Consider the following 52,829-nt stretch of genomic DNA (forward strand, 5'->3'; position numbering starts at 1 on the left):
CAGCACGGCGCCAAGGAACAGGGCGATAGTTGAGATACGCGGTGTCATGGCCTAGTCCAGGAGCAAGTGGCGGGCAAGCCCTTCAATGTAGTGTTCGTCCTGGCCGTTGGGGTGGGCTTCGAACGCCAGGTGCAGGTATTCATGAGTCAGGTCGAGCCGATCCTGCAGGGTGAGCACGCCGCGCACATAGATGCGCTGGCGCTCACGGTCCACGTACGGGCGTCCGTACCCCAGGCGGCATACGGCGAAAGTGCTGATTTCGTTGTAGCCCACTTCGCTATCCAGCGTAGGCCGCCACTGACGGCGCTGGTTCATCAGCCAGGTTTTGGCTGCGGGCAGCGTTTCGCAGGATGCCACGGGATTGTCCCAACGACTGAGGCTCGCACGGGGGTAAGCACGTTGCAGGATAGTGTCGTAGCGCAGGCCGCTATCAGCCTGCTGCACCGCCTGGGCCCAGGACAGCTTGTCCGGCCCCGGCGTGTCGGAGTGATAGGTGACCGGGCTGCCGGCCAGCACCAGGTCGCTGGTCCAGGCGACCATACGACGAGCATCTTCACTGGCCGCGCGCGGCGCTACCCGCTGGCGACTGCTGCTGTCCTCGATGCTCAGGCAGTCGCCAGTGCGCCCGGCGTTCTGCAAGAGGTAGGTACGAATCGCCACCGCCAACGCTTTTGCGGCTTCCGCTGGCTGGCTCTTCGCTTCGCGCTGTAGCACCCGGGCTACGTACTCTTCGCGATCCAGCCGGGCGACCAGCCGTGGTTCGCCATTGCCATGTTGCAGGTAGAGGTCGCCGCTGCTGTCGATGTCCAGGTCATTGCCGTTGCTGAAGACGGCTCGGTAATGCCCCTGCAGCACTCCGTCAGGGGCTGGACTGCCGCTAGCGGCAAGCACGCTTTTGAGGGGGTAACGGGCAAACAGCTCAACCTCCACGCAACGCCCAGCATCCAGGGGCCAAGGCGCGGGCAGGAAGCCACCGAGCACATCGGCGTAATGGCGAAGGACCATCTGGCTGGTGCCCGGCCCCCCGCCCCACACGGGCGTGCCATCCTGCAACCACCCGGCAAAGCCACCCTGCCGCGCCTTGGCGTCGCCATCGGCCAGCCAGCTCCAGGTCTTGACCCGCAAGCGCCCACCGAGGCTGCCCACTGCCTGGCCATCGCCAGCATCGAGCACCACATCCAGCAACAACTGCCTGGCCTGCTGCTGGGCCGGCAACGTGCGCAGGCTGTCGAGCAACTGGGCGACCGGCACCCGGGTCTGCGGTTGCAGCTGGGCAATGTCGGCCAGCCAGGCGGGTGCGTTGCGCGCCTGCCAGTAGCTGCGCCATTGGGACGGGTCTATGTGCAAGCGCGCGGGGGCGAAGTACAGCCCACAGGAGTGCACCAACGCCTGGTCCCGCGCGATGCTCCCGCCTGGCGTGCAGCAATAGACCTCGTCGCGATCCTGGCCTTGGCAGTCGTAGGCCGCCTCGTGCCGGTCGGTGTCCACCAGCCAGGCGTAGACAAACAGTTTCCACAGGCTGCCCAGCGGGGTCTGCAGGTCGCCGGCCAACGGCTCGCGGCTGACGAGCTGGGTACGGTTGAACTGCACCAGTTCATAGCCCTGCCCATTCAACCAGGCCAGGCGCAACGGTGCCTCTCCTGCCTGCGACATCAGCGAGCACAGGCACAGCAGCATCCCTATATAGAAGCGCATCACTTGACCGTGACCTGCCCAAGCGCCGCTTTCTTCTCTTCAGCCTTGTGCTGGGGTGCGTATAACTGGGTGTAGCGCACCGGCGGCAGGTTGAACTGACCCTTCTGCGAGAAGCGCACCAGGTGGCGGAAACGCAGCTCACCGCTGAGGCTATCCACGGCAATACCGTAGGCCAGTTGCCCCGGCTCGAAGCGTGCTTTTTCCAGTGGCGCGGCATCGGCAGCGCCCTGCCCCGTCAGCTTGATACCCCAGGTGGTGCGCTCGACGTCGGCACCCGGCGGCAGCGGCACTTCGAGCATGCCGTAGCGCAGCGGCTGGCCCTTGGTGCTGATGGTGATCTCGTCCAGGTACAGGCTGTCGCTGGCCAACGGTTTGTCGCCAACGGTTTCCAGCTTGAAAGTGAACGCTTCGTCGCCTGGCACCAGCCGCAGCAGGCGACGCTTGACCACCACGGGCAGGTCGTCAGGCGTGGCCTGCTTGCTGTTGTAGGTCAACAGCGCACGCACGGGCCGCTCACTGGTGCCGCTCAAGCTGAGCGCGGTCGGCACCGCCTTGCCCTGCCACTGCCAGAATGCGCTACCGGTGGTGCCCTGCCCTGCGTGCCAGTCCGCACCGGGTGCCAGCGAGCTGCCCTTGGGCGCCTGGGCCAGGGCATTCTGCAGCCAGGTCAGCGCCAGCGCGCGCTCCAGGGTGGACTGCTGCGGCAGCAGACGCTGCAGCAAGTCACGCGCCTGGTCGGCATTGATCGGTTTCAGCGACAGGTCGAGTGCCACGGCGAACGGCTGGCCGCTGGTGGCCACGCGCTGGCGGGCATCCTCCAGTTGGCGAGTGAAGGCTTCAGGTTGGCTGACCTTGTTCTGCTGCGCCAGGGCGGCGGTCAGCACGCGCGCGCTGGCCAGGCCCAGGGCCGAGTCGGGCGCGCCCATGACGACGCTGTCCTCACCGTCATCGAGCAGGCTGGCATTGGCCCCCGGGCCGGCCTTGGCCAGCTCGTCCATCAGGCCGCTGACCAAGGTGTTGACCGGCAACTGCATTTCCCGGGCGAACGACAGGATCAGCGCCCGTTGCAGCAACGGCGTGGTCGCGGCCTGCTTGCCATACACGTCCATCACTCGCTGCCAGTGGTCTGGCGGCAGGCTCAGGCCCAACGCCTTGCTGGCGTGCCAGTCGGCATAGTAGGCGTATGCCGTGAGGAAGGCGTCCGGTGCCAGGTCCTCGCCCCACCAGGTGAACGCCGCTTCCGGGCCGGCCATCTGGATCAGGCGCAGGCGGCTGTTCTGCAGGATCAGGCGCAAGCGGTCACGCACGCTGGTGTCAGCAGTCAACGATGGATAGGCGATGCTCAACGGCAACAGCTGGCTGGCCGTTTGCTCCACCCCACCCCACGGGTATTCGAGCAGGTCGTCGAGGCTGGCGCGGAACAGCGCCTGCGGGCTGTCATCCAGGCGCAGGCGCAGGTTGCTGGCATCCAGTGGCAGGGTCAGCGGGATATCCCCGGCGCTGACGTCCAGTGCCTGGGTGTGCACGGTCTGCCAACCGTCGGCGACGGTATCGATGCGCACTGCCAGGGCATCCTGGGTCTTGCCCTCCTGCTGCAGTTCAGCGCTCAAATCGGCGCTGCCGGCTTGGCCGGTGTTGCCCAAGGCGGGTAGCGGGATGTAGTTGATGCCTTTGTTGAGCGTGAGCGGCAGGCGCTGCTCCTGGCCGAAGGCGTGCACCAGCAAGTCAGCCTTCACCGGCTGCTCGGCTGCGCTGAAGGCAAACAGGCCCAGGTCGGGATGGTCGCCGGCGCGGAAACGGGTTGGCCCGCTCCATTTCAGGTACAGCGGTTTTTCCGAGCGCACGAACTGCTGCCGCTGGCCCACCTGGCCATCGTCGGCAATCGCCCGCGCGGTGATGCGCCAGCGGGTCAGCGAGTCAGGCATGCGGAAGGTGAAGCGCGCGTGGCCGTTGGCGTCGGTGACCAGTTCCGGCTGCCAGGCAGCCGTGTCGACGTCTTCGCGACGGGGCCGTTCCAGCACCTTCACGCCGCGCTCGCTGCGGTTGGCCTTGCCGGGCGCTGCCGGGCTGCCGGGCAAGGCGACGTCGTAGCTTATAAAGGACAGGCTGGCACTGGTGCGTACATTGTTGCGCCGTGGGTGGTAGAAGAACTGGTCGATGCCGGGGGCGATCTCCGGTTGCAGCGCATAGACCATTTCATCCACGACGCTGACCGTCAGGTGCGCGGGAATCGGCTTGCCAACGTACTGGGTGCCCAGGTCGACCGTCACGGTGTCGCCCGGCTGGTACTGTTCCTTGTCGGTGGCAATGGCGATGTCGATCTGCGGCGCGACTACCTTGATGCCGGCGTTCTGGAAGCTGTATTCGCCGCCCTTGGTGTAGAGCACCGAGAACGTCAGGTTGGGGGCGAAGGTGTCCTTCACCGGGATGTGCACGCGGTACTGGGTGGGGCTGATGGTGTCGACCTTCAGCCAGTCGCCGCCCTTGGTGAGCAGCGCCGTGGCCTCGACCTTGTCGCGCTCCAGCGACAGCAGGGCATCGCTGACCGGCTCGGGGAAGGTGACCAGCGCCAGCGCTTCGTCGCCTGCCTTGTACTCGGCCTTGTCGAGAACGATCTCCACAGTGCCCGGCACGGCCTTGACGCCGTCGCCGGTCACCGAATGGCCAGTGGCGCCGAGGATGCGCTGGTGCTCGTCGACCAGGCTGAGGTTGTAGGTGCCCGGGCGATCGAAGGCCAGGCTGAAGCCATTGTCACCCGCCGCCAGCTTGCTGCCGCCGGTAGTCTGGTCTTCCAGACGCACCCAGGTATAGGCCGAAGGTTTGATGGGCGTAGGCTGTTCGCTGTGGTAGCTGAAGGCAACTTTGTCGCCCACCGCGCTGAACCGCTCGGGCGCGGCAAGCTGGTACTGGGCCGCGCCACGCTCGATGAGGATTTCCTTGGTGGTCTTGACCCGGTAGGCGGCACCGTCGCTGGCGAACACGGTGAGCATGTAGCGGCTGGGCTTCTCGGCCGCAGGTAACTCAATGCTGGCGTAGCCCTTGGCGTCGGTGGTCAGTTCGGTGCTGGTCAGCTCCACCGGGAACTGGCCCAGGTACTGCAGTTCGTTTTCCACCATGGACAACTGCTGGGCCCGCAGGCTGAGGGTCAGGCGTGCGTTGGCCACCGGCTTGCCGTCGGGGTACATCAACAGCAGCTTGCCTTTCACGGGTTCGTTGGTGCGGAAGTCCTGCTTGGCCAGGTCGAGGGAAATCTCGAAGTGCGGCTTGATGTACTCGGCGACCCGGAAGGCGCTGCTGTAAGTCTGGTCGCGGTAGGTGAACCGCAGCTCGTAGCCGCCGGCGACGGCATTGTCCGGCAGTTGGAAACGGCCCTGGGTGCCGGCCTTGCCATCCAGGTTCAAGTCCATGCCTTGCAGGGTGGTGCCAGCGGCGTCGATCACGCTGACGTGCACCGCCCCGGCGGCCGGCGATACCGAATCGCGAGCGTTCTTGAATTCGCGGCCAACGATTTTCATCGACACCCAATCACCCGGCCGGTACAGCGGCCGGTCGGTGAAGGCATACAGCTTGGTGTCGTAGATCTCGCTGTCGTAATAGAAGTTCTCGGAGACGAACACCCCGCCCTCGGCATCCTCGCCGATCACGTAGGAACGCTCGGGGCTGGCGTGCTTGAGCCGCAGCAGGCCATCGGCATCGGTCTCGCCACTGCTCATTACGCCCAAGCCGTCAGTCCACAGCACCTTGACCTTGGGCACCGAGCTGCCTTCGTGCTTGCGCGCGGCCCACACCAGCAGCTCATCACCGGCAATCTTGCTGACCGCCACGGTGTTGGAGACGAACACCACGGTGGTGGCGCGGTATTTACCGATCAGCGCCTCCACCAGGTACAGCCCCGGCTTCAGCTTGCCCAGCGGAATATAGACGTTGCCCGGGGCGACGCTGATGAACTCGCTGGACGAGCCAGCCAGGTCGACACCCTTGGGCGGCTGGATCGGCTTGGCCTGCCACAGCGGATAGCGGAACTGGGTGACCAGCGGCAGGCCGGGAATTGGCGCGTACTGCGGTTGGGCATCGTATTGGGTGGGCGCAGCAATCACGTTGCCCATCTTCAGTTCCGGCACCTGGTCGGTGACTTCCTTGCGCGACTCGTAGGTGAAGGCACGCTGCATCACCCGCCGCGACTTGCGGTACCAGTTGTCCCACAGGTAGGCCAGGGTGTTGGACAGGCCCTCCCCTTTGAATTGGCCCTCGCTGGCAACCCGGTGCAGATTCTTCTGGCGCTTGAGAAACTCCAGCGGCTGGTCGATACGGTACACACGGATGTCGGCGCCGCCGTAGGGCTCCATGCGAAACCGGCGGTAGTCGCGGCCGGGGGCTTCGAGGCGGACCATGGCCTGCTCGTCGGTGGCGAAGCTGCTGTCGGCCAGCAGGAAGAAGCTTTCACCGGCCAGCGGCGCGTAGTCGCTGGCCGGCACCGAGTCGTCGGCCTGCACCAGGCCAACGGGCGCCAGCAGGCACAACAGCCACAGGCACAGGCGCACCACCAGGGCAGCCCTCATCGGAGGAAATTGAGCCGATACACACCGATGAAATTCGGGTTGGCTGCGTCGGGTATCCATCGGGTGTCCTTCCATGTCATGAGTTGCTGCACGCTTGCCGAGCGCATGCCGTTGTCGGTGGGGGTGGTGGTGCCGGTGTGATAGGCGATGTTGCGGCCCATCCAGATCATCAGGTGCTGGTCGTCACCCTGGTCGAAGAACATCAGGTCGCCGGGACGCGCCTGATTCAGGTCGCGCCCTACCAGGTGGCTGTTGAACTGGATCAGCTTGATGGCGTTGACGTAGGGCCCGACCTTGCCGCCGCCCTGCTGCCACTGCTGCGCCAAAGCGCGCTGGGCGTCGGTGAGCGCCAGCTCGGGCGGCAGGTAGCGGTTGGACAGGCCGTTGGCGCGCAGCCACTTGTCGTCATGGACCTTCAGCGCCTCGTTGGCGGCGAAGCGCACCAGGCCGGCACAGTCCTGTTGGTACCAACGCGGGCTGGGGCCCTGGACCAGTTGTTCCTGGGCAATGCGCACGAACCAGGCGCGAAACACCTGGCTCTGCTGGGCATCCAGCCCAGGCGTGGGCGCGGCCAGCAACCGGGTGCTGAACAACAGCGCCAGCAGGGCCAGGCCGATGGTTTTCACAGGGCGCGCCATTGCAGGGGCAGCCATTGCCAATGGCCGTCGGGCTCGCTGCCCTTGGGCAGGGTCAGGGCATATTTGCCGTAGCCAGCGAGCTTCTGCAGCTTGGGCACCAGGTGGGTCTGGGCGGCGTTGCGGAACACCGGCTCCATGTCCTGGGGCAGGCTGTCGAAGGTCTCCTGCTGCATCAGCTGCGCCAGGGAATCGGGGCCCAGGTAGACGGACATCAGCGCATCCTTGGGGGCGATGTCGGCCAGCGGCGCGACGTGCTTGTCCAGGGCACCCATGGCCTTGTCCACCAACTGGTCGTCGAGGGAGAACAGCAGCGTCGAACCATGCCGTGCCAGGCTGACCTTGAAGAAGCCCTTGCCGGTGATGCTGTCAGGTTTTTCGGCATCACGGTTGCGGTACTGGCCGAAGTTGGAACTGACCTGGCGTTGCCACTGGTGCCCCTGGGGCGGCGTCTGCTCGCTGACCGGGAACTGGCCACCGGGCACCTTGCTTTCCCAGGCGCCCACCATGCCGCCGAACAGGGTGCCCAGGTTGGCGTCGAGCTTGCTGCCGTCCGCCGTGTCGAGGCCGGCGACCAGCAACGGTGTGTACAGGTGCGAGTCGGGGTACCAGCACAGGCCGGCCGCCCCGGTCATGTGCCCGGTCAGTGCCTTGGCGGTCTGCTCGTTAGCCCCCAGTTTCACCAGCAACGGCTGCTGGGCTTCGGCGGCCAGGGGCAACGCCACGCAAGCACTGGCACCCACGGGCATGGCTTGCCAGATAGGGTTGAAGTCGAGGTCCGGGGCGTTGTCGGTCTCGTCCAAAGCCAGGTAGCTGTGCCAACCCTTGTCGTCCATCTCCAGGCGAACGCCGGCAAACGTGGGGATAAAGCGCTGGTAGCCCATGGCAAGCACGCTTGAGTTGATCGCGATGCGCTGCTTGAGCCCGGCCTCCATGGGTTGCAGGCCAAAGGCCTCGGGGAACAGCTGGTTGCCGCTGAGCAACGCCGCCAGGGCCTGGCTGGACACCGCCCCCGGGGCGACGTCGCCATTGGCGTCATGGTCATAGAGCTTGTCCGGATTGGACAGCACCACCAGCTTGTCGCCACGGGAGGCGAACAACAGCGACTTGCTGGCGTTGTAGGCCAGGCGATAGAGCGGCACTGTTTCGCCACCCACCTTGAGCTCGCCGGCCTTGCTCAACTGCTGGTCATCCAGGGCCACGTGGGCCAGCGGTTCGAGCACCTTGGCCAGGCCACCACGGTCCATCACCAACAGGAAGTCCTTGAGCCGGCCATCGGCGCCGCGCCACAAGGCGACGTCGGCCGGCTGGTCGAACAGGGCCTCGATAAGGTTGTCCTGCAGCTTGAGGTCATGCTCGTAGATGATGCGCCGCAGGCTGCCGATCAAGCCCAGGCGGTCGCCATGGGTCTCGTAATAGAAGACGAAGTCCTCGGTCAGTGTTTCGCGCAGGAACGGCACGCTGAGCAGGTCGCGGGGCAACTGGCTGAGCGAGCGGGTTTCCAGCAGCGCGTCCGGGCGGCTGAGGCCGAACTGGTCCATGGCCAGCGCCATGGCCGGCAGCTTGGGCTTGTGCAGGTACCAGCCCAGGCCGCCCGCGACGGCGGCCACCAGGCACAGGCCGACGGCAAGCAACAGGTTGCGGCGCTTGCCGGTGGAGGGTGCCGGGGTGGCGGCTGGTACAGCTGTCGTTTCGCTCATGTTCGCAAAGCCCGATTCATCCATGCGGTGCAGGGTTCAATAAGTGAAGGTCTTGACCAGCAGCAGGTCGCCGATGGCACGCAAGGGCACGATGAAGCTCTCGCGCTTTTCGTTGACGGTGTTTTCGTTGAGCACCAGGTTGATCTCCGAGGTGATGACCTCGTTCTGGTTGGCGTGCTCCTCAAAGTTATAGCCACCATTACTGTAGTTGCCCCAGTAGTTGACGTAGACCAGATAGGTGCCGTGCATCGGCGCGGTCATGGTGAACATCTCCGGCCCCGGGCCGTCGACGCTGTCGGTGTCCAGGCCACCACCGTTGCTGAGCACCGGGTTGGCGTAGAAGGCATGCTGGCCGTCGGGGGTGATGATGTGCAGGTCGAGCTCGGCCTTGGGGTCGTCCCAGGCCAGGAAGATACGAATGCGCGCTGGCGTGCGCTGGTCGTTGGCTTCGTAGAATTGCACGCGCTTGAGCGACTTGCCTTCGCTGCTGCGCACCTCGACACTGTTGGAACCGGCGCCGAAGGCGTAGGGCCGGGCGAAGCGACCATCGTCGTCGGTGTACAGGCTCAGGGCGTTGCCATTCACCGCCAGCGTGTGAGGCTGGCGCTGCGCCGAGGTGGCCTTGATCTGGCCCTCGATCATGCTGCGGTTGCGCTGGATGCCACGGTCGATGGGCGGCGTGGGATACGCCACGCGCGGGTTCTCGGTGCGGTCGAGCAGGCCGAAGTAACGCCAGCCTCCCGTGGGGCCATCAAGCGTGGCCGAGGTGTCAGCCAGGGTGGCGGACGCCCAGAACACGGCGCTCAGCCCGATAAGAAATCGCATGTGTGCTTCCTGCAATGCGTGGTGGTGGGTGTCAGGTCCGGCGACACTTTTTATGGCCCGTTTTCAGGGCGCGCGAAGAGTAGCGGCTCGCCCCTGGTTTAACAATCGGCCACAGCGTGGAAATGTCGACCAGTGCTCACCGGCCTGGCAGTATCCGCTTGCCCTGGCGGCTGCCGATGGCACTGGCCTGCCCGTCCCGCTGCTTGCCGGTACGCGCCTCGCTGATCAGCCCTGGTATCAATACCCCTTCCGGCAAGTGCTTCCAGAACCGGCTGGGCAGGTGCCCCTGCATGGCGCGGGTGTTGAGCCGCGCCGGGTTGAAGATGTGGCTGTAATAGGTCAGCCACAACTCACCGTGGGGGTCTTCCACCTGTTGCGCCAGCTGTTGCCAGGCTGGCGGGCACTGGCGCTGGTAATGCAAAGCCTCTCCATCGTAGTACACGCCGTCGCGCGGCGTGGCGATCAACCAGCGGTGGCGCCCCATGCGGCCGATGAAGTGCGCACTGGCGCTTTCCAGGATGTCATGGGCCGGCTCGTGCCACGCCACGTATTCGGGTTGGCCGGCATTCTCGGTTGCAGCGGGCAGCGCCACGAAGCGCACGAAGGCATGCAGGTGATGCGCTTCGCGCGAGACCTGCTTGATGCGCCGGTGCAACTCACTGCCCAGCCTGTCCCCCGGCAGCATGGCCGTGCGGTCGCCATGGCTGACCCGCCACAACACCTCGTACAACAGGCTCCAGCGCTGCTTGCCACGGTAGCGCGCGGCGGTTTCCAACTGTTCGGCCAGGGCCAGCGGCACCCGCGCCTGGAATGGGCCGGGCGATGCCGGCAGCTCCCGATCAGAGGCAAACAGGTCCGCGACCTCCCAGCTGACCTCGCTGGGGTCTACCTGATGGCTCAGCAGCCAGCGCGCCTGCTGGCGCCAGGTGGCGAACAGGTCGTCGCAGTCGAGGGTGATCATCCCCACAACCCCATCTGCTGCGGCGCTGGCCGGTCGCGCAGTTGTTCGCGCAGGGCCAGGCTGCTGCTTTCCGCCTGGTGCGGGTGGTAGTCACTGGTGATCAGGAACGGCTTGGCCTTGGCCAGCACGCAGCGCAGGCGCGTCAAGTCTTCATAGCGAATGCGCCGTTGCCGGCGAAGCTCCACCAGCCGCTGGGTGGTGCGAATGCCGATGCCGGGAATGCGCGCGATCAGCGCAGGCTCTGCGCGATTGAGGTCGAGGGGGAACACATCGCGGTGCTCCAGCGCCCAGGCCAGCTTGGGGTCGATGTCCAGCGCCAGGTGGCCCGGCCCCTGGAACAGTTCCCCGGCCTTGAAGCCGTAGCCGCGCAGGAGGAAGTCGGCCTGGTACAGGCGGTGCTCGCGCATCAGTGGCGGCGCCGCCAGCGGCACGCTCTTGGGGCTGTTGGGGATGGGGCTGAACGCGGAGTAGTAGACGCGCTTGAGCTTGAAGTTGCCGTACAGGCTTTCGGCACTGTGCAGGATGGTGCTGTCGTCGGTGTCGTCGGCGCCGACGATCATCTGCGTGCTCTGCCCTGCCGGCGCGAAGCTGGGCGCCTTGGGCTCGTTGGCCACGGCTTCGCGGCCCACGTGGATGGTATTCATGGCCTGGCGAATGGAGACCACCTGTTTCTCCGGCGCCAGGGTCTGCAGGCTGGCGTCGGTAGGCAGTTCGATATTGACGCTGAGGCGGTCGGCGTAGCGCCCGGCCTCCTCGATCAGCAGCGGGTCGGCCTCGGGAATGGTCTTGAGGTGGATGTAGCCACGGAACTGGTGCTCCTCGCGCAGCAGCTTGGCCACGCGGATCAGCTGTTCCATGGTGTAGTCCGCCGAACGGATGATGCCCGAGCTCAGGAACAGCCCGCTGATGCAATTGCGTTTGTAGAAGTCCAGGGTCAGGGTCACCACCTCCTCCGGCGTGAAGCGTGCGCGGGGCACGTCGCTGGAGCGGCGGTTGACGCAGTATTGGCAGTCGAACAGGCAGAAGTTGGTCAGCAGGATTTTCAGCAGCGACACGCAACGGCCATCGGGCGTGTAGCTGTGGCAGATGCCCATGCCGTCGGTGGCGCCCAGCCCGGCCTTGCCTTCGGAGCTGCGCTTGGGCGCAGCACTGCTGGCGCAGGACGCGTCATACTTGGCGGCGTCGGCGAGGATGCTGAGTTTCTCGATCAGCTGCATGGGGCTTTTTCTCTGCACTGGTTTTATATACAGTAAAACGAGAGCCGCCTGTTCACAAGCCCGTTGCGACAGCCGGGTAAAGGGAAACGCAACAGTGTTTTGCACCCGCTGATTTGCCCATGCCGCCCGGCTCTGCTAGTGTCGCGCGGTTTCAACTCCTGTCGAGAGAGCCGCCATGGCCCGTAAGAAAGCTTCCGTGGATTTCGAGCAATCGCTGGCCGATCTGCAAACGCTGGTCGAACGCCTGGAAACCGGCGAATTGTCGCTGGAAGATTCCCTGGCCGCCTTCGAGCAAGGCATCGGCCTGACCCGCGACTGCCAGGCCGCCCTGGCCCAGGCCGAGCAGAAGGTGCAGATCCTGCTGGAGCGCGACGGCGAGCTGACGCAAGAGCCCTTTGATGCGGAACAACCCGAATGATCAGCACTTACCAGGCCAGCTGCCAGGCGCGCGTCGATAGCGCCCTGAACAGCCTGTTCGATGCCCCCATGCCCGAGATGGCGCGCCTCTACCAAGCCATGCGCTACAGCGTGATGAACGGTGGCAAGCGCGTGCGCCCGCTGCTGGTGTACGCCGCCTGCGAAGCGCTGGGCGCGCCGGCCGAACAGGCCAACGGTGCGGCCTGCGCGGTGGAGCTGATTCACGCCTACTCGCTGGTGCACGACGACCTGCCGGCCATGGACGACGACGACCTGCGCCGCGGCCAGCCCACCACCCACAAGGCCTTCGACGAAGCCTGCGCGATCCTGGCCGGCGACGGCTTGCAGAGCCTGGCCTTCGAAGCCCTGCTGGACGAGCGCCTGAGCCCACAGGGTGAAGCCGTGCGCCTGCAGATGGCCATGGCCCTGGCCCAGGCCGCAGGCCCCGGCGGCATGGTCGGTGGCCAGGCCATCGACCTCGGCTCGGTAGGCAAGAAGCTCGACCAGGGCGCGCTGGAGCTGATGCACCGGCACAAGACCGGCGCGCTGATCGAAGCCAGCGTGCAACTGGGCGCCCTGGCCAGTGGCCGCGCCAACCCGGCGCAGCGCCAGGCGCTGAAGACTTATGCACAGGCGATCGGCCTGGCGTTCCAGGTCCAGGACGATATCCTCGACGTGGAAAGCGACACCGCCACCCTGGGCAAGCGCCAGGGCGCCGACATCGCCCGCGACAAACCGACCTACCCGGCCCTGCTGGGCCTGGGCATGGCCAAGGCCTATGCGCTGCAGTTGCGCGACCAGGCCCTGGAGGCTTTGCAGCCATTCGACGAGGCGGCCGAGCCGCTGCGCGAACTGGCCCGCTACATTGTCGAACGTCGCAGTTGAACAGCGGCGCTGACTCCCCGACGCGTCATCGCGTGGGCAGTCGGCGCTGCATAGGTTAAACTGCCGCCACTTCATATTTATAACGATTCGCCTGATGCCCACGACGTTTCAAGAGATTCCCCGCGAACGCCCGCTGACGCCCCTGCTGGACCGTGCCGACACGCCGGCAGGTCTGCGCCGACTGGGTGAAGCCGAGCTGGAAACCCTGGCCGATGAACTGCGCCAGGAGTTGCTCTATACCGTTGGCCAGACCGGCGGGCACTTCGGTGCCGGCCTGGGCGTCATCGAACTGACGATTGCGTTGCATTACGTCTTCGACACGCCGGACGACCGCCTGGTGTGGGACGTGGGCCACCAGGCCTACCCGCACAAGATCCTGACCGGGCGCCGCGAGCGCATGGCCAGCCTGCGCCAGAAAGACGGCCTGGCTGCCTTCCCGCGGCGCAGCGAGAGCGAGTACGACACGTTTGGCGTCGGCCACTCCAGCACCTCGATCAGTGCCGCCCTGGGCATGGCCATCGCCGCGCGCCTGCAGAACAGCGGGCGCAAGGCCATTGCCGTGATCGGCGATGGCGCGCTGACCGCCGGCATGGCCTTCGAGGCGCTGAACCATGCGCCCGAGGTGAACGCCGACATGCTGGTGATCCTCAACGACAACGACATGTCGATCTCGCGCAACGTCGGTGGCCTGTCCAACTACCTGGCCAAGATTCTCTCCAGCCGTACCTACGCGAGCATGCGCGAAGGCAGCAAGAAAGTGCTGTCGCGCCTGCCCGGCGCCTGGGAGATCGCCCGTCGTACCGAAGAGTACGCCAAGGGCATGCTGGTACCCGGCACCCTGTTCGAGGAGCTGGGCTGGAACTACATCGGCCCCATCGACGGCCACGACCTGCCCACCCTGGTCGCCACGCTGCGCAACATGCGTGACCTCAAGGGCCCGCAGTTCCTGCACGTGGTCACCAAGAAGGGCAAGGGCTTCGCGCCGGCCGAGGTCGACCCGATCGGCTACCACGCCATCACCAAGCTGGAACCGCTGAACGCGCCTGTCGCGCCGAAAAAACCCACGGGGCCGAAGTACTCCGCGGTGTTCGGCCAGTGGCTGTGCGACATGGCGGCGGCCGACCAACGCCTGGTGGGCATCACCCCGGCGATGAAGGAAGGCTCGGACCTGGTCGATTTCAGCGAGCGTTACCCCGAGCGCTATTTCGACGTGGCCATCGCCGAGCAACACGCGGTGACCCTGGCCGCGGGCATGGCCTGCGAAGGCGCCAAGCCGGTGGTGGCGATCTACTCCACCTTCCTGCAGCGTGCCTACGACCAGCTGATCCATGACGTGGCGGTGCAGAACCTCGACGTGCTGTTCGCCATCGACCGTGCCGGCCTGGTGGGCGAAGACGGCCCGACCCACGCCGGCAGCTTCGACCTGTCGTACCTGCGCTGCATCCCGGGGATGGTGATCATGACCCCGAGCGACGAGAACGAACTGCGCAAGATGCTCACCACCGGCCACCTGTACCAAGGCCCGGCGGCCGTGCGCTACCCACGTGGCACCGGCCCGAACGCGACCATCGAGGCGGGCCTTGAACCGCTGGAAATCGGCAAGGGCGTGGTTCGCCGCGAAGGCAGCAAGACCGCCTTGCTGGTGTTCGGCGTGCAACTGGCCGAGGCCCTGAAGGTGGCCGAGAAGCTGGACGCCACCGTGGTCGACATGCGCTTCGTGAAGCCGCTGGATGAAGCGCTGGTGCGCGACATCGCCGCGCGCCACGAGCTGCTGGTCACCCTCGAGGAAAACAGCATCATGGGCGGCGCGGGCGCTGCGGTGGGTGAATTCCTGGCCGCCGAAAACCTGCTCAAGCCGATGCTGCACCTGGGCTTGCCGGATGCGTACGTGGAGCACGCCAAGCCGGCGCAGATGCTGGCGGAATGCGGGCTGGACGAGGCCGGCATCGAAGCGGCGATCGTCAAGCGCCTGGCCCAGATCGGCCTCTGACCGCATTGCCTCCATCGCGACCAAGGTCGGCTCCTACCGTGTAGGAGCCGACCTTGGTCGCGATGGGCGTGGCACGGTCATTGATTCATGCGTTCGCAGAGGCGTGCCAGCGCCTCCACGATCTGCCCACTGGGGCGCTCCACTCCCGGATCCCCCACCACCACCCTGCCCTTGACCGGCCACTTGCGCCAGGCATCGGCCTGGGCTTGATTGGGCACCACGATTACCTGCGGGTCCCGCTGCAGCACCGCCTCCAGGCTTACCTGGGGTGCCGGCAACGCCAGGTCGTCGAACACATTGCGCCCACCACAGACACTCAAGCCATCACTGATGATCTGCCCGCCGCCCACGGTGTACAGCGGCGCATCCCACACCTGATAGAACACCCGCAACGGCACGCTGCGCCGGTAGCGCTCGCGCAACGCCGCCACGCGCAGGCGGAAGGCATCGGCCAACTGGCGGCCGCGTTCGGCCTGGCCCAGGGGCACGGCAATCTGTGCAAGCTCGGTGGCCAGGTCTTCCAGGGAATGGGGTTCGGCGGTCATCAGCTGAATGCCCAGGCGCCGCACCTGCTCGCGCTGGGCGGGGCCGACGCTGCCTGGCCACAGCAGGATCAAGTCGGGCTTGAGCGCCAGCAGCTGCTCCATGTCCAACTGCCCGTAATGCCCCACTGACTGCAGGTGTTCAAGCCCGGGGGGCCGCGGCCCGGCGTCCAGTACGCCGACCAGACGGCCTTGGCCACCGACTTCCACGGCAATTTCAGTCAAGGATGGCGCCAGGCTGACCACCCGCTGCGCCGCGCCGGCCTGGGCACATAGCACCAGCAGCAGGCAGGCGAGCAGTTGGCGCATCAGCCCAGCTGGCGCGGAATGCGGTAGAGGCAGAGCAGCAGCACGCTGGACAGCGCCAGCAGGCACAGTGGCAGCGCTTCCAGCCCGAACAGCACCGCCAGGGCGGCGATCCAGGCGGGTAGGCCGGCGAACAGGAACGCCATGCGCCGGGTGGCGGCCAGGGCGATCCAGGCCGCGGGTTCCTGGGCGGTGTCGAGGGCTTGCTGGGTAGCGATCAGCCTGCGCTTGTAGGCGCCGAAGCGTGGCAGGCTGAGGAACATCGAAGCGATGCCGGCGATGAACATGGGCATCGCCAACACAGGCATGAGGTCGTCACTCTGGCCAAAGGCCCAGCTCATGACGAACAAGGGCAGCAGGGTCAGCGCCAGCTGCTGCCACCAGGCTACCGCCAAACGGCGGCGCACCTGCGAACGGGTCACGCCCGATCGGCCTCGCTTTGGTGTTCATTGCCCATCATGTGCCCCAGCTTGCCGGCCTTGGTGGCCAGGTAGTGCTTGTTGTGCGGGTTGTGGCCGGTGTGCAGCGGCACGCGCTCGGCGACCACGATGTTCATGTTGGTCAGCGCCTTGACCTTGCGCGGGTTGTTGGTCATCAGGCGCAGCGATTTCACGCCCAGGTGCTCCAGCATCGGCTGGCACATGGCGTAGTCGCGCTGGTCGGCGGCAAAGCCCAGGCGCTCGTTGGCTTCGACGGTGTCGGCGCCGCCATCCTGCAGCTCATAGGCACGGATCTTGTTCAGCAGGCCAATGCCGCGGCCTTCCTGACGCAGGTACAGCAGCACACCACGGCCTTCACGGGCGATGGCCTGCAAGGCGGCTTCAAGCTGCGAACCGCAGTCGCAACGCTGGCTGAACAGGGCATCGCCGGTCAGGCACTCGGAGTGCAGGCGGCCCAGCACGGGTTCGCCATCGGCGACATCGCCCAGGCTCAGCACGACGTGCTCGCGGCCGGTGGCCTCATCGAGGAAACCGTGCATGGTGAATTGCGCAAAAGGCGTTGGCAGCTTGGAAGCGGCGACGAAAACGACGGGCACCGGGTGCTCCTATCAAATATCTGACATGAATATTGACCAAGGTCTGCATTGTAACAGCAGCTTACTGACGACGCTTAGGCTGAATTTCGCAGCATAAAGATCAGGAAGTTTGATCGCTTATGGCGTAAAGGGATAAGGCTGCTGCCAACGGTCGAACAGCGGGCGCAGTTCGCCGCTGGGCACCAGTTGGTCCATGCGCCGGTCGAACAGCGCCAGCAGCGCCCGCCCGTTGGGGGTGTCGGCAAAGCCGAGGAACAGCGGCAGTTCGGCGATGTGGGTGAGCTTGAAGCGTGCCGGCTGGTCGGCCTGCTTGAGCACGCCGAGGATTTCGGTCTGGGCGTCGATGTAATAGTCGGCACGGTCGTGGAGCAGCATCGGCAGGATGCCGATGCGGCGCTGCACTTCATTGAACTGGTGGATGCCGGGCAGGTAGCGCTCGAAGCCATAGCCACGCACCCAGGCCAGGCGGAAGTGGCCGATCGTGTTCAGGGTAGGCGCCGGCTTGTCAGCCAGGCCCAGGGCATAGATGTGATCGGTGTCGTAATGCCAGCGGGGGTAAAGGGTGTTGGCGATTTCGTCGTGATAGGAGCCGACCCAGGCATCGGCTTCACCGCGTTGCACCAGGCCGACCGAGCGCATGTAGGGCGTGCTGCGGGTTTCCAGCTTGACGCCAGCCGGCTCGAACACCTTGCGCAGGATGTCCCAGGCCAGGCCGCTGCCGTCGGCGTTGGTGTAGTCGCTCCACTCCTCGCTGGCCACCTGGATGTGCGCCGGCAGCGGCTCGGCGACTGCCGCCGTGCAGAGGGCCAGCAGGCCGAACACCATCAGCATCCTTGCGATCATGAGCCGCCTCCTGTCGTCGCGCCCTACCCAGCCTTAAACGAAGTGCCACCCCCACACCACCACCTGCATCGCCAGCCAGGCGAACACGCCGGCCAGCACGTCATCGAGCATGATGCCGACGCCGCCATGCACATGCCGGTCGATCCAGCGGATAGGCCATGGCTTGAGTATGTCGAAGAAACGGAACATCAGGAACCCGACCAGTATCCATTCCCAGCCATCAGGCACCAGCCACAGGGTTATCCACATGCCGACCATTTCGTCCCAGACGATGCCTTCGTGGTCGTGCACGCCCAGGTCGTTGGCGACCTTGCCGCACAGCCAGAAGCCGAACAGCATGGTCACGCCCAGCATCAGCCAGTAACCCCAGTCGGGCAGCATCTGCCACAACGGGATGAATGGGATGGCGACCAGCGAGCCCCAGGTGCCCGGCGCCTTGGGCAGGGTGCCGGAGCCGAAGCCGAATGCCAGGAAGTGCCAGGGGTTGCGCCAGACGGACGGCGGCACGTTCTCTGCCGGTACCTGGTTGGGGTGGTCTGTCACGGTGTCTCCCGAAAATGTTGATAACCCCGAACAGCCGGGGTAATGTCGCAGCCCTTGCCATCGTGCAGGCTAACGCCCTGGCCTTCGCGGACCTGGCCCAGCACGTGGATCGGCCAGCCTTCGGCACGAAGGCCGGGCAGGTGCGCCGCAGGCAGGCTGAACACCAGCACGTAGTCGTCGCCACCGGTAAGGGCAGCGGTGTGCGCCGCGTCCCGGCCCAGCAGGCCGACCAGTGCATTCGACAGCGGCAAGGCGTCCAGTTCAAGCGCCAGGGCCACGCCGGACGCCGACGCGATATGCCCGCAATCGGCCAGGAGGCCGTCGGAAATATCCATGGCGGCCGTAGCCTTGCCGCGCAACGCCTGGCCCAGGCCGAACTGCGGTGGTGGCGACCAGTAATGCGCCAGCAGTGGCTCGGCAATGGCCGCGTCGGCCTGCGCCTGCCCCAGCACCAGCGGCAAGGCGCCAGCGGCATCCCCCAGCACGCCGCCCACGCACAGCAGGTCGCCAGCACGTGCGCCCGAGCGTAGCAGCGCCTGGCCGGCCGGCACGCCGCCGAACACGGTCATGGTCAGGCTCAGCGGCCCGCGGGTGGTGTCGCCGCCGATCAGGCTCAGGCGGCATTGCGTGGCCATGCGGTTCAGGCCCTCGGCAAACGCCTGCAGCCAGCCTTCGGCCACCGACGGCAAGGTCAGGGCAAGGGTAAAGCCAATGGGGTCGGCGCCCATGGCCGCCAGGTCACTGGCCGCCACCGCCAGCGCGCGCTGGCCGAGCAGGAAGGGGTCGGCGGCGTCAGGGAAATGCACCCCGGCCACCAGGGTATCGGTCGACACGGCCAACTGCTGGCCGGCTGGCAGGGCCAGCAGGGCGCAGTCATCACCGATGCCGAGCGCCACCCCGTCGCCGGCCTGCGCACAGGGCGCGGCGGCGAAGTAGTGTCGTATCAGCTCAAACTCGCCCATGGTATGCAAGCGCGTGGATCAGCGCTTGAATGCCTTCACTTCGGCGGCACGCACGTTCGGCGCAACCTTGTCGAGCACGCCGTTGACGAACTTGTGGCCGTCGGTGGAACCGAACACCTTGGCCAGCTCGATACCTTCGTTGATCACCACGCGGTACGGCACGTCGACGCGCTTGAGCAGTTCCCAGGTGGACAGGCGCAGCACGGCCAGTTCCACAGGGTCCAGCTCTTCCAGGGCCAGGTCCATGCACGGCTTGAGCACGGCATCGATCTCGGTCTTGCTGGCCGGCACGCCGTGGAGGATCTCGCGGAAGTAGGCACCGTCGACGTCAGTGAAGTCGTTGTCGACCCGGAACTGCGCTTCGATCTCGTTCAGCGAGTGGCTAGCCATGTGCCATTGGTACAGGGCTTGGGTGGCCAACTTGCGGGCTTCGCGGCGCTTCATGCTCTTGGAAGGTTTGCCAGCATCCGCAGGTTTTGGATCGCGCGGGTTGAAACGATCGCTTTCGTCGGAAATCACTTGGCCTCCAACTGCGACAGCAGGCTGACCATTTCCAGGGCGGACAGGGCAGCTTCGGCGCCCTTGTTGCCAGCCTTGGTGCCGGAACGCTCGATGGCCTGTTCGATGGAGTCGACGGTCAGCACGCCAAAGGCGACCGGCACACCGAATTCCATGGAAACCTGGGACAGGCCCTTGGTGCATTCACCGGCCACGTATTCGAAGTGCGGAGTGCCGCCACGAATGACCGCGCCCAGCGCGATGATCGCGTCGTACTCGCCCTGCTGGGCGACTTTCTGCGCTACCAGCGGGATTTCGAAGGCGCCAGGGGCGCGGATGATGGTGATGTCGCTTTCGCTGATACCGTGGCGAACCAGGGCGTCGACGGCGCCGCTGACCAGGCTTTCGACGACGAAGCTGTTGAATCGGCCAACCACCAGGGCATAGCGACCTTTGGGGGCGATGAAGGTACCTTCGATGGTCTTCAGGGTCATTCGGGTGTGTCTCGTCTTAAAGAGCAGGGGCGCCAGCGGCGCCCCATGGGGGTAATGGGCCACGAACAAGAACGTGCGGGGTCACTGAAAACCATAGCGCTGGCCTGGCAATCTGGCGACCCTGGAACCGTGTTTATTCGGAGGGCACGTATTCTACTACTTCCAGGTCGAATCCGGATATCGCATTGAACTTCATTGGCGAACTCATCAGGCGCATTTTGCGCACGCCCAGGTCGCGAAGGATCTGCGAACCGGCACCGACGATGCTGTAGGTGGTCGGTTTTTTCACCGGCGCGCTCTCCGCCGTCTCGCGGATATGTGCCAGCAGCACGTCGCCATCCACCGGGTTGCCGAGCAGCAGCACCACGCCGCTGCCCGCCTCGGAAACCGCGCTCATGGCGGCCCGCAGGCTCCAGCGGCCGGGCTGCTTGACCATCAGCAGGTCACGCAGCGGGTCCATGTTGTGCACCCGTACCAGGGTCGGTTCCTCGGCGCAGATGGTGCCCAGGGTCAGCGCCATGTGTACGTCGCCTTCCACCGCGTCGCGGTAGGTCACCAGGTTGAACTGGCCCAGTTCGCTGTCCAGCGGCTGCTCGGCAATCCGCTGAACGGTACGTTCGTGGATCATGCGGTAGTGGATCAGGTCGGCGATGGTGCCGATCTTGATGTTGTGTTCGGCAGCAAAGGTTTCCAGTTCCGCACGGCGGGACATGGTGCCGTCGTCGTTCATCACTTCGCAGATCACGCCGCTGGGCTCGAACCCGGCCATGCGCGCCAGGTCGCAGGCAGCTTCCGTATGCCCGGCACGGGCCAGGGTGCCACCGGCCTGGGCCATCAGCGGGAAGATGTGGCCAGGGCTGACGATATCTTCTGCCTTGGCGTCCTTGGCCGCAGCTGCCTGCACGGTGCGGGCGCGGTCGGCGGCAGAGATGCCGGTGGTCACGCCTTCGGCGGCCTCGATGGACACGGTGAACTTGGTGCCGAAGCCCGAGCCGTTGCGTGGCGCCATCAGCGGCAGCTTCAGCAGCTCGCAGCGCTCACGGGTCATGGGCATGCAGATCAGGCCGCGGGCGTGCTTGGCCATGAAGTTGATGTGCTCGGCCTGGCAGCATTCGGCGGCCATGATCAGGTCGCCTTCATTCTCGCGGTCTTCGTCATCCATGAGGATGACCATCTTGCCCTGGCGGATGTCTTCCACCAGTTCTTCGATTGTGTTGAGCGCCACGCGGCACCCCCTATATCAGGACTTGAGGTAGCCGTTGGCGGCCAGGAAGCTCTCGGTGATGCCACCGGCAGACGGCTCGGCGGCCTTGTCACCCAGCAGCAGGCGCTCCAGGTAACGGGCCAGCAGGTCCACTTCCAGGTTGACCTTACGGCCAGCACGGTAGTCGGCCATGATGGTTTCGGCCAGGGTGTGCGGGACGATGGTCAGCTCGAACTCGGCGCCGTCCACGGCGTTCACGGTCAGGCTGGTGCCGTCGACGGTGATCGAGCCCTTGTGGGCGATGTACTTGGCCAGCTCCTTCGGTGCGCGCACGCGGAACTGGATGGCACGGGCGTTTTCCTCGCGGGAAACGATTTCGCCGACACCGTCGACGTGGCCGCTGACCAGGTGGCCGCCCAGGCGCGAGCTTGGGGTCAGGGCCTTTTCCAGGTTCACCCGGCTGCCAGCCTTGAGTTCGTGGAAGGCGGTGCAGTCCAGGGTCTCGCGGCTGACGTCGGCCCAGAAGCCGTCGCCCGGCAGTTCCACGGCGGTCAGGCACACGCCGTTGACCGCGATGCTGTCGCCCAGCTTGACGTCGGCAAGGTCCAGCTTGCCGGTTTCTACGTAAACGCGCACGTCACCGCCCTTGGGGGTCAACGAACGGATGCTGCCGATGGATTCGATAATGCCGGTGAACATGGATCCTCCTACGGAACCGGGCCTGCGCTGGGCGCGAGGCGCAAATTATACGCTTGCCGCCGGGGCAGGTATTGCGATGACTCGCCAGTCATCCCCCACTGCGCGCATTTCAATGATTTTCAGCCGGGGCGCCTCGCTCATGCGCGCCAACGGCCAGTCCAGCAACGGCCGCGCGCTGGAGCCGAGGAACTGGCCAGCGACGAACAACTGGAACTCGTCCACCAACCCCTGGCGGGCGAAGGCGCCAGCCAGGGTGGGGCCGGCTTCCACGAGAATTTCGCTGGCGCCACGGGCGGCCAGCAGCGTCAGCAACTGCGCCAGGTCGACGTGGCCGTCGACGGCGCCCACCAGCAACAGTTCATGGCCGTGCTGCTGGTACACGCTGGCGTCCGCGCCTTCGGCACAGCTGACCACCAGCGCCGGGCCGGCCTGGAAGAACGGTGCATCCAGCGGCACCCGCAGGCGGCCGTCGATCAGCACGCGCAACGGCGGGCGGCTGAGCGCCAGCGCCGTGGTCTCGGCGTCCAGGCCCAACTGTTCGGCACGCACGGTCATGCGCGCGCCATCGGACAGCACGCTGTCGGCGCCGGTCAGTACGATGCTCGAACGCGCACGCAGGCGCTGCACCGCCGAGCGGGCCGCCGGGCCGGTAATCCATTGGCTCTCGCCGCTGGCCATGGCCGTGCGCCCGTCCAGGCTCATGGCCAGCTTGACCCGCACGAAGGGCACGCCGTGCTCCATGCGCTTGAGGAAGCCAGGGTTCAGGGCCCGGGATTCAGCCTCCAGCACACCGCTGAGCACCTCGATGCCGACATCAGCCAGGCGCTTCAGGCCACGGCCGGCGACTTCCGGGTTGGGGTCCTGCATGGCCGCCACCACCCGCGCCAGCCCGGCATTCACCAGGGCCTCGGCGCACGGCGGGGTGCGGCCATGGTGGCTGCACGGTTCAAGGGTGACGTAGGCGGTGGCGCCACGCGCCAGCTCGCCAGCCTGGCGCAGGGCATGCACCTCGGCGTGGGGCTCGCCGGCGCGCACGTGCCAGCCCTCGCCCACTACCTGGCCATCACGCACGATCACGCAGCCTACCCGCGGGTTGGGGTGCGTGGTGTACAGGCCGCGGCGCGCCAGTTCGATGGCGCGGGCCATGTAATGGGCGTCGAGGACGGCTTGCTCGCTGGGCATGGTCACTCCTTGGCGGGTTCGCGGGCCAGGCGGTCGATTTCCTCGCGGAACTCGTCCAGGTCCTGGAAGCGCCGGTACACCGAGGCGAAGCGGATGTAGGCAACCTCATCGAGCTTCTGCAGCTCGGCCATCACCAGCTCGCCGACGACCAGCGACTTGACCTCGCGCTCGCCGGTGGCGCGCAGCTTGTGCTTGATGTGGGCCAGGGCCGCTTCCAGGCGCTCGACGCTGACCGGGCGCTTTTCCAGCGCCCGCTGCATGCCGGCGCGCAGTTTTTCTTCGTCGAAGGGCTGGCGGCTACCGTCCTGCTTGATCAGGCGCGGCAAAACCAGTTCGGCGGTTTCGAAGGTGGTGAAACGCTCACCGCAGGCCAGGCATTCGCGACGGCGGCGCACTTGCTCGCCCTCGGCGACCAGTCGCGAGTCGATGACCTTGGTGTCGTTGGCACCGCAGAAGGGACAGTGCATGGTGGCAGGCAACAAAAAATGGGAGGGCCATGGTAGCGCATCCCACTGGCAAGACAAGCCAAAGGCTTTACGGTATACAGAGGTTATTTATTGCGATGGATCTGCCGATGCCTCTACGCCCCCTGATTTTGCTGAGCCTGGTCGCGTTGCTCGCGGCCTGCGGCAGCGACAAGCCCAAGCCGGTGGCGCCCGTCGCGCCCGCCCCGAAAGCCGCCATCGGCGCCCAGCAGCCACTGGGCCCACTGCCCGCCTACCAGCGTGAGCTGACCGGCACCGTGCTCGGCGCCCCCGCGGGTGCCGAGGTTGAGCTGGCCCTGCTGGCGGTGGATGAGCGCGGCCGCCCGCAGCAACTGCTGGCCAGCGGCAAGTGGAACGGCACGGGCAAGCCCCTGGGCTTCCAGCTGCGCTTCAACCCCGAGGCCTTCCCCACCAACCTGCGGGTGGAGCTGCGCGGCCGCGCCAGCCAGTCCGGGGTGCTGATCCTGCACCTGCCGGCGGTACCGGTGGCGCAGCCTGCCACCCAGGCCCTGGGCAACCTGCAGCTGCTGCAAGCGCCATGATCCACCTGCAACAGGCCTTGAGCGAGCTGCTGGGCGATGCGCAACTGGTCAGCACCGCGCTGCCCGACACCGATATCCGCCTGTGGCTGATCGACGGCGACAACATGGACCGCGCCTTCAGCCCCGAGGAAACCCGGCGCATCCTCCACGAGCCGCCGTATTGGAGCTTCTGCTGGGCGAGCGGCCTGGCCATGGCGCGCTTCCTGGCCGAGCAGCCGCACTGGGTAGCCGGCAAGCGCGTGCTGGATTTCGGCGCCGGTTCCGGCGTGGTCGCCATTGCCGCAGCCAAGGCCGGTGCCGCCGAGGTGGTGGCCTGCGACCTCGACCCACTGGCCCTGGACGCCTGCCGCGCCAACGCTGCGCTCAACGGCGTGGCGCTGGGCTACTCGGCGGACTTCTTCGCCGAGGCCGACCGCTTTGACCTGATCCTGGTGGCCGACGTGCTCTACGACCGCGCCAACCTGCCCCTGCTCGACCATTTCCTCAGCCGCGGGCGCCAGGCGCTGGTGGCCGACTCGCGGGTGCGCGACTTCAGCCACCCGGTCTACCAGCCGCTGGGCCAGTTGCACGCCTGCACCTTGCCGGACCTGGCCGAGCCCCACGAGTTTCGCCACGTCAGCCTCTATCACGCGCAGCGCGGCTGAGGCGCTTCCGGCCAGCAGCGCCAGCCTTTATAGTGCGGGTATTACCGCTTTTTTCGAGATGCACGATGAGCCAGTCCACGCCGTATATTTTCGATGTCACCACTGCCACCTTCCAACAGGACGTGATCGACAAGTCGTTCGAGCAGCCCGTGCTGGTGGACTTCTGGGCCGAGTGGTGCGCCCCCTGCAAGGTGCTGATGCCGCTGCTGGAAAAGATCGCCGAGAGCTACCAGGGCGAGCTGTTGCTGGCCAAGGTCAATTGCGACGTGGAGCAGGACATCGTCGCCCACTTCGGCATTCGCAGCCTGCCTACCGTGGTGCTGTTCAAGGAAGGCAAGCCGATGGATGGTTTCGCCGAAGCACGCCCGGAAGCTGAAATCCGCGCCATGCTGGAGCCGCATGTGCACATGCCCGAAGCTGCCGCCGCCGACCCGCTGGAAGCGGCCCAGGCGCTGTTCAACGAAGGTCAGTTCGCCAAGGCCGAGGAGATCCTGCGGGTGCTGCTGGGCGAAGATAACAGCAACGCCCTGGCACTGATCCTGTACGCCCGCTGCCTGGCCGAACGCAACGAACTGGGTGAGGCCCAGGCCGTGCTGGACGCGGTCAAGGGCGACGAGCACAAGGCCGCCCTGGCCGGCGCCAAGGCGCAGCTGACCTTCCTGCGCCAGGCCGCCGACCTGCCCGACGTCGCCGACCTCAAGACCCGCGTCGCACAGAACCCGGGCGACGACGAGGCAGTGTTCCAGCTGGCGATCCAGCAGCTGTCGCGCCAGCAGTACGAAGCAGCGCTGGACGCCCTGCTGAAACTGTTCGTGCGCAACCGCAGCTTCAACGAAGGCGTGGCGCACAAGACCCTGCTGCAGGTGTTCGAGCTGCTGGGCAATGATCACCCGCTGGTCACCACCTACCGCCGCAAGCTGTTCGCCGCCCTCTACTGAGTCATTCGACCCAGCAATACAGCGGCGTGTCGGCGCCGCTTTCCACCCGCACTTCCCGGCAATGGCGCAGGCGTACCAACAGGCGCTTGCCCGCTGCCACGCTGCCCGCCAGGCCTTCCAGCTGCCCCAGCAGTTCGGGGCCGCTGACCTGCCCTGCCTGTTGCACCAGTTGCAGCGTGGCCTGCCACAGGGCGTCGTCCTGCCCCGCCGGCTTGGCCGCCGGGGCTGCCGGGGCTGCCGGAGCCTGGGCCTGCACGTTCAACTGCGCGCCCAGGTGCTGCCAGTCGGCGGCGTCCATCTCGATGGTCAGGTCCACCGGCCAGGCGCCGATGCTTCCACGAATTCGTAGCATGTTGAGTCCTCGTCTGCGAAGGGCCATGTTCCCATACCTGCGCAAACCCTGAACACCGTAGCCGCTGCCGAAGGCTGCGCTGGCCGGTGTGAACATCAGAGATATGGAGTGTGGCTGAGGGCCAGCGCAGCCTGGCGGCAGCGGCTACGCGCGGTGAAAAATTTCATCTGGGCCTTTATGGTGCTGGCACTTTAAAGTTGTTATAACGTTACAATTATTCATCTTTCCTCAGGACATTTTCATGCGCCGACTTCTGCTCGCCCTGCCCTTCGCGCTGCTGCCACTGGCTATTGCCCACGCCGACGACACCCCGGTAAAACACGGCAGCCTGGGCACGCATGAACACGGCACGGCCCGCGTCAACGCGGCGCTTGACGACCAGACCCTGGCGCTGGAACTGCAAAGCCCGGCCATGAACATCGTCGGCTTCGAACACCTGGCCACTACTGACACCGACAAGGCCGCCGTGGCCAAGGCCCGCGCCCTGCTGGAACAGCCCCTGGCGCTGTTCAACCTGCCGGCCGCCGCCGGTTGCAGCGTGGCCAGCCAGCACCTGCAAAGCCCGCTGTTCGGCGACGTGATGCCCGCCGAGGATGGCGACGATGACGACCACGATCACGACGAGCACGCCGCTGGCGCCGAGCACCACCACAGCGAGATCCACGCCAGCTACGAATTCACCTGCACCGCCCCGGACAAGCTCAAGGGCCTGGACCTGTCGCAGGTGTTCAAGACCTTCCCCGCCACCCACAAGGTGGTGGTACAGATGATCGGCCCGGCTGGCCAGAAAGGCCTGGAAGCCACCCCGGACAACAGCACCCTGGGTTTCTGATGGCCAGTACAGCCCTTATCGAACTGCGCGACCTGCACTTTGCCTGGCCGCGCCAGCCGGTGCTTTTGGACATACCCGCGTTTCGCCTGGAAGCCGGCGAGACGCTGTTCCTCAAAGGCCCCAGCGGCAGCGGCAAGACCACCCTGCTGGGCCTGCTGGGCGGCGTGCAGAAGCCCGTCAGTGGCAGCGTGCAGGTGCTGGGCCATGAACTGGGTGACATGAGCCAGGGCCGCCGCGACCGCTTCCGCGTCGACCACACCGGCTACATCTTCCAGCAGTTCAACCTGCTGCCGTTCCTGTCGGTGCGCGAAAACGTCGAGCTGCCCTGCCACTTCTCGCGCCAGCGCGCCGAGCGGGCCAGGCAGCGTCACGGTAGCATCGACCAGGCGGCGGCCACCCTGCTGGCGCACCTGGGCCTCACCGACCCGGCGCTGCTGCAGCGCCGCGCCGACACCTTGTCCATCGGCCAGCAGCAACGCGTGGCTGCGGCCCGCGCGCTGATCGGCCAGCCGGAACTGGTGATCGCCGACGAACCCACCTCGGCGCTGGACTACGACGCCCGTGAAGCCTTCATTCGCCTGCTGTTCGCCGAATGCCGCGAGGCTGGCTCCAGTCTGCTGTTCGTCAGCCACGACCAGAGCCTGGCACCGCTGTTCGACCGCAGCCTGTCGCTGGCCGAACTCAACCGGGCCGTGCGCCCCGCCGCCCCTGGGGAAGTCTGATGTACCTGTTCCGTCTAGCCGTGGCCAGCCTGGCCAACCGGCGCTTCACCGCCTTCCTCACCGCGTTCGCCATTGCCCTGTCGGTGTGCCTGCTGCTGGCCGTGGAACGCGTGCGCACCGAAGCCCGCACCAGCTTTGCCAGCACCATCAGCGGCACCGACCTGATCGTCGGCGCCCGCTCGGGCTCGGTGAACCTGCTGCTGTATTCGGTGTTCCGCATCGGCAACGCCACCAACAACATTCGCTGGGACAGCTTCCAGCACTACGCCCACGACCCGCGGGTGAAATGGGCCATCCCCATGTCCCTGGGCGACTCGCACCGTGGCTACCGGGTGCTGGGCACCGACCAGTCGTACTTCGAGCATTACCAGTACGGCCATCACCAGCCACTGGAAATGGCCGCCGGGCGTTTCTTCGCCAGCGACCCGTTCGAGGTGGTGCTCGGCGCAGAGGTAGCCGACGCGCTGCACTACAAGCTCGGTGACACCCTGGTGCTGGCCCACGGCACCGCCGCCATCAGCCTGGTCAAGCACGACGACAAGCCGTTCACCGTGGTCGGCATCCTCAAGCGCACGGGCACGCCGGTGGACCGCACGCTACACATCAGCCTGGGTGGCATGGAGGCCATCCACATCGACTGGCACAACGGCGTGCCGGCCCGTGGCGCCGGGCGCATCAGCGCCGACCAGGCGCGCAACATGGACCTCACGCCTACCGCCATCACCGCCGTGATGCTGGGCCTGAACAACAAGATCTCGACCTTCGCCCTGCAACGCGAGATCAACGATTTTGTTGGCGAACCGCTGCTGGCAATCCTGCCCGGCGTGGCCCTGCAAGAGCTGTGGGGGTTGATGGGCACGGCGGAGAAAGCCTTGTTCGTGGTCTCGCTGTTCGTGGTGCTGACCGGGCTGATCGGCATGCTCACGGCCATCCTCACCAGCCTCAACGAGCGCCGGCGCGAGATGGCCATCCTGCGCTCGGTGGGCGCGCGCCCCTGGCATATCGCCAGCCTGCTGATACTGGAAGCCTTCTCCCTGGCGCTGTGCGGCATCGTCGCCGGGGTGGCGCTGCTGTATGCCGGCATCGCTGCGGCGCAGGGCTACGTGCAGGCCAATTATGGGCTGTACTTGCCGTTGTCGGCCCCCACGGCCTATGAATGGTCGCTGCTGGGCATTATCCTCGCCGCAGCCCTGGTCATGGGCGCCGTACCGGCCTGGCGTGCCTACCGGCAGTCACTGGCCGACGGCCTGTCCATCCACCTGTGAGCCGTGCCCGATGAAAGCTGCCTTGCTGTTTGTATTGATGATCGCCGCCCCCGGCCTGTGGGCGGCCACGGCGCCGCGCGAGCTGACCTGGGCGGAGATGATTCCGCCCGACGCGCCGAAAATCGCCCCACAGATGACGCCCCTGCACGACCTGTCGAAGATGGGCTCGGACATGGAGTCGGCGCCAGCGGTCAAGCAGCAACAGCCCGACGCCCCGGTTGTGAAGGCACTGGACGGCCAAAACGTGAAGATGCCGGGGTTCATTGTGCCGCTGGAGGTCAGCGATGACGGGCGCACCACCGACTTCCTGCTGGTGCCGTACTACGGCGCCTGCATCCACGTGCCGCCGCCGCCTTCGAACCAGATCGTCCACGTGACCAGCCAGGTCGGGGTCAAGCTCGACGACCTGTACCAGGCGTTCTGGGTAGAGGGCACGATGCGCGTGAAGCGCTCAGACAGCGAACTGGCCGACGCCGGCTACCAGATGGAAGCCGACAAGATTTACATCTACGAGCTGCCGGAATAACGCGCCAGGTAAAAGTTACGGTTTTATTGAGCTGGGTCAAAACCCTTGATCCAGAGCTTTCCTACCATCGGCCAAGGCTTTTTCCCCTCGTCCGATGGAGACCCGATGAACACCAAACTGCTAGGGGCCTCGCTGATCAGCGCCGCCCTGTTCACCCCGCTTGCCCACGCTCACCAGGCCGGGGACTTCATCGTCCGCGCGGGCGCGATCGAGACCGCGCCCAACGAGGACAGCGGCAACCTCAAGCTCGACGGCGCCAAGGTCTCCGGCACCAAGGCGACCCTGGGCAACGACACCCAACTGGGCCTGACCTTCGCCTACATGCTCACCGACCACGTGGGCGTGGAACTGCTGGCGGCCACGCCGTTCCAGCACAAGGTCGGGGTCAAGGGCGTGAGCGCCGCCACCGGCGTGGCCGGCCTGGACGGCAAGTTGGCTGACATCAAGCAGCTGCCACCTACCCTGTCGCTGCAGTACTACCCCATGGAGCCCAGCTCCAAATTCCAGCCTTATGCGGGCGTGGGCCTGAACTACACCTGGTTCTACGGCGAAGACCTGACCAGCGACCGCAAGGCCGAAGGTTTCAGCAACCTGAACCTGAAGAATTCGTGGGGCTGGGCAGCCCAGGTGGGCGCGGACTACATGCTGACCGACCACATCATGCTCAACGCCGCGGTGTGGTACGTGGACATCGACACCCAGGCCAGCGTCGACGGCCCGACAGCGCTGGGCGTGGGCCGCACCAAGGTCAACGTGGACGTGGACCCGTGGGTCTACATGGTGGGCGTGGGTTACAAGTTCTGATGTGAACGGCTATACCACGATCGCGTAGCCGCTGCGCAGGCTGCGCTGGCCCTTTGCCTCGCTGGAGACCTCCAGCGCCTGCCAGGGCCAGCGCAGCCTGCGGCAGCGGCTACGGGTTCACAGGCCCAGCAGGTTGCGCAGGCCGGTGGCCATCGGGGTGATTGCCGGCAGGGTGAAGCGCTGCAGCAAGCGCGAGTTGTTCGCCCGGGAGTGCTTGATATCGCCAGGGCGTGCATCGCCGTAGCTGACCGCGGGCAAGCTGCCCAGCACGGTCTTCAACTCAGCCAGCAACTGGTTGAGGCTCATGGCCTGGTTCAGGCCCACGTTGATCGCCCCTTCCTCGACGCTCGGCGCTTCCAGCGCCTGCAGCAGCACCGCTACCAGGTCCCCCACGTAGATGAAGTCGCGCGTCTGCTCGCCATCGCCATACAGGTTGATGGGCAGGTTTTGCTGGGCGCGCTCGCAGAAGATGCTGATGACCCCGGAGTACGGCGAGGATGGATCCTGGCGCGGCCCGAAGACGTTGAAGAAGCGGAAGATCACCGGCTCCAGGCCGTGCTGGCGGCGGTAGAAGTCCAGGTAGTGCTCGCTGGCCAGCTTGTCCGAGGCGTAGGGGGTCAACGGCGCCTTGGGCGTGTCCTCGCCGATGGCCTCGCCTTCACCGTTGTTGCCATACACGGCCGCGCTGGAGGCGAATACCACGCGCTTGATACCCGCGACGCGCATGGCCTCGCAGACGTTCAAGGTGCCGATGAAGTTGGCCTGGTGCGTGCGCACCGGGTCGTCCACCGAGGCCTGCACCGAAGCCACAGCGGCCAGGTGCACCACCGCCTGGCAACCCTGGGCGGCGCGGGCCACCAGGGCGGCATCGGCGACGTCGCCTTCGATGAGCTCTACCCTTGGGTTGTCCAGTGGCAGGTTGCTGCGCTTGCCCATGGAGAGGTCGTCGAGAATCCGCACCGCATGGCCTTTCTCCAACAGCGCGTCAACAAGGTTCGAGCCGATGAAGCCGGCGCCCCCGGTGATCAGTACAGGTGCATCAACCATGTCGGTAATATCTATCCAATAGGCTTGGGAGGCCCGAGCGCCAGGCGCGCGGCTTGATCCCGAAGGTGTGAAGGATTTTCTTGCAGGCCAGCACCGCATGCTGCGGCTCATCGGCGGCGTCAGGGCGGGCGGCGTGCGCCTGGGCCGTGGGCGCCTCGATGGCCAGCGGGTGCAGGCTCGCCGCTTCGCTGATGATCGCCTGCCCCAGCGCCAGCGGCGTGGTGGCCTCGTTGCCGGCGTAGTGATACGTGCCCCACAGCGGCGCCGCGCAATCGAGTTGCTTGAGCACCGAGATAATCACCCGCGCGGCGTCGTCCACCGGCGTCGGGTTGCCACGGCGGTCATCGGCCAGGTGAATTTCCTGGGGCTGTTCGGCACGGGCGAGGAAACGCCCCAGCACGCCGTCGACGCTGTCATCCAGCAACCAGCCGAAACGCAGCAGCACATACTGCGGGCAGGTAGCCCGCACGCTCTGCTCGATGCGCCACAGGGCCTGGCCGCGCAGCCCCAGGGGCACGGGCTCGTCCTTCTCGCTGTACGCCGTGGCGCGCGAGCCGTCGAACACCCGGTAGCTGGAAGGCTGCACAAGGATGATCTGGTGGTGCTGGCACAACTGCGCCAGGCGCTCTACCGAGCGCTCCTGCTGGGCCAGCCGGGCTTCGCTGACGCTCTCGGCCTGGAACCAGTCGAAATAGTAGGCAAGGTTGATCAGCGCATCGGGGCGGGTGTCATCGAGCAGCTGGGTCAGGCTCGCCGCATCCCAACCGTTTTCAGGTGGGCGCGGAGCAAGGAAGCCGATGTCTTCCTCCGCCCCGAGACGAATCAGCGCTTGCCCAAGGGCATTACCGCCGCCCAACAGCATAAGGCGCATTCGCATAGAGTCAGCAGGTCCGGTCCGTTAAGTCTGTGAGCCAGGGATTGCCGGGGGCCAGGGCCACGCGGCGATCGGTCAAGAGGCTTATGTTATTGCATTTTGCGGATTTGTGCTGCGGGGATCAATCGGCAACCGTTGCAGGGTATTGGACATTAGCCTTAGTTTCATCAAGGGATCCGAAGCTGCCTTTATGATGGTTGCACGCAACGGCTCGCCTGTCTGAAGCCTGCTGCGAAGGATGAATGGATTTGCTGATGAAACTGCGCCACCTGCTTACCACCTGCACCGCCGCCCTGCTGCTGGCCGGCACCCAACTGGCCAGCGCCACCACCATGAAGGTCAGCACCGACGCCTTTGTCGAAGGCGGCAAGGTCAATGTCAGTGCCGCCGATACCCCGGCCGAGTGCGGTTCGGGCAATCGCCACAACCCGCAGGTGTCATGGAGCGAGCTGCCCGCTGGCACTCAATCGATGGCGGTGCTGATTCTCGACGTGGACGGGCATAACGGCCTGGGCGTCAGCCACTGGGTGACCTATAACATTCCAGCCCAGCGTGGCGGGATCAAGGAGGGTGAAGCGCTGGTCAGCGTGCCGGGCATCACCGTGGGCAAGAACATTGCCGGGACCGCCGATTTCCGAGGGTTCTGCCCAGCCCCGGGGGATCAGCCGCATCATTACGTGCTGACGGTGATTGCCACTGACCTCAAGCCTGGCGCGCTGCCTGAAGGGCTGACCCGCGAAGAGCTGATGGCGCGCCTGGCGGGGCATGCGTTGGCGGGGCGCAACGTGGTTGGCCTGTACGGGCATTGACGTTGTAGCAGCGGCGGGGCGGCCATCCGCCGCCAGGCCGCGTCATCGGCGCCGCCGGCTTGCACGCTCAGCTCGGCGTTGCGGGACGCAGCCTGCGGCAGCTGCTACGGGCTTTTGGGTCAAAAAAAACCCCCGCTAGGCGGGGGCTTTTTTGATGGCAGCAATCAGAACGGGATGTCGTCGTCGAAGCTGTCGAAGTCAGCAGCAGGTTGCGGGGCAGCCTGTTGTGGCGCTGGGCGCGACTGTTGTGGCGCGGCCTGCTGAGGACGTGGAGCCTGCTGGCGCGGGGCCGACTGCTGGTAGTTGTTGCCGCCCTGGCCCTGGTCGCCCTGTTGTGGACGGCCGCCCAGCAGCTGCATGGTGCCCTGCATGTCGACGATGATTTCAGTGGTGTAGCGCTTGATGCCGTCTTTTTCCCACTCGCGGGTCTGCAGCTTGCCTTCTATGTAAACCTGCGAACCCTTGCGCAGGTATTCGCCGGCGATCTCGGCAACCTTGCCGAACATCGACACGCGGTGCCATTCGGTGCGCTCGACCTTCTGGCCGCTCTGCTTGTCGGTCCACTGCTCGCTGGTAGCCAGGCTCAGGTTGGTGACAGCGTTGCCGTTGGGCAGGTAGCGGACTTCAGGATCCTGACCGCAAGTACCGACCAAAATGACTTTGTTAACCCCACGGGCCATAACATTCTCCTAGGCTTGGCACGTCTCTGGGCCTGGGTTGACCAGGCGCTCCAGGGAAGCACGATCCAAAATTTCTGTATCCAGTTTGATATAGATGGCGGCTTCTTCTGCCACCACCACTGCATCTGTTACACCCGGTACTGCCTTGAGGCGCTCGGTGAGGCCCGCTTCGCGTATCGCCTCTGGCGACAGGGGCAAGCGCAGGCTCGTCACGTACGGTGGTTCACGCATAGTAACAGCTATGGCCAACCAAATCGCCAACAGCCCGGCGCAGCCGATGAATACCACATTCAAGCCGCCGTGCTGGAACAACCAGCCACCGAGGATGCCACCCAGGGCCGCGCCCAGGAACTGGCTGGTGGAGTACACGCCCATGGCCGTGCCCTTGCCACCGGCCGGCGACACCTTGCTGATCAGCGACGGCAGCGAAGCTTCCAGCAGGTTGAAGGCGGTGAAGAACACCACGGTGCCAACCACCAGTTCCGTCAGCGTGTTGCCGAAGGCCCAGAAAAACAGCTCGGTGAGCATCAGGGTGGCGACCGCACCAATCAGCACGCGCTTCATCTTGCGCTTTTTTTCGCCGTAGATGATGAACGGAATCATCCCGAAAAAAGATACCAGCAAGGCGGTCAGGTAAACCCACCAGTGCTGCTCTTTCGGCAGCCCGGCGCGCTCCACCAGGGCCAGCGGCAAGGCCACGAAGCTCGCCATCAGGATGGCGTGCAGCACGAAGATCCCCACGTCCAGGCGCAGCAGGTCCGGGTGCTTGAGGGTCGGCAGCAGCGCCTGCCGGGCCACGCCCGACTCACGGTGGGTGAAGTGGCTGGAGGCACTGGGCACCACGAAGGCGATCAGGGCGATACCCACCAGGGCCATCACCGCGGTGACGATGAACAGCCCGGACAAGCCGAACGCGCGCGTCACCAGCGGGCCCACCACCATGGCCACCGCGAACGACACGCCGATGCTCATGCCGATGGTGGCCATGGCCTTGGTGCGGTGCTGCTCGCGGGTCAGGTCCGACAGCAGGGCCATGACCGCCGCGGAAATCGCCCCGGCACCTTGCAGCACCCGGCCGGCGATGACGCCCCAGATGGAGTCGGCATGGGCCGCCAGCAGGCTGCCCAGGGCAAAGATCACCAGGCCGATGTAGATCACCGGGCGACGGCCGATGCGGTCGGAAATAATGCCGAATGGAATTTGCAGGAATGCCTGGGTCAGGCCGTAGGCGCCGATGGCGAAGCCGATCAGGGCCGGGGTGGCGCCGGCCAGGTCCATGCCGTAGGTGGCCAGTACTGGCAACACCATGAACATGCCCAGCATGCGGAATGCGAACACCAGGGCCAGGCCGCCAGCCGCGCGGGTCTCGCTGCCGCTCATGCGTTCGCTGTGGAGATCGTGCATGGAAAAACCTCGTGTGAACCGGCGGCGATTCTACCAGTCCCAACGATAGAGGGGGTATATGGCGACGCTTTGCCGCGCAGTTGTCATGTATGGCATCAGGGATGTCATCCGATAGTGTGCATCCATCCAGTATTTGGCTTTATACTCCTGTGTTTACGCCCGCCGTGCGAGGCCACTCTTGGACAAGATCCTGATTCGTGGGGCTCGAACCCACAACCTGAAGAACATCGACCTGACCCTGCCACGGGACAAGCTGATCGTCATCACCGGGCTGTCCGGCTCCGGCAAGTCATCGCTGGCGTTCGACACGCTGTACGCCGAAGGCCAGCGCCGCTACGTGGAGTCGCTGTCGGCCTACGCGCGGCAGTTCCTGTCGATGATGGAAAAGCCCGACGTCGACACCATCGAAGGCCTGTCGCCGGCCATCTCCATCGAGCAGAAGTCGACCTCCCACAACCCGCGCTCCACGGTCGGCACCATCACCGAGATCTACGACTACCTGCGCCTGCTGTATGCACGCGTGGGTACGCCGCGTTGCCCGGACCACGACATCCCCCTGGAAGCCCAGACCGTCAGCCAGATGGTCGACCTGGTACTGGCCCAGCCCGAAGGCAGCAAGCTGATGCTGCTGGCGCCGGTGATTCGCGAGCGCAAGGGCGAACACCTGGCTATCTTCGAGGAGCTGCGCGCCCAGGGCTTCGTCCGTGCGCGCATCAACGGCCGCCTGCACGAGCTGGATGAACTGCCCAAGCTGGACAAGCAGAAGAAGCACACCATCGAGGTGGTGGTGGACCGCTTCAAGGTCCGCGAAGACCTGCAACAGCGCCTGGCCGAGTCGTTCGAGACCGCGCTGAAGCTGGCCGACGGCATCGCCCTGGTGGCATCCATGGACGAGGAGCCGTTTGAGGAGATGATCTTCTCGGCGCGCTTCGCCTGCCCCATCTGCGGCCACGCCATCAGCGAGCTTGAACCCAAGCTGTTCTCCTTCAACAACCCGGCCGGCGCCTGCCCGACCTGCGACGGCCTGGGCGTGAAGCAGTTCTTCGACGCCAAGCGCCTGGTGAACGGCGAGTTGACTCTGGCCGAGGGCGCCATACGCGGCTGGGACCGGCGCAACGTCTACTACTTCCAGATGCTGGGCTCGCTGGCCTCGCACTACAAGTTCAGCCTGGAAAAACCGTTCAACGACCTGCCCGCCGACAAACAGAAGATCCTGCTGCACGGCAGCGGCACCCAGAACGTCGACTTCAAATACCTCAACGACCGCGGCGACATCGTCAAGCGCTCGCACCCGTTCGAAGGCATCGTGCCGAACCTGGAACGCCGCTACCGCGAGACCGAGTCGGCCACCGTGCGCGAAGAGCTGGCCAAGTTCCTCAGCACCCAGCCCTGCCCGGACTGCCGCGGCACGCGCCTGCGCCGTGAAGCGCGGCACGTGTGGGTGGGCGAGAAGACCCTGCCGGCCGTCACCGGCCTGCCGATCGGCGACGCCACCGACTACTTCGAAGGCCTGAGCCTGACCGGCCGCCGTGGCGAGATCGCCGACAAGATCCTCAAGGAGATCCGCGAGCGCCTGCAGTTCCTGGTCAACGTGGGGCTGGACTATCTGACCCTGGACCGCAGCGCCGACACCCTGTCCGGCGGCGAGGCCCAGCGCATCCGCCTGGCCAGCCAGATCGGCGCCGGCCTGGTGGGGGTGATGTACATCCTCGACGAGCCGTCCATCGGCCTGCACCAACGCGACAACGACCGCCTGCTGGGCACCCTCAAGCACCTGCGCGACATCGGCAACACGGTGATCGTGGTCGAGCACGACGAAGACGCCATTCGCCTGGCCGACTACGTGGTGGACATCGGCCCGGGCGCCGGCGTGCACGGCGGTAACATCGTCGCCGAGGGCACCGCCCAGGAGGTCATGGACCACCCCGACTCGCTGACCGGCAAATACCTGTCGGGCCGCGTGAAGATCGCGGTGCCGGCCGAGCGCACGCCGCGCAACAAGAAGCTGCAACTGACCCTCAAGGGCGCCCGCGGCAACAACCTGCGCAACGTCGACCTGGAAATCCCCATCGGCTTGCTGACCTGCGTCACCGGTGTGTCCGGCTCGGGCAAGTCGACGCTGATCAACAACACCCTGTTCCCGCTCAGCGCCACCGCCCTGAACGGCGCCACCACCCTGGAAGCCGCGGCCCATGACAGCTGCGACGGCCTGCAGCACCTGGACAAGGTGGTGGACATCGACCAGAGCCCCATCGGCCGCACGCCACGCTCCAACCCGGCGACCTACACCGGACTGTTCACGCCGATCCGCGAGCTGTTCGCCGGCGTGCCGGAATCGCGCTCGCGCGGCTACGGCCCGGGGCGCTTCTCGTTCAACGTCAAGGGCGGCCGCTGCGAGGCGTGCCAGGGCGACGGCCTGATCAAGGTGGAGATGCACTTCCTGCCCGACATCTACGTGCCGTGCGACGTGTGCAAGAGCAAGCGCTACAACCGCGAGACCCTGGAGATCAAGTACAAGGGCAAGAGCATCCACGAGGTGCTGGAAATGACCATCGAGGAAGCCCGCGAGTTCTTCGATGCCGTGCCGGCCCTGGCGCGCAAACTGCAGACGCTGATGGACGTGGGGCTTTCCTACATCAAGCTGGGCCAGTCGGCGACGACCTTGTCGGGCGGCGAGGCGCAACGGGTCAAGCTGTCCCGCGAGCTGTCCAAGCGCGACACCGGCAAGACCCTGTACATCCTCGACGAGCCCACCACCGGCCTGCACTTCGCCGACATCCAGCAGCTGCTGGACGTGCTGCACCGCCTGCGCGACCACGGCAACACCGTGGTGGTGATCGAGCACAACCTGGACGTGATCAAGACCGCCGACTGGATCGTCGACCTGGGGCCGGAAGGCGGCTCCAAGGGCGGCATGATCATCGGCTGTGGCACCCCGGAGCAGGTGGCGGAGATGAAGCAGTCCTACACTGGGCACTACCTCAAGCCATTGCTTGAGCGTGACCGCGCGTAAACCTGCTGACGCGGCCTGCGGCCGCTGCTGCATCGCGAAAGGACCACCGCGTATTATTGATTCAACGCGGTGCCCTTTTCGCGGGCGGAACCGAATGGCCGGCCCAGCTCCCCGTAGCAGCGGCCGCAGGCCGCGTCAAAGCCCTCCACAAAACGAAAAAGCCCCGCCATCGTGAGATGGCGGGGCTTTTTCATGCCGCGTCGCTTAGAACTGCGACTGCAGGTAGTTCTGCAAGCCGATCGACTTGATCAGGCCCAACTGCTTCTCCAGCCAGTAGGTGTGATCTTCCTCGGTGTCGGACAGCTGCAGGCGCAGGATGTCGCGGGTGACGTAGTCCTTGTGCTGCTCGCACAGGGCGATGCCCTTGCACAGCGCAGCGCGCACCTTGTACTCCAGGCGCAGGTCAGCTTCGAACATGCTCGGTACGTCGGTGCCGATGTCCAGGTCGTCGGGGCGCATGCGTGGCGTGCCCTCGAGCATCAGGATGCGGCGCATCAAGGCGTCGGCATGACCTGCCTCTTCTTCCATCTCGTGGTTGATGCGCTCGTAAAGCTTGCTGAAACCCCAGTCCTCGTACATCCGCGAGTGGATGAAATACTGATCACGCGCAGCCAGCTCGCCGGTCAGCAGCGTGTTCAGATAATCGATTACGTCCGGGTGCCCTTGCATCGCCCTACATCTCCTTGCTTGAAAGTGGATAGTTTGAACCAAGGCCGAGCGAACGTCACGGAGAGAAAGCTGAAAAATCGCAAAAAAGCAGAGAAAACCAGATGATTGGCAGCGAAAAACCGCCCAAATGAGGGCGGTTCTCCTTAGCATTTCGACTTAGCCGCGTTTTGCTTCCAACGCGCGGGCAACACCCTCGCCGTAGGCCGGGTCAGCCTGGTAGAAGTACGGCAACTGACGCTCGATCACGTCGCCGGAAACGCCACTCATTGCGTTAGCGATGTTGTCGATCAGCAAGGCTTGCTGCGCTTCGTTCATCAAACGGAACAGCGCGCCGGCCTGGCTGAAGTAGTCGCCGTCAGTGCGGTGATCGTAGCGGTCTGCTGCGCCGCTCAAGGCCAGCGACGGTTCGGCGTATTGTGGCGCCTGTTTGGGCGCATTGCTGTAGCTGTTGGGCTCGTAGTTCGGCGCCGCGCCACCGTTGCTGCCAAACGCCATAGAGCCATCACGCTGGTACGAGTTCACCGGGCTGCGTGGCGCGTTCACCGGCAACTGCTGGTGGTTGGTGCCTACGCGGTAGCGGTGCGCATCGGCGTAGGCAAACACGCGGCCTTGCAGCATGCGGTCCGGCGACAACCCCACACCCGGCACCATGTTGCTCGGCCCGAACGCCGCCTGCTCGACTTCGGCGAAGTAGTTCTGCGGGTTGCGGTTGAGCTCCAGCAGGCCCACCTCGATCAGCGGGAACTCCTTCTGCGACCAGGTCTTGGTCACGTCGAAGGGGTTCTCCCGATGCGCGTTGGCCTGGGCCTCGGTCATGACCTGAATGCACACGCGCCATTGCGGGTACTCACCGCGCTCGATGGCTTCGAACAGGTCACGCTGGGCGTAGTCCGGGTCGGTGCCGGCGATGCGCGCAGCGTCGGCCGGGGCCAGGTTCTTGATGCCCTGTACGCTCTTGTAGTGCCACTTGACCCAGTGGCGCTCACCTTTGGCGTTGATCAGGCTGTAGGTGTGGCTGCCGAAGCCGTGCATGAAGCGGTAGCCGTCCGGGATGCCGCGGTCGGAGAACAGAATGGTGACCTGGTGCAGCGCTTCCGGCGAGTGCGACCAGAAATCCCACATGGCCTGGGCGCTTTTCAGGTTGCTTTGCGGCAGGCGCTTCTGGGTGTGGATAAAGTCGGGAAACTTCAGCGGATCGCGGATGAAGAACACCGGCGTGTTGTTGCCGACGATGTCCCAGTTGCCTTCCTCGGTGTAGAACTTGAGGGCGAAGCCGCGTGGGTCGCGCTCGGTGTCGGCCGAACCACGCTCGCCACCCACGGTAGAAAAGCGCAGAAAGGTCGGAGTCTGCTTGCCCACGTCCGAGAACAGCTTGGCGCAGGTCAGGTCAGTGATGTCGCGGGTCACGGTGAAGGTGCCGTAGGCGCCCGAACCCTTGGCGTGCACGCGGCGCTCAGGGATGTTCTCGCGGTTGAAGTGCGCGAGCTTTTCGATCAGGTGGAAGTCGTCCAGCAGCAAAGGCCCACGGGGACCGGCGGAACGCGAATTCTGGTTGTCGGCTACGGGGGCGCCGCTGGCGGTGGTGAGAATCTTGCTCTGGCTCATGCTGTGTCTTCCTCTGTCAGACCTGATATGACCGGGCTAATCGGCTTCGGTGGTCAGTATCATTTAGAGGGGTTACAACATCTAATTTATAGATCTTTTGTGCTCGATAGATTTTCGCAATGTCTCGCGAACGAGTAATAGACGGGCACAAAAAAACCGGGCACTAGGCCCGGTTTTCTTGAACAGCTTTTTCGTCTTACTCAGCAGCTTCTACAGCGCCGCCGACAGGACGATCGACCAGCTCGACGTACGCCATAGGAGCGTTGTCGCCAGCGCGGAAACCGCACTTCAGGATGCGCAGGTAGCCGCCTTCACGGGTGGCGTAGCGCTTGCCCAGGTCGTTGAACAGTTTGCCAACCATTTCTTTCGAACGAGTACGGTCGAAAGCCAGACGGCGGTTAGCAACGCTGTCTACCTTGGCCAGGGTGATCAGCGGCTCGGCAACGCGGCGCAGTTCCTTGGCTTTCGGCAGGGTAGTCTTGATCAGCTCGTGCTCGAACAGCGACACCGCCATGTTCTGGAACATAGCCTTGCGGTGAGAGCTGGTACGGCTCAGGTGACGTCCACTTTTACGATGACGCATGGTTCATTCCTTACCAAACTTACGTTCGGTGATTACGACGATCAGGCAGTCGCCTTGTCGTCCTTCTTAAGACTTGCAGGCGGCCAGTTGTCGAGGCGCATGCCGAGGGACAGACCGCGGGAGGCCAGAACGTCCTTGATTTCAGTCAAGGATTTCTTGCCCAGGTTCGGAGTCTTCAACAGTTCTACTTCGGTACGCTGAATCAGGTCGCCGATGTAGTAAATGTTTTCCGCCTTAAGGCAGTTAGCCGAACGTACAGTCAGTTCCAGATCGTCAACCGGGCGAAGCAGGATCGGGTCGATCTCATCTTCTTGCTCGATTACAACAGGTTCGCTGTCACCTTTGAGGTCCACGAACGCAGCCAGCTGCTGTTGCAGGATGGTTGCGGCGCGACGGATAGCCTCTTCAGGATCCAGGGTACCGTTGGTTTCCAGATCAATTACCAGCTTGTCCAGGTTGGTACGCTGTTCGACACGGGCGTTTTCCACCACGTATGCGATACGGCGAACCGGGCTGAACGAGGAGTCCAGCTGCAAGCGACCAATGCTGCGGCTTTCGTCTTCATCGCTCTGACGCGAATCGGCCGGTTCATAACCACGACCACGAGCTACAACGAGCTTCATGTTCAAGGCGCCGTTAGACGCCAGGTTGGCGATTACGTGATCGGGGTTAACGATCTCGACATCATGATCCAGCTGAATATCGGCAGCGGTAACCACCCCCGAACCCTTCTTCGACAAGGTCAGCGTAACTTCGTCACGACCGTGCAGCTTGATAGCCAGACCTTTCAGGTTCAACAGGATTTCGATTACGTCTTCCTGTACACCTTCGATGGCGCTGTACTCGTGGAGCACACCGTCAATCTCGGCCTCGACTACTGCACAGCCGGGCATTGAGGACAACAGGATGCGGCGCAGCGCGTTGCCCAGGGTATGGCCGAAACCACGCTCGAGAGGCTCGAGCGTAATTTTAGCGCGGGTTGGACTGACGACCTGCACATCAATGTGGCGGGGCGTCAGGAACTCATTTACCGAAATCTGCATGGATGCACCTATTTTCTAGCCCTTACTTGGAGTAGAGCTCGACAATCAGGCTTTCGTTGATGTCGGCGGACAGATCACTGCGAGCAGGAACGTTCTTGAAAACGCCCGATTTCTTCTCAGTGTCAACGTCTACCCACTCAACGCGGCCACGCTGGGCGCACAGCTCAAGGGCCTGAACGATGCGCAGCTGGTTCTTCGATTTCTCGCGAACCGCGACCACGTCACCCTGACGAACCTGGTAGGACGGGACGTTTACAGTCTTGCCATTAACGCTGATCGCTTTGTGCGAAACCAGCTGGCGGGACTCGGCACGGGTAGCACCGAAGCCCATACGGTAAACGACGTTGTCCAGACGGCATTCGAGCAGTTGCAGCAGGTTCTCACCAGTAGCGCCTTTCTTGCCGGCTGCTTCTTTGTAGTAACCGCTGAACTGACGCTCGAGAACGCCGTAAATACGACGGACCTTCTGCTTTTCACGCAGTTGGGTGCCGTAGTCGGACTGGCGACCGCGGCGCTGGCCGTGGATACCTGGGGCTGCTTCGATATTGCACTTCGATTCCAGAGCGCGAACGCCACTTTTCAGGAACAGGTCAGTGCCTTCACGACGAGCCAGTTTGCATTTTGGACCAATGTAACGAGCCATTATCTATCGTCTCCTGAATTACACGCGGCGCTTCTTCGGCGGACGGCACCCGTTATGCGGGATTGGCGTCACGTCGGTGATGCTGGCGATCTTGTAGCCGCAGCCGTTCAAAGCACGGACAGCGGATTCACGACCTGGACCTGGACCTTTGACGTTTACGTCGAGGTTTTTCAGGCCATATTCCAGCGCAGCTTGACCAGCACGCTCAGCAGCTACTTGAGCAGCGAACGGGGTGGACTTGCGGGAACCGCGGAAACCCGAACCGCCGGAGGTAGCCCAGGACAGGGCGTTACCTTGACGATCGGTAATGGTCACGATGGTGTTGTTGAAAGACGCGTGGATGTGGGCGATGCCATCAACCACTGTCTTTTTTACTTTTTTACGAGGACGAGCAGCAGGTTTTGCCATGACTAGATTCCTGTCGATTCGCTGGTGCGATTACTTGCGGATCGGCTTACGCGGACCTTTACGGGTACGCGCGTTGGTCTTGGTACGCTGACCGCGTACTGGAAGACCACGACGATGACGCAGGCCACGGTAGCAGCCCAGATCCATCAAGCGCTTGATTTTCATGTTGATTTCGCGGCGCAGATCACCTTCAGTGGTGAACTTCGCCACTTCGCCACGCAGCTGTTCAATCTGCTCGTCGCTCAGATCCTTGATCTTTGCGGCTGGGTTGACCCCAGTGTCTGCACAGATCTTCTGTGCAGTTGTACGACCAACACCATAGATGTAGGTCAGCGAGATAACAGTGTGCTTGTTATCTGGAATGTTGACGCCTGCAATACGGGCCATTCAGTGGGACTCCAATTGACAGCTACCTACGCCCCGGAAGCCAAGAAATAGGGCGCGAGATAATATCGCTGTAATAACAAATAATCAACCCAGCAGCGCACTAGCTGCTGGGCTTGTAGCACAGATCACACTCAGCCTTGGCGCTGTTTGTGACGTGGTTCCGCGCTGCAAATTACTCGAACGACACCTTCGCGGCGAATAATTTTGCAGTTGCGGCACAGCTTTTTCACCGATGCACGAACTTTCATCACCAACTCCTCGAACCTTATGGGTCTTCAGCGCAGCAAACCGCTGCCGCCGTAGCCCTTCAGGTTGGCTTTCTTCATCAGGGATTCGTACTGGTGTGAAACGAGGTGCGATTGTACTTGGGACATGAAGTCCATCACAACCACTACCACGATCAGCAACGAGGTCCCGCCAAGGTAGAACGGTACGTTTGCCGCGACCACCAGGAACTGGGGAAGCAGACAGACGGCCGTCATGTAGAGAGCACCGAACATGGTCAAACGGGTCAGAACGCCATCAATGTAGCGCGCCGACTGCTCGCCAGGACGGATGCCCGGAATAAAGGCACCGGACTTCTTCAGGTTTTCCGCTACGTCTTTCGGATTGAACATCAACGCCGTATAGAAGAAGCAGAAGAAAATAATCCCTGCACTAAACAGCAGAATATTCAACGGCTGACCAGGAGCGATCGACTGCGAGAGATCCTGCAGCCAGCCCATACCAGCAGACTGACCGAACCAGGCACCCAGCGAAGCCGGGAACAGCAAAATGCTGCTCGCGAAAATAGCAGGAATCACACCCGCCATGTTCACTTTCAGCGGCAAGTGGCTCGTCTGCGCAGCGAAGACCTTGCGGCCCTGCTGACGCTTGGCGTAGTGAACAGCAATACGACGCTGACCACGCTCGATGAACACCACGAAACCGATAATCGCTACTGCCAGCACACCGACAGCTACCAAGGCGAAAATGTTGATATCACCCTGACGCGCAGACTCGAAAGACTGCCCGACTGCTCTCGGAAGACCGGCGACGATACCCGAAAAAATCAACATCGAGATACCGTTGCCAACACCGCGCTCGGTAATCTGCTCGCCCAGCCACATCATGAACATCGCACCTGCCACGAAGGTGGCGACTGCGACGAAATAGAAGCTAATGCCTGCAGAGAACGAAACACCCTGGTTGGCCAAGCCAATGGCCATGCCAGTTGCTTGAACCAAAGCCAGGATGACGGTGCCGTAGCGGGTGTACTGGCTGATCTTGCGACGGCCAGCTTCACCTTCCTTCTTCAACTGCTCCAGCTGCGGGCTGACGACGGTCATCAGTTGCATGATGATCGATGCCGAGATGTACGGCATGATCCCCAATGCAAAGATGCTCATACGCTCCAGCGCGCCGCCGGAAAACATGTTGAACAAGCTAAGAATGGTCCCCTCATTCTGTCGAAACAGGTCCGCCAGACGGTCCGGGTTGATACCTGGAACTGGGATGTGCGCGCCGATTCGGTAGACGATAATCGCCAGGAACAGGAAACGCAGACGAGCCCAGAGTTCGGACAACCCGCCTTTGCCTAGCGCTGAGAGAGCACCTTGCTTAGCCATTTATTCCTCGAACTTGCCGCCAGCTGCTTCGATAGCCGCACGCGCACCTTTGGTGGCTGCGATGCCCTTGATGGTGACTGCGCGAGTAACTTCGCCCGACAGCATGATTTTCACACGCTGAACGTTCTGGTTAATCACGTTGGCATCCTTCAGGGACTGAACGGTTACCACGTCGCCTTCCACTTTGGCCAGCTCGGACAGACGCACTTCTGCGCGGTCCATGGCTTTCAGGGAAACGAAGCCGAACTTCGGCAGACGACGGTGCAGCGGCTGTTGACCGCCTTCAAAGCCTGGAGCAATGGTGCCACCGGAGCGCGAGGTCTGACCTTTGTGACCACGGCCACCAGTCTTACCCAAACCGCTACCGATACCACGGCCCGGACGATGCTTCTCGCGACGGGAACCCGGCGCTGGACTCAGATCATTGAGTTTCATCGATTAGCCCTCAACGCGCAGCATGTAGTAAGCCTTGTTGATCATCCCGCGGTTCTCGGGAGTATCCTGGACTTCTACAGTGTGACCGATGCGACGCAGACCCAGACCCTTAACGCACAGTTTGTGGTTAGGGATGCGGCCGGTCATGCTTTTGATCAGCGTAACTTTAACGGTAGCCATGATCAGACGATCTCCTCAACGCTCTTGCCGCGCTTGGCAGCAATGGACGACGGGGATTGCATGGTTTTCAGACCCTTGAAGGTGGCGTGTACCACGTTCACTGGGTTGGTCGAACCGTAGCACTTGGCCAGGACGTTCTGAACACCAGCAACTTCCAGCACGGCACGCATGGCGCCGCCGGCGATGATACCGGTACCTTCCGAAGCAGGCTGCATGTAGACCTTCGAAGCGCCGTGGGCGGATTTCAGGGCGTACTGCAGAGTGGTGCCGTTCAGGTCCACTTGAATCATGTTGCGACGAGCAGCTTCCATAGCCTTCTGGATCGCAGCAGGCACTTCACGCGACTTGCCACGGCCGAAGCCTACACGGCCCTTGCCATCACCAACCACGGTCAACGCGGTGAAGGTGAAGATACGGCCGCCTTTAACGGTTTTGGCTACGCGGTTAACTTGAACCAGCTTCTCAATGTAGCCTTCGTCGCGCTTTTGGTCGTTATTTGACATAACTTAGAACTCCAGCCCAGCTTCACGAGCAGCATCAGCCAGCGCTTTCACGCGGCCGTGGTACTTGAAGCCAGAGCGGTCGAAAGCCACCTGCGAGACGCCTGCGGCTTTCGCACGCGAAGCGACCAGCTGGCCAACCTTAGTGGCCGCGTCGATGTTGCCAGTGGCGCCATCACGCAGTTCTTTGTCCAAAGTCGAGGCGCTTGCCAGGACTTTGCTGCCGTCGGCCGAGATGACCTGGGCATAGATGTGCTGCGAAGAGCGGAACACGCAGAGACGCACGACTTCGAGTTCGTGCATTTTCAGGCGTGCTTTGCGAGCGCGACGCAGTCGAGTAACTTTTTTGTCGGTCATTTGCTATGCCCTACTTCTTCTTGGCTTCTTTACGACGGACGACTTCGTCCGCGTAACGCACACCCTTACCTTTGTAAGGCTCTGGTGGACGGAAATCGCGGATTTCAGCGGCCACTTGACCCACCAGCTGCTTGTCGATGCCCTTGATCAGGATATCGGTCTGGCTAGGAGTCTCAGCGGTGATGCCTTCCGGCAGTTCGTAGTCCACTGGGTGCGAGAAGCCGAGAGCCAGGTTCAGCACTGTGCCTTTAGCTTGTGCCTTGTAACCAACACCGACCAGCTGGAGCTTGCGCTCGAAGCCTTGGCTTACGCCTTGGACCATGTTGTTTACCAGAGCACGAGTGGTACCGGCCATTGCACGAGTCTGTTGGTCGCCGTTGCGAGCAGCGAAACGCAGCTCACCAGCTTCTTCAACGACTTCAACGGACGAGTGAACATTCAGTTCCAGAGTGCCCTTGGCACCCTTCACCGAAAGCTGTTGGCCGACGAATTTGACTTCGACACCAGCCGGCAGCTTTACGGGGTTCTTAGCGACGCGAGACATGCTTATCCCCCCTTAGAACACTGTGCAAAGAACTTCGCCGCCGACACCGGCAGCGCGCGCAGCACGATCCGTCATCACACCTTTGTTGGTGGAGACGATGGACACGCCGAGACCGCCACGAACTTTTGGCAGCTCATCGACGGACTTGTACTGACGCAGACCTGGACGACTTACGCGTTTGACTTCTTCGATGACTGGACGGCCTTCGAAGTACTTCAGCTCGATGGAAAGCGACGGTTTTGCTTCGCTGCTTACCTGATAACCCGCGATATAACCTTCGTCCTTCAGAACTTTGGCTACAGCTACCTTCAACGAAGAAGACGGCATGCTTACGACGGACTTTTCAGCCATCTGGGCATTACGGATTCGAGTTAGCATGTCCGCTAACGGGTCCTGCATACTCATGGGCTAGACGCTCCTGTTACAAAAAATTTTAGCCTTGCGGCTACTACGTCGCCGAGCAGACTGCGGTTCGAAAACCCAGGCTCAGGCGAGCCGGTCATTCTAGACATACCCCAGAAATGAATCAAGCCCCGTGAGGGGCTTGATTCGATCTCAAGGTCACCGGCGGTCGGCTGATTGCTCAGCCTCGCGCCAGGACTTTGGGAGTACGGCTTACCAGGAGGCTTTAACCAGACCTGGTACGTCACCGCGCATTGCTGCTTCACGCAGCTTGTTACGGCCCAGGCCGAACTTGCGGTAAACGCCGTGTGGACGACCAGTGATGCGGCAGCGGTTACGCATGCGCGAGGCGCTTGCGTCACGTGGCTGCTTCTGCAGAGCTACGGAAGCATTCCAACGCTCTTCGTCACTTGCGTTCAGATTCACGATGATAGCTTTCAGCTCAGCACGCTTCTTGGCGTATTTTGCTACCGTCAGCTGACGCTTCAGCTCACGGTTCTTCATGCTCTTCTTGGCCATTTTCCTACTCCAATCAGTTGCGGAACGGGAAGTTGAAAGCACGCAGCAGAGCGCGGCCTTCTTCATCCGAACGAGCAGTGGTGGTCAGGGTAATGTCCAGACCGCGCAGAGCATCGATCTTGTCGTAATCGATTTCCGGGAAAATGATCTGCTCTTTCACGCCCATGCTGTAGTTGCCACGACCATCGAAGGACTTGGCATTCAGGCCGCGGAAGTCGCGTACCCGAGGCAGGGAGATCGCCAGCAGGCGGTCCAGGAATTCGTACATACGATCGCGACGCAGGGTAACCTTGACGCCAATCGGCCAGCCCTCACGGACCTTGAAGCCTGCAATCGACTTACGAGCGTAAGTGACGACAGCCTTCTGGCCGGTGATTTTTTCCATGTCGGCAACAGCGTGCTCGATGACTTTCTTGTCGCCGATCGCTTCGCCCAGACCCATGTTCAGGGTGATTTTGGTAACGCGCGGAACTTCCATCACGTTCGACAGCTTAAGTTCTTCTTTAAGCTTCGGAGCGATTTCCTTCCGGTAAATCTCTTTCAGTCGTGCCATGGTCTTCTACCTAGCAGTGTTCAAGCATCAACCGCTTTTTGGGTCGACTTGAAGACACGAATTTTTTTGCCTTCTTCTACTTTGAAACCAACGCGGTCAGCCTTGTTGGTTTCGCCGTTGAAGATGGCGACGTTGGAAGCGTGCAGAGGCGCTTCTTTCTCGACGATACCGCCCTGTACGCCCGACATCGGGTTAGGCTTGGTATGACGCTTCACCAGGTTGATCCCACCAACGACCAGACGGTCGTCAGCGAGAACCTTCAGCACCTTACCGCGCTTGCCTTTGTCTTTGCCGGCGATCACGATGATCTCGTCGTCACGACGAATCTTTTGCATGTCGGATCTCCTTACAGCACTTCTGGGGCGAGCGAGACGATCTTCATGAACTTCTCGGAACGAAGCTCACGGGTCACTGGCCCAAAGATACGGGTGCCGATCGGCTCTTGCTTGTTGTTCAGCAGAACAGCAGCGTTGCCATCAAAGCGGATAATGGAGCCGTCAGCGCGACGAACACCGTGGCGAGTGCGGACTACGACAGCAGTCATCACTTGGCCTTTCTTCACCTTACCGCGAGGAATTGCTTCCTTGACGGTAACTTTGATGATGTCACCGATACCAGCGTAACGACGATGCGAGCCACCCAGCACCTTGATGCACATAACGCGACGAGCGCCGCTGTTATCGGCCACATCGAGCATGGATTGAGTCTGAATCATATAATTTCTCCGACCCCTAGCCCTTAGACTTCCACAGCGCGTTCGAGAACTTCAACCAGTGCCCAGGACTTAGTCTTGGCCAGCGGACGAGTTTCACGAATCGAAACTTTGTCGCCGATGTGGCATTGGTTGGTTTCGTCGTGCGCGTGCAGCTTAGTCGAACGCTTAACGTATTTACCGTAGATCGGGTGCTTTACGCGACGCTCGATCAATACGGTGATGGTCTTGTCCATCTTGTCGCTGACGACACGGCCAGTCAGCGTACGGACGGTTTTTTCGGCTTCAGCCATGATTACTTACCTGCCTGCTGGTTGAGCACAGTTTTCACGCGAGCGATGTCACGCTTCACTTGCGAGAGCAGGTGAGACTGCCCCAACTGGCCAGTTGCTTTCTGCATGCGCAGATTGAACTGGTCGCGCAGCAAGCCGAGCAGTTGCTCGTTCAGTTGCTGTGCTGATTTCTCACGAAGTTCATTCGCTTTCATCACATCACCGTCCGCTTAACAAAGGAGGTGGCGAGAGGCAGCTTTGCAGCTGCCAAGGCGAATGCCTCACGCGCCAGCTCTTCAGAAACACCCTCGATTTCATACAGGACTTTGCCTGGCTGAATCTGGGCAACCCAGTACTCGACGGAACCTTTACCTTTACCCATCCGCACTTCGAGAGGCTTCTTGGAGATCGGCTTGTCCGGGAATACACGGATCCAGATCTTGCCGCCACGTTTTACGTGACGGGTCAGGGCACGACGTGCCGACTCGATCTGACGGGCGGTGAGACGACCGCGGGCAACAGCTTTCAAGGCGAACTCGCCGAAGCTGACTTTGCTACCGCGCAGTGCCAGACCACGGTTGTGGCCAGTCATCTGCTTGCGGAACTTCGTACGCTTAGGTTGCAACATTTGGCGTACCCCTTACTTAGCAGCTTTTTTACGAGGCGCTGGTGCTTGTGGTTTCAGTTCTTCTTGGCGACCACCAATTACTTCGCCTTTGAAGATCCAAACCTTCACACCGATCACACCGTAAGTGGTGTGAGCTTCGTAGGTGGCATAGTCGATATCGGCACGCAGGGTGTGCAGTGGCACACGACCTTCGCGATACCATTCAGTACGTGCGATTTCAGCACCGCCGAGACGACCGCTCACTTGGATTTTGATGCCTTTGGCACCAATGCGCATGGCGTTCTGTACGGCGCGCTTCATAGCGCGACGGAACATTACGCGACGCTCCAGCTGCTGAGCTACGCTCTGGGCAACCAGCATACCGTCGAGTTCCGGCTTGCGGATTTCTTCGATATTGATGTGCACAGGCACACCCATCTGCTTGGTCAGGTCCTGACGCAGTTTCTCAACATCTTCACCTTTCTTCCCGATAACGATACCAGGACGAGCGGTGTGGATGGTGATGCGTGCAGTTTGAGCCGGACGATGGATATCGATACGGCTTACGGACGCGCTTTTTAGTTTGTCTTGGAGATACTCACGCACCTTCAGATCTGCGAACAAGTAGTCCGCATAAGTCCGACCGTCTGCGTACCAGACGGAGGTGTGCTCCTTGACGATTCCCAGGCGAATGCCAATGGGATGTACTTTCTGACCCATCTGATCGACTCCGTTACTTGTCAGCAACCTTGACAGTGATATGGCAAGACCGCTTGACGATGCGATCAGCCCGGCCCTTGGCACGAGGCATGATGCGCTTCAGCGAACGCCCTTCGTTAACGAAAACGGTGGAGACCTTCAGGTCATCAACGTCTGCGCCTTCGTTGTGCTCGGCGTTGGCTACGGCCGACTCCAGCACTTTCTTCATGATTTCCGCGGCTTTTTTACTGCTAAAAGCCAGCAGGTTGAGCGCTTCGCCCACCTTCTTCCCGCGGATCTGGTCGGCGACCAAGCGGGCTTTCTGGGCGGAGATTCGAGCGCCCGACAACTTAGCGGCTACTTCCATTTCCTTACCCCTTAACGCTTGGCTTTCTTGTCAGCCACGTGCCCGCGATAGGTGCGGGTACCGGCGAACTCGCCCAGTTTGTGGCCGACCATGTCTTCGTTCACGAGAACTGGGACGTGCTGACGACCGTTGTGTACTGCGATGGTCAGACCGACCATTTGTGGCAGGATCATCGAACGACGCGACCAGGTCTTAACTGGTTTGCGATCGTTCTTTTCCGCCGCCACTTCGATCTTCTTCAGTAGGTGAAGATCAATAAAAGGACCTTTTTTCAGAGAACGTGGCACTGTCGTATCCCTCTATTTACTTGCGACGACGGACGATCATTTTGTCGGTACGCTTATTACCACGAGTCTTAGCACCCTTAGTCGGGAAGCCCCATGGCGATACCGGATGACGACCACCGGAGGTACGACCTTCACCACCACCATGCGGGTGGTCAACCGGGTTCATGGCAACACCACGAACGGTTGGGCGAACGCCACGCCAGCGTTTGGCACCAGCTTTACCCAGCGAACGCAGGCTGTGCTCGGAGTTCGAGACTTCGCCCAGGGTCGCACGGCACTCAGCCAGTACTTTACGCATTTCACCAGAGCGCAGACGCAGGGTCACGTAGACACCTTCGCGAGCGATCAGCTGAGCCGAAGCACCAGCGGAACGAGCGATTTGAGCACCTTTGCCCGGCTTCAGTTCGATGCCGTGAACGGTGCTACCCACTGGGATGTTGCGCAGTTGCAGGGAGTTGCCTGGCTTGATTGGAGCCAGAGCGCCTGCGATCAGCTGGTCGCCAGCACTCACGCCTTTAGGGGCGATGATGTAGCGGCGCTCGCCGTCTGCGTACAGCAGCAGTGCGATGTGAGCAGTACGGTTTGGATCGTATTCGATACGCTCGACGGTGGCAGCGATGCCATCCTTGTCGTTGCGACGAAAGTCGACCAGACGGTAATGCTGCTTGTGACCACCACCTACGTGACGAGTAGTGATGCGGCCATTGTTGTTACGACCACCAGACTTCGATTTTTTCTCGAGCAGCGGTGCGTGAGGAGCGCCTTTGTGCAGCTCCTGGTTGACCACCTTGACCACAAAACGGCGGCCAGGGGAAGTCGGTTTGCATTTAACGATTGCCATGATGCACCCCTTCCTTACTCAGCACTGCTGCTGAAATCGAGATCTTGGCCTGGCTGAAGGGAGATAACTGCCTTCTTCCAGTCATTACGCTTGCCCAGACCGCGAGCAGTGCGCTTGGTTTTACCCAGAACATTCAGGGTAGTCACGCGCTCTACTTTCACGCTGAACAGGCTTTCGACGGCCTTCTTGATTTCCAGCTTGGTTGCATCAGTAGCAACCTTGAAAACGAACTGACCTTTTTTGTCTGCCAGAACCGTAGCCTTCTCGGAAACGTGCGGGCCAAGCAGAACTTTAAATACGCGTTCCTGGTTCATCCCAGCAGCTCCTCGAATTTCTTCACGGCCGACACGGTGATCAACACCTTGTCGTATGCGATCAGACTAACTGGATCGGAACCTTGCACGTCACGTACGTCGACGTGAGGCAGGTTGCGAGCAGCCAGGTACAGGTTCTGATCAACAGCGTCAGACACGATCAGG

General features: G+C 63.3%; 67 protein-coding genes (2 of these 67 running past the window's edge). 13 read left to right on the forward strand and 54 right to left on the reverse strand.

What is annotated here, in order from left to right; genetic code table 11:
• The 8 genes from AC0J42_RS27515 to AC0J42_RS27550 form a co-directional block, all read right to left on the reverse strand.
• Positions 1-48 carry the 5' portion of a YfaP family protein gene (locus tag AC0J42_RS27515; RefSeq protein ID WP_473004618.1) on the reverse strand. The gene continues 768 nt to the left of window position 1, outside the view, so the window shows 48 of its 816 coding nt (coding positions 1-48); the start codon lies at positions 46-48; the stop codon falls past the left edge of the window.
• A gap of 3 nt (positions 49-51) precedes the next feature.
• Positions 52-1,695 carry a DUF2300 domain-containing protein gene (locus tag AC0J42_RS27520; RefSeq protein ID WP_473004619.1) on the reverse strand — a complete coding sequence of 548 codons (1,644 nt, stop codon included), beginning with the start codon at positions 1,693-1,695 and terminating at the stop codon, positions 52-54.
• A complete protein-coding gene (locus tag AC0J42_RS27525; RefSeq protein WP_473004620.1) occupies positions 1,695-6,254 on the reverse strand; it encodes an alpha-2-macroglobulin family protein in 4,560 nt (1,519 codons plus the stop codon). Before AC0J42_RS27525 ends, AC0J42_RS27520 begins: the two co-directional genes overlap by 1 nt.
• Positions 6,251-6,892, reverse strand: coding sequence for a DUF1175 domain-containing protein (locus tag AC0J42_RS27530; protein WP_416427479.1), 642 nt, complete (start codon positions 6,890-6,892; stop codon positions 6,251-6,253). The genes AC0J42_RS27525 and AC0J42_RS27530 overlap by 4 nt, the downstream gene beginning before the upstream one ends.
• The gene (locus tag AC0J42_RS27535; RefSeq protein WP_473004621.1) at positions 6,877-8,589 is read right to left on the reverse strand and encodes a DUF2138 domain-containing protein; all 1,713 of its coding nucleotides are present in this window, start codon (positions 8,587-8,589) and stop codon (positions 6,877-6,879) included. Before AC0J42_RS27535 ends, AC0J42_RS27530 begins: the two co-directional genes overlap by 16 nt.
• A gap of 36 nt (positions 8,590-8,625) precedes the next feature.
• Positions 8,626-9,414, reverse strand: coding sequence for a YfaP family protein (locus tag AC0J42_RS27540; protein ID WP_416427088.1), 789 nt, complete (start codon positions 9,412-9,414; stop codon positions 8,626-8,628).
• A gap of 136 nt (positions 9,415-9,550) precedes the next feature.
• Complete coding sequence (locus AC0J42_RS27545; RefSeq protein WP_473004622.1) at positions 9,551-10,375, reverse strand: TIGR03915 family putative DNA repair protein; 825 nt, start codon at positions 10,373-10,375, stop codon at positions 9,551-9,553.
• A complete protein-coding gene (locus AC0J42_RS27550; RefSeq protein ID WP_416427090.1) occupies positions 10,372-11,592 on the reverse strand; it encodes a putative DNA modification/repair radical SAM protein in 1,221 nt (406 codons plus the stop codon). The genes AC0J42_RS27545 and AC0J42_RS27550 overlap by 4 nt, the downstream gene beginning before the upstream one ends.
• A 175-nt stretch (positions 11,593-11,767) precedes the next feature.
• Here AC0J42_RS27550 and AC0J42_RS27555 point away from each other — a divergent pair, with 175 nt between their 5' ends.
• The 3 genes from AC0J42_RS27555 (at position 11,768) to dxs (ending at position 14,884) form a co-directional block, all read left to right on the forward strand.
• Positions 11,768-12,010 carry an exodeoxyribonuclease VII small subunit gene (locus AC0J42_RS27555; RefSeq protein ID WP_027982047.1) on the forward strand — a complete coding sequence of 81 codons (243 nt, stop codon included), beginning with the start codon at positions 11,768-11,770 and terminating at the stop codon, positions 12,008-12,010.
• Positions 12,007-12,894: a polyprenyl synthetase family protein gene (locus AC0J42_RS27560; protein WP_473004623.1), complete on the forward strand. Its 888-nt coding sequence runs from the start codon at positions 12,007-12,009 to the stop codon at positions 12,892-12,894. Before AC0J42_RS27555 ends, AC0J42_RS27560 begins: the two co-directional genes overlap by 4 nt.
• Positions 12,895-12,988: 94 nt before the next feature.
• Positions 12,989-14,884 carry a 1-deoxy-D-xylulose-5-phosphate synthase gene (dxs, locus tag AC0J42_RS27565; RefSeq protein WP_473004624.1) on the forward strand — a complete coding sequence of 632 codons (1,896 nt, stop codon included), beginning with the start codon at positions 12,989-12,991 and terminating at the stop codon, positions 14,882-14,884.
• A 77-nt stretch (positions 14,885-14,961) separates the two neighbouring features.
• Here dxs and AC0J42_RS27570 read toward each other — a convergent pair whose 3' ends face one another.
• From AC0J42_RS27570 to nrdR, 12 genes are all read right to left on the reverse strand, one after another.
• Positions 14,962-15,735: a cobalamin-binding protein gene (locus AC0J42_RS27570; RefSeq protein WP_473004625.1), complete on the reverse strand. Its 774-nt coding sequence runs from the start codon at positions 15,733-15,735 to the stop codon at positions 14,962-14,964.
• On the reverse strand, positions 15,735-16,154 hold the full coding sequence (locus tag AC0J42_RS27575) for an MFS transporter (protein WP_473004626.1): 420 nt from the start codon (positions 16,152-16,154) through the stop codon (positions 15,735-15,737). The genes AC0J42_RS27570 and AC0J42_RS27575 overlap by 1 nt, the downstream gene beginning before the upstream one ends.
• Positions 16,151-16,768, reverse strand: a complete 618-nt coding sequence (gene ribA / locus AC0J42_RS27580) for a GTP cyclohydrolase II (RefSeq protein WP_416427095.1) — start codon at positions 16,766-16,768, stop codon at positions 16,151-16,153. The genes AC0J42_RS27575 and ribA overlap by 4 nt, the downstream gene beginning before the upstream one ends.
• Positions 16,769-16,885: 117 nt before the next feature.
• A complete protein-coding gene (locus tag AC0J42_RS27585) occupies positions 16,886-17,611 on the reverse strand; it encodes a substrate-binding periplasmic protein (RefSeq protein ID WP_473004627.1) in 726 nt (241 codons plus the stop codon).
• A 33-nt stretch (positions 17,612-17,644) separates the two neighbouring features.
• On the reverse strand, positions 17,645-18,154 hold the full coding sequence (locus tag AC0J42_RS27590; RefSeq protein WP_416427097.1) for a phosphatidylglycerophosphatase A family protein: 510 nt from the start codon (positions 18,152-18,154) through the stop codon (positions 17,645-17,647).
• Complete coding sequence (gene thiL / locus AC0J42_RS27595; RefSeq protein WP_473004628.1) at positions 18,151-19,116, reverse strand: thiamine-phosphate kinase; 966 nt, start codon at positions 19,114-19,116, stop codon at positions 18,151-18,153. Before thiL ends, AC0J42_RS27590 begins: the two co-directional genes overlap by 4 nt.
• Positions 19,117-19,134: 18 nt before the next feature.
• Positions 19,135-19,635, reverse strand: coding sequence for a transcription antitermination factor NusB (gene nusB / locus AC0J42_RS27600; RefSeq protein WP_027982038.1), 501 nt, complete (start codon positions 19,633-19,635; stop codon positions 19,135-19,137).
• Entirely contained in the window at positions 19,632-20,108 is a 477-nt protein-coding gene (gene ribH / locus AC0J42_RS27605) for a 6,7-dimethyl-8-ribityllumazine synthase (protein ID WP_008374078.1), read from the reverse strand. The genes nusB and ribH overlap by 4 nt, the downstream gene beginning before the upstream one ends.
• 133 nt (positions 20,109-20,241) lie before the next feature.
• The gene (ribBA, locus tag AC0J42_RS27610; protein WP_027982037.1) at positions 20,242-21,333 is read right to left on the reverse strand and encodes a bifunctional 3,4-dihydroxy-2-butanone-4-phosphate synthase/GTP cyclohydrolase II; all 1,092 of its coding nucleotides are present in this window, start codon (positions 21,331-21,333) and stop codon (positions 20,242-20,244) included.
• Positions 21,334-21,348: 15 nt separating this feature from the next.
• Positions 21,349-22,011: a riboflavin synthase gene (locus AC0J42_RS27615; protein ID WP_027982036.1), complete on the reverse strand. Its 663-nt coding sequence runs from the start codon at positions 22,009-22,011 to the stop codon at positions 21,349-21,351.
• Between the two features lie 45 nt (positions 22,012-22,056).
• Entirely contained in the window at positions 22,057-23,193 is a 1,137-nt protein-coding gene (gene ribD, locus AC0J42_RS27620; protein WP_473004629.1) for a bifunctional diaminohydroxyphosphoribosylaminopyrimidine deaminase/5-amino-6-(5-phosphoribosylamino)uracil reductase RibD, read from the reverse strand.
• A 2-nt stretch (positions 23,194-23,195) separates the two neighbouring features.
• Positions 23,196-23,660, reverse strand: coding sequence for a transcriptional regulator NrdR (gene nrdR, locus AC0J42_RS27625; RefSeq protein WP_166363187.1), 465 nt, complete (start codon positions 23,658-23,660; stop codon positions 23,196-23,198).
• 107 nt (positions 23,661-23,767) lie between these two features.
• On the opposite strand from nrdR, the gene AC0J42_RS27630 reads away from it, so the two are divergent.
• From AC0J42_RS27630 to trxA, 3 genes are all read left to right on the forward strand, one after another.
• Positions 23,768-24,220 carry a YbaY family lipoprotein gene (locus tag AC0J42_RS27630; protein WP_416427100.1) on the forward strand — a complete coding sequence of 151 codons (453 nt, stop codon included), beginning with the start codon at positions 23,768-23,770 and terminating at the stop codon, positions 24,218-24,220.
• A complete protein-coding gene (locus tag AC0J42_RS27635) occupies positions 24,217-24,864 on the forward strand; it encodes a class I SAM-dependent methyltransferase (RefSeq protein ID WP_473004631.1) in 648 nt (215 codons plus the stop codon). The genes AC0J42_RS27630 and AC0J42_RS27635 overlap by 4 nt, the downstream gene beginning before the upstream one ends.
• 65 nt (positions 24,865-24,929) lie before the next feature.
• Entirely contained in the window at positions 24,930-25,802 is an 873-nt protein-coding gene (trxA, locus tag AC0J42_RS27640; RefSeq protein WP_473004632.1) for a thioredoxin, read from the forward strand.
• A 1-nt stretch (position 25,803) separates the two neighbouring features.
• Here the strand turns inward: trxA and AC0J42_RS27645 are convergent, their stop codons facing one another.
• The gene (locus AC0J42_RS27645; RefSeq protein WP_473004633.1) at positions 25,804-26,154 is read right to left on the reverse strand and encodes a hypothetical protein; all 351 of its coding nucleotides are present in this window, start codon (positions 26,152-26,154) and stop codon (positions 25,804-25,806) included.
• Positions 26,155-26,395: 241 nt separating this feature from the next.
• On the opposite strand from AC0J42_RS27645, the gene AC0J42_RS27650 reads away from it, so the two are divergent.
• From AC0J42_RS27650 to AC0J42_RS27670, 5 genes are all read left to right on the forward strand, one after another.
• Entirely contained in the window at positions 26,396-26,986 is a 591-nt protein-coding gene (locus tag AC0J42_RS27650) for a DUF2796 domain-containing protein (protein WP_416427104.1), read from the forward strand.
• On the forward strand, positions 26,986-27,708 hold the full coding sequence (locus tag AC0J42_RS27655) for an ABC transporter ATP-binding protein (RefSeq protein WP_473004634.1): 723 nt from the start codon (positions 26,986-26,988) through the stop codon (positions 27,706-27,708). The genes AC0J42_RS27650 and AC0J42_RS27655 overlap by 1 nt, the downstream gene beginning before the upstream one ends.
• Entirely contained in the window at positions 27,708-28,973 is a 1,266-nt protein-coding gene (locus AC0J42_RS27660) for an ABC transporter permease (RefSeq protein ID WP_473004636.1), read from the forward strand. The genes AC0J42_RS27655 and AC0J42_RS27660 overlap by 1 nt, the downstream gene beginning before the upstream one ends.
• A 10-nt stretch (positions 28,974-28,983) precedes the next feature.
• A complete protein-coding gene (locus tag AC0J42_RS27665; protein ID WP_416427107.1) occupies positions 28,984-29,499 on the forward strand; it encodes a DUF3299 domain-containing protein in 516 nt (171 codons plus the stop codon).
• A gap of 105 nt (positions 29,500-29,604) precedes the next feature.
• The gene (locus AC0J42_RS27670; protein WP_416427108.1) at positions 29,605-30,303 is read left to right on the forward strand and encodes an OmpW/AlkL family protein; all 699 of its coding nucleotides are present in this window, start codon (positions 29,605-29,607) and stop codon (positions 30,301-30,303) included.
• A gap of 117 nt (positions 30,304-30,420) precedes the next feature.
• Here the strand turns inward: AC0J42_RS27670 and AC0J42_RS27675 are convergent, their stop codons facing one another.
• Positions 30,421-31,350, reverse strand: a complete 930-nt coding sequence (locus AC0J42_RS27675; RefSeq protein WP_473004637.1) for an NAD-dependent epimerase/dehydratase family protein — start codon at positions 31,348-31,350, stop codon at positions 30,421-30,423.
• Positions 31,343-32,227 carry a sugar nucleotide-binding protein gene (locus tag AC0J42_RS27680; RefSeq protein WP_473004639.1) on the reverse strand — a complete coding sequence of 295 codons (885 nt, stop codon included), beginning with the start codon at positions 32,225-32,227 and terminating at the stop codon, positions 31,343-31,345. The genes AC0J42_RS27675 and AC0J42_RS27680 overlap by 8 nt, the downstream gene beginning before the upstream one ends.
• A 251-nt stretch (positions 32,228-32,478) precedes the next feature.
• Between AC0J42_RS27680 and AC0J42_RS27685 the strand changes: the two genes are divergently transcribed.
• Positions 32,479-33,033: a YbhB/YbcL family Raf kinase inhibitor-like protein gene (locus AC0J42_RS27685; RefSeq protein ID WP_473004640.1), complete on the forward strand. Its 555-nt coding sequence runs from the start codon at positions 32,479-32,481 to the stop codon at positions 33,031-33,033.
• Positions 33,034-33,197: 164 nt separating this feature from the next.
• Here the strand turns inward: AC0J42_RS27685 and AC0J42_RS27690 are convergent, their stop codons facing one another.
• Together AC0J42_RS27690 and AC0J42_RS27695 are read right to left on the reverse strand one after the other, a co-directional pair.
• Entirely contained in the window at positions 33,198-33,713 is a 516-nt protein-coding gene (locus AC0J42_RS27690; protein WP_416427112.1) for a single-stranded DNA-binding protein, read from the reverse strand.
• 9 nt (positions 33,714-33,722) lie between these two features.
• Positions 33,723-35,117 (reverse strand): MFS transporter, encoded by a 1,395-nt coding sequence (locus AC0J42_RS27695; RefSeq protein WP_416427113.1) that lies wholly within the window; start codon positions 35,115-35,117, stop codon positions 33,723-33,725.
• A 178-nt stretch (positions 35,118-35,295) separates the two neighbouring features.
• Here AC0J42_RS27695 and uvrA point away from each other — a divergent pair, with 178 nt between their 5' ends.
• Positions 35,296-38,130, forward strand: coding sequence for an excinuclease ABC subunit UvrA (uvrA, locus tag AC0J42_RS27700; RefSeq protein WP_473004642.1), 2,835 nt, complete (start codon positions 35,296-35,298; stop codon positions 38,128-38,130).
• A gap of 53 nt (positions 38,131-38,183) precedes the next feature.
• On the opposite strand, the gene AC0J42_RS27705 is transcribed toward uvrA, so the two are convergent.
• The 29 genes from AC0J42_RS27705 to rplD form a co-directional block, all read right to left on the reverse strand.
• Complete coding sequence (locus AC0J42_RS27705) at positions 38,184-38,324, reverse strand: hypothetical protein (RefSeq protein WP_473004643.1); 141 nt, start codon at positions 38,322-38,324, stop codon at positions 38,184-38,186.
• Between the two features lie 10 nt (positions 38,325-38,334).
• Positions 38,335-38,799, reverse strand: coding sequence for a bacterioferritin (gene bfr / locus AC0J42_RS27710; protein ID WP_416427115.1), 465 nt, complete (start codon positions 38,797-38,799; stop codon positions 38,335-38,337).
• A 156-nt stretch (positions 38,800-38,955) separates the two neighbouring features.
• Positions 38,956-40,404, reverse strand: a complete 1,449-nt coding sequence (locus AC0J42_RS27715; protein ID WP_473004644.1) for a catalase — start codon at positions 40,402-40,404, stop codon at positions 38,956-38,958.
• 196 nt (positions 40,405-40,600) lie between these two features.
• Positions 40,601-40,987, reverse strand: coding sequence for a 50S ribosomal protein L17 (gene rplQ, locus AC0J42_RS27720; RefSeq protein WP_158154260.1), 387 nt, complete (start codon positions 40,985-40,987; stop codon positions 40,601-40,603).
• Positions 40,988-41,028: 41 nt separating this feature from the next.
• Positions 41,029-42,030 (reverse strand): DNA-directed RNA polymerase subunit alpha, encoded by a 1,002-nt coding sequence (locus AC0J42_RS27725; RefSeq protein WP_007924176.1) that lies wholly within the window; start codon positions 42,028-42,030, stop codon positions 41,029-41,031.
• Positions 42,031-42,052: 22 nt separating this feature from the next.
• Positions 42,053-42,673 carry a 30S ribosomal protein S4 gene (gene rpsD, locus AC0J42_RS27730; RefSeq protein WP_008374133.1) on the reverse strand — a complete coding sequence of 207 codons (621 nt, stop codon included), beginning with the start codon at positions 42,671-42,673 and terminating at the stop codon, positions 42,053-42,055.
• An 18-nt stretch (positions 42,674-42,691) separates the two neighbouring features.
• Positions 42,692-43,081, reverse strand: coding sequence for a 30S ribosomal protein S11 (rpsK, locus tag AC0J42_RS27735; protein WP_002555466.1), 390 nt, complete (start codon positions 43,079-43,081; stop codon positions 42,692-42,694).
• A 30-nt stretch (positions 43,082-43,111) separates the two neighbouring features.
• The gene (rpsM, locus tag AC0J42_RS27740) at positions 43,112-43,468 is read right to left on the reverse strand and encodes a 30S ribosomal protein S13 (protein WP_008374135.1); all 357 of its coding nucleotides are present in this window, start codon (positions 43,466-43,468) and stop codon (positions 43,112-43,114) included.
• Positions 43,469-43,599: 131 nt separating this feature from the next.
• Positions 43,600-43,716 (reverse strand): 50S ribosomal protein L36, encoded by a 117-nt coding sequence (gene rpmJ, locus AC0J42_RS27745; protein ID WP_002555468.1) that lies wholly within the window; start codon positions 43,714-43,716, stop codon positions 43,600-43,602.
• 27 nt (positions 43,717-43,743) lie between these two features.
• A complete protein-coding gene (gene secY / locus AC0J42_RS27750; RefSeq protein WP_416427117.1) occupies positions 43,744-45,075 on the reverse strand; it encodes a preprotein translocase subunit SecY in 1,332 nt (443 codons plus the stop codon).
• Positions 45,076-45,510 (reverse strand): 50S ribosomal protein L15, encoded by a 435-nt coding sequence (gene rplO / locus AC0J42_RS27755; RefSeq protein WP_010220318.1) that lies wholly within the window; start codon positions 45,508-45,510, stop codon positions 45,076-45,078.
• Between the two features lie 3 nt (positions 45,511-45,513).
• Positions 45,514-45,690: a 50S ribosomal protein L30 gene (gene rpmD, locus AC0J42_RS27760; protein WP_003176408.1), complete on the reverse strand. Its 177-nt coding sequence runs from the start codon at positions 45,688-45,690 to the stop codon at positions 45,514-45,516.
• A 2-nt stretch (positions 45,691-45,692) separates the two neighbouring features.
• The gene (gene rpsE, locus AC0J42_RS27765) at positions 45,693-46,193 is read right to left on the reverse strand and encodes a 30S ribosomal protein S5 (protein WP_416427118.1); all 501 of its coding nucleotides are present in this window, start codon (positions 46,191-46,193) and stop codon (positions 45,693-45,695) included.
• A 3-nt stretch (positions 46,194-46,196) separates the two neighbouring features.
• Positions 46,197-46,547 (reverse strand): 50S ribosomal protein L18, encoded by a 351-nt coding sequence (rplR, locus tag AC0J42_RS27770; RefSeq protein ID WP_008374147.1) that lies wholly within the window; start codon positions 46,545-46,547, stop codon positions 46,197-46,199.
• Positions 46,548-46,557: 10 nt separating this feature from the next.
• Complete coding sequence (gene rplF, locus AC0J42_RS27775; protein WP_043861928.1) at positions 46,558-47,091, reverse strand: 50S ribosomal protein L6; 534 nt, start codon at positions 47,089-47,091, stop codon at positions 46,558-46,560.
• 12 nt (positions 47,092-47,103) lie between these two features.
• Complete coding sequence (rpsH, locus tag AC0J42_RS27780; protein WP_416427119.1) at positions 47,104-47,496, reverse strand: 30S ribosomal protein S8; 393 nt, start codon at positions 47,494-47,496, stop codon at positions 47,104-47,106.
• Between the two features lie 210 nt (positions 47,497-47,706).
• Positions 47,707-48,012 carry a 30S ribosomal protein S14 gene (gene rpsN, locus AC0J42_RS27785; RefSeq protein ID WP_416427120.1) on the reverse strand — a complete coding sequence of 102 codons (306 nt, stop codon included), beginning with the start codon at positions 48,010-48,012 and terminating at the stop codon, positions 47,707-47,709.
• A 13-nt stretch (positions 48,013-48,025) separates the two neighbouring features.
• A complete protein-coding gene (rplE, locus tag AC0J42_RS27790; RefSeq protein ID WP_416427121.1) occupies positions 48,026-48,565 on the reverse strand; it encodes a 50S ribosomal protein L5 in 540 nt (179 codons plus the stop codon).
• A 20-nt stretch (positions 48,566-48,585) separates the two neighbouring features.
• On the reverse strand, positions 48,586-48,900 hold the full coding sequence (gene rplX / locus AC0J42_RS27795) for a 50S ribosomal protein L24 (protein ID WP_008374158.1): 315 nt from the start codon (positions 48,898-48,900) through the stop codon (positions 48,586-48,588).
• An 11-nt stretch (positions 48,901-48,911) separates the two neighbouring features.
• Positions 48,912-49,280, reverse strand: a complete 369-nt coding sequence (rplN, locus tag AC0J42_RS27800; protein ID WP_003243907.1) for a 50S ribosomal protein L14 — start codon at positions 49,278-49,280, stop codon at positions 48,912-48,914.
• A 23-nt stretch (positions 49,281-49,303) separates the two neighbouring features.
• On the reverse strand, positions 49,304-49,570 hold the full coding sequence (gene rpsQ / locus AC0J42_RS27805; RefSeq protein WP_008374160.1) for a 30S ribosomal protein S17: 267 nt from the start codon (positions 49,568-49,570) through the stop codon (positions 49,304-49,306).
• 2 nt (positions 49,571-49,572) lie between these two features.
• Complete coding sequence (gene rpmC, locus AC0J42_RS27810) at positions 49,573-49,764, reverse strand: 50S ribosomal protein L29 (protein WP_002555481.1); 192 nt, start codon at positions 49,762-49,764, stop codon at positions 49,573-49,575.
• Positions 49,764-50,177, reverse strand: coding sequence for a 50S ribosomal protein L16 (rplP, locus tag AC0J42_RS27815; protein WP_003255479.1), 414 nt, complete (start codon positions 50,175-50,177; stop codon positions 49,764-49,766). The genes rpmC and rplP overlap by 1 nt, the downstream gene beginning before the upstream one ends.
• 12 nt (positions 50,178-50,189) lie before the next feature.
• Positions 50,190-50,876 carry a 30S ribosomal protein S3 gene (gene rpsC, locus AC0J42_RS27820; protein ID WP_027982006.1) on the reverse strand — a complete coding sequence of 229 codons (687 nt, stop codon included), beginning with the start codon at positions 50,874-50,876 and terminating at the stop codon, positions 50,190-50,192.
• A gap of 13 nt (positions 50,877-50,889) precedes the next feature.
• A complete protein-coding gene (rplV, locus tag AC0J42_RS27825; RefSeq protein ID WP_003103908.1) occupies positions 50,890-51,222 on the reverse strand; it encodes a 50S ribosomal protein L22 in 333 nt (110 codons plus the stop codon).
• Positions 51,223-51,233: 11 nt separating this feature from the next.
• The gene (gene rpsS / locus AC0J42_RS27830; protein WP_002555486.1) at positions 51,234-51,509 is read right to left on the reverse strand and encodes a 30S ribosomal protein S19; all 276 of its coding nucleotides are present in this window, start codon (positions 51,507-51,509) and stop codon (positions 51,234-51,236) included.
• A 16-nt stretch (positions 51,510-51,525) separates the two neighbouring features.
• On the reverse strand, positions 51,526-52,350 hold the full coding sequence (gene rplB / locus AC0J42_RS27835; RefSeq protein ID WP_416427122.1) for a 50S ribosomal protein L2: 825 nt from the start codon (positions 52,348-52,350) through the stop codon (positions 51,526-51,528).
• 14 nt (positions 52,351-52,364) lie between these two features.
• Complete coding sequence (gene rplW, locus AC0J42_RS27840; protein WP_008374165.1) at positions 52,365-52,664, reverse strand: 50S ribosomal protein L23; 300 nt, start codon at positions 52,662-52,664, stop codon at positions 52,365-52,367.
• On the reverse strand, positions 52,661-52,829 hold the end of the coding sequence (rplD, locus tag AC0J42_RS27845) for a 50S ribosomal protein L4 (protein WP_008374167.1). 434 nt of this gene lie beyond the right edge of the window; only the last 169 of its 603 coding nucleotides appear in the window; its start codon lies off the right edge, out of view; its stop codon occupies positions 52,661-52,663. The genes rplW and rplD overlap by 4 nt, the downstream gene beginning before the upstream one ends.

Source organism: Pseudomonas sp. Tav-5-1A (assembly GCF_055755055.1).

What these genes read in the sequence shown, in the direction of transcription:
- AC0J42_RS27685 (WP_473004640.1), top strand. Translation starts at nt 32,479, where the DNA reads ATGAAACTGCGCCACCTGCTTACCACCTGCACCGCCGCCCTGCTGCTG.
- rpsQ (WP_008374160.1), bottom strand. Translation starts at nt 49,570, where the DNA reads ATGGCTGAAGCCGAAAAAACCGTCCGTACGCTGACTGGCCGTGTCGTC.
- rpsE (WP_416427118.1), bottom strand. Translation starts at nt 46,193, where the DNA reads ATGTCAAATAACGACCAAAAGCGCGACGAAGGCTACATTGAGAAGCTG.
- AC0J42_RS27645 (WP_473004633.1), bottom strand. Translation starts at nt 26,154, where the DNA reads ATGCTACGAATTCGTGGAAGCATCGGCGCCTGGCCGGTGGACCTGACC.
- AC0J42_RS27630 (WP_416427100.1), top strand. Translation starts at nt 23,768, where the DNA reads ATGCCTCTACGCCCCCTGATTTTGCTGAGCCTGGTCGCGTTGCTCGCG.
- rpsM (WP_008374135.1), bottom strand. Translation starts at nt 43,468, where the DNA reads ATGGCCCGTATTGCAGGCGTCAACATTCCAGATAACAAGCACACTGTT.
- rpmJ (WP_002555468.1), bottom strand. Translation starts at nt 43,716, where the DNA reads ATGAAAGTTCGTGCATCGGTGAAAAAGCTGTGCCGCAACTGCAAAATT.
- thiL (WP_473004628.1), bottom strand. Translation starts at nt 19,116, where the DNA reads ATGGGCGAGTTTGAGCTGATACGACACTACTTCGCCGCCGCGCCCTGT.
- AC0J42_RS27690 (WP_416427112.1), bottom strand. Translation starts at nt 33,713, where the DNA reads ATGGCCCGTGGGGTTAACAAAGTCATTTTGGTCGGTACTTGCGGTCAG.
- rplF (WP_043861928.1), bottom strand. Translation starts at nt 47,091, where the DNA reads ATGTCTCGCGTCGCTAAGAACCCCGTAAAGCTGCCGGCTGGTGTCGAA.
- rplX (WP_008374158.1), bottom strand. Translation starts at nt 48,900, where the DNA reads ATGCAAAAGATTCGTCGTGACGACGAGATCATCGTGATCGCCGGCAAA.
- bfr (WP_416427115.1), bottom strand. Translation starts at nt 38,799, where the DNA reads ATGCAAGGGCACCCGGACGTAATCGATTATCTGAACACGCTGCTGACC.
- AC0J42_RS27665 (WP_416427107.1), top strand. Translation starts at nt 28,984, where the DNA reads ATGAAAGCTGCCTTGCTGTTTGTATTGATGATCGCCGCCCCCGGCCTG.
- AC0J42_RS27550 (WP_416427090.1), bottom strand. Translation starts at nt 11,592, where the DNA reads ATGCAGCTGATCGAGAAACTCAGCATCCTCGCCGACGCCGCCAAGTAT.
- rplP (WP_003255479.1), bottom strand. Translation starts at nt 50,177, where the DNA reads ATGTTGCAACCTAAGCGTACGAAGTTCCGCAAGCAGATGACTGGCCAC.
- AC0J42_RS27655 (WP_473004634.1), top strand. Translation starts at nt 26,986, where the DNA reads ATGGCCAGTACAGCCCTTATCGAACTGCGCGACCTGCACTTTGCCTGG.
- AC0J42_RS27545 (WP_473004622.1), bottom strand. Translation starts at nt 10,375, where the DNA reads ATGATCACCCTCGACTGCGACGACCTGTTCGCCACCTGGCGCCAGCAG.
- rpsC (WP_027982006.1), bottom strand. Translation starts at nt 50,876, where the DNA reads ATGGGTCAGAAAGTACATCCCATTGGCATTCGCCTGGGAATCGTCAAG.
- AC0J42_RS27705 (WP_473004643.1), bottom strand. Translation starts at nt 38,324, where the DNA reads ATGAAAAAGCCCCGCCATCTCACGATGGCGGGGCTTTTTCGTTTTGTG.
- rpsN (WP_416427120.1), bottom strand. Translation starts at nt 48,012, where the DNA reads ATGGCCAAGAAGAGCATGAAGAACCGTGAGCTGAAGCGTCAGCTGACG.
- rpmC (WP_002555481.1), bottom strand. Translation starts at nt 49,764, where the DNA reads ATGAAAGCGAATGAACTTCGTGAGAAATCAGCACAGCAACTGAACGAG.
- AC0J42_RS27695 (WP_416427113.1), bottom strand. Translation starts at nt 35,117, where the DNA reads ATGCACGATCTCCACAGCGAACGCATGAGCGGCAGCGAGACCCGCGCG.
- AC0J42_RS27540 (WP_416427088.1), bottom strand. Translation starts at nt 9,414, where the DNA reads ATGCGATTTCTTATCGGGCTGAGCGCCGTGTTCTGGGCGTCCGCCACC.
- AC0J42_RS27585 (WP_473004627.1), bottom strand. Translation starts at nt 17,611, where the DNA reads ATGATCGCAAGGATGCTGATGGTGTTCGGCCTGCTGGCCCTCTGCACG.
- rpsD (WP_008374133.1), bottom strand. Translation starts at nt 42,673, where the DNA reads ATGGCTCGTTACATTGGTCCAAAATGCAAACTGGCTCGTCGTGAAGGC.
- AC0J42_RS27660 (WP_473004636.1), top strand. Translation starts at nt 27,708, where the DNA reads ATGTACCTGTTCCGTCTAGCCGTGGCCAGCCTGGCCAACCGGCGCTTC.
- secY (WP_416427117.1), bottom strand. Translation starts at nt 45,075, where the DNA reads ATGGCTAAGCAAGGTGCTCTCTCAGCGCTAGGCAAAGGCGGGTTGTCC.
- ribD (WP_473004629.1), bottom strand. Translation starts at nt 23,193, where the DNA reads ATGCCCAGCGAGCAAGCCGTCCTCGACGCCCATTACATGGCCCGCGCC.
- rplE (WP_416427121.1), bottom strand. Translation starts at nt 48,565, where the DNA reads ATGGCACGACTGAAAGAGATTTACCGGAAGGAAATCGCTCCGAAGCTT.
- dxs (WP_473004624.1), top strand. Translation starts at nt 12,989, where the DNA reads ATGCCCACGACGTTTCAAGAGATTCCCCGCGAACGCCCGCTGACGCCC.
- AC0J42_RS27635 (WP_473004631.1), top strand. Translation starts at nt 24,217, where the DNA reads ATGATCCACCTGCAACAGGCCTTGAGCGAGCTGCTGGGCGATGCGCAA.
- rplQ (WP_158154260.1), bottom strand. Translation starts at nt 40,987, where the DNA reads ATGCGTCATCGTAAAAGTGGACGTCACCTGAGCCGTACCAGCTCTCAC.
- rpsH (WP_416427119.1), bottom strand. Translation starts at nt 47,496, where the DNA reads ATGAGTATGCAGGACCCGTTAGCGGACATGCTAACTCGAATCCGTAAT.
- AC0J42_RS27715 (WP_473004644.1), bottom strand. Translation starts at nt 40,404, where the DNA reads ATGAGCCAGAGCAAGATTCTCACCACCGCCAGCGGCGCCCCCGTAGCC.
- AC0J42_RS27675 (WP_473004637.1), bottom strand. Translation starts at nt 31,350, where the DNA reads ATGGTTGATGCACCTGTACTGATCACCGGGGGCGCCGGCTTCATCGGC.
- rplO (WP_010220318.1), bottom strand. Translation starts at nt 45,510, where the DNA reads ATGAAACTCAATGATCTGAGTCCAGCGCCGGGTTCCCGTCGCGAGAAG.
- rplB (WP_416427122.1), bottom strand. Translation starts at nt 52,350, where the DNA reads ATGGCAATCGTTAAATGCAAACCGACTTCCCCTGGCCGCCGTTTTGTG.
- rplW (WP_008374165.1), bottom strand. Translation starts at nt 52,664, where the DNA reads ATGAACCAGGAACGCGTATTTAAAGTTCTGCTTGGCCCGCACGTTTCC.
- rplV (WP_003103908.1), bottom strand. Translation starts at nt 51,222, where the DNA reads ATGGAAGTAGCCGCTAAGTTGTCGGGCGCTCGAATCTCCGCCCAGAAA.
- AC0J42_RS27530 (WP_416427479.1), bottom strand. Translation starts at nt 6,892, where the DNA reads ATGGCGCGCCCTGTGAAAACCATCGGCCTGGCCCTGCTGGCGCTGTTG.
- AC0J42_RS27520 (WP_473004619.1), bottom strand. Translation starts at nt 1,695, where the DNA reads ATGCGCTTCTATATAGGGATGCTGCTGTGCCTGTGCTCGCTGATGTCG.
- AC0J42_RS27535 (WP_473004621.1), bottom strand. Translation starts at nt 8,589, where the DNA reads ATGAGCGAAACGACAGCTGTACCAGCCGCCACCCCGGCACCCTCCACC.
- AC0J42_RS27615 (WP_027982036.1), bottom strand. Translation starts at nt 22,011, where the DNA reads ATGTTCACCGGCATTATCGAATCCATCGGCAGCATCCGTTCGTTGACC.
- trxA (WP_473004632.1), top strand. Translation starts at nt 24,930, where the DNA reads ATGAGCCAGTCCACGCCGTATATTTTCGATGTCACCACTGCCACCTTC.
- AC0J42_RS27725 (WP_007924176.1), bottom strand. Translation starts at nt 42,030, where the DNA reads ATGCAGATTTCGGTAAATGAGTTCCTGACGCCCCGCCACATTGATGTG.
- AC0J42_RS27680 (WP_473004639.1), bottom strand. Translation starts at nt 32,227, where the DNA reads ATGCGAATGCGCCTTATGCTGTTGGGCGGCGGTAATGCCCTTGGGCAA.
- nrdR (WP_166363187.1), bottom strand. Translation starts at nt 23,660, where the DNA reads ATGCACTGTCCCTTCTGCGGTGCCAACGACACCAAGGTCATCGACTCG.
- AC0J42_RS27650 (WP_416427104.1), top strand. Translation starts at nt 26,396, where the DNA reads ATGCGCCGACTTCTGCTCGCCCTGCCCTTCGCGCTGCTGCCACTGGCT.
- AC0J42_RS27570 (WP_473004625.1), bottom strand. Translation starts at nt 15,735, where the DNA reads ATGCGCCAACTGCTCGCCTGCCTGCTGCTGGTGCTATGTGCCCAGGCC.
- ribH (WP_008374078.1), bottom strand. Translation starts at nt 20,108, where the DNA reads ATGACCCTGAAGACCATCGAAGGTACCTTCATCGCCCCCAAAGGTCGC.
- AC0J42_RS27560 (WP_473004623.1), top strand. Translation starts at nt 12,007, where the DNA reads ATGATCAGCACTTACCAGGCCAGCTGCCAGGCGCGCGTCGATAGCGCC.
- rplN (WP_003243907.1), bottom strand. Translation starts at nt 49,280, where the DNA reads ATGATTCAGACTCAATCCATGCTCGATGTGGCCGATAACAGCGGCGCT.
- rpmD (WP_003176408.1), bottom strand. Translation starts at nt 45,690, where the DNA reads ATGGCTACCGTTAAAGTTACGCTGATCAAAAGCATGACCGGCCGCATC.
- AC0J42_RS27525 (WP_473004620.1), bottom strand. Translation starts at nt 6,254, where the DNA reads ATGAGGGCTGCCCTGGTGGTGCGCCTGTGCCTGTGGCTGTTGTGCCTG.
- AC0J42_RS27555 (WP_027982047.1), top strand. Translation starts at nt 11,768, where the DNA reads ATGGCCCGTAAGAAAGCTTCCGTGGATTTCGAGCAATCGCTGGCCGAT.
- rpsK (WP_002555466.1), bottom strand. Translation starts at nt 43,081, where the DNA reads ATGGCAAAACCTGCTGCTCGTCCTCGTAAAAAAGTAAAAAAGACAGTG.
- AC0J42_RS27670 (WP_416427108.1), top strand. Translation starts at nt 29,605, where the DNA reads ATGAACACCAAACTGCTAGGGGCCTCGCTGATCAGCGCCGCCCTGTTC.
- rplR (WP_008374147.1), bottom strand. Translation starts at nt 46,547, where the DNA reads ATGACCGACAAAAAAGTTACTCGACTGCGTCGCGCTCGCAAAGCACGC.